At 61.9% G+C, this 47,969-nt stretch carries 47 protein-coding genes and 6 pseudogenes (1 of these 53 cut by a window edge); 25 read left to right on the forward strand and 28 right to left on the reverse strand.

Annotated features, from left to right (window positions below):
- Positions 1-560, forward strand: partial view of a TetR/AcrR family transcriptional regulator gene (locus F758_RS0117515; RefSeq protein WP_024509080.1) — the 3' portion only. 112 nt of this gene lie to the left of the window's left edge; the window shows 560 of its 672 coding nt (coding positions 113-672); its start codon lies beyond the left edge, outside the window; its stop codon occupies positions 558-560.
- A gap of 87 nt (positions 561-647) precedes the next feature.
- Here F758_RS0117515 and F758_RS44130 read toward each other — a convergent pair.
- The 6 genes and pseudogenes from F758_RS44130 to F758_RS0117555 all read right to left on the reverse strand — a co-directional run bounded on the left by F758_RS44130 (position 648) and on the right by F758_RS0117555 (position 7,952).
- Positions 648-1,042: pseudogene (locus F758_RS44130) on the reverse strand (RidA family protein).
- Between the two features lie 92 nt (positions 1,043-1,134).
- On the reverse strand, positions 1,135-2,364 hold the full coding sequence (locus F758_RS0117525; protein WP_024509081.1) for a CaiB/BaiF CoA transferase family protein: 1,230 nt from the start codon (positions 2,362-2,364) through the stop codon (positions 1,135-1,137).
- Positions 2,365-2,818: 454 nt separating this feature from the next.
- Complete coding sequence (locus F758_RS0117535) at positions 2,819-4,870, reverse strand: hydantoinase/oxoprolinase family protein (protein WP_024509083.1); 2,052 nt, start codon at positions 4,868-4,870, stop codon at positions 2,819-2,821.
- A 3-nt stretch (positions 4,871-4,873) separates the two neighbouring features.
- Positions 4,874-6,544: a hydantoinase B/oxoprolinase family protein gene (locus F758_RS0117540; protein WP_024509084.1), complete on the reverse strand. Its 1,671-nt coding sequence runs from the start codon at positions 6,542-6,544 to the stop codon at positions 4,874-4,876.
- A gap of 42 nt (positions 6,545-6,586) precedes the next feature.
- Positions 6,587-6,928, reverse strand: a complete 342-nt coding sequence (locus F758_RS0117545) for a hypothetical protein (RefSeq protein ID WP_024509085.1) — start codon at positions 6,926-6,928, stop codon at positions 6,587-6,589.
- Between the two features lie 496 nt (positions 6,929-7,424).
- Positions 7,425-7,952: a DUF8737 domain-containing protein gene (locus tag F758_RS0117555; RefSeq protein ID WP_024509086.1), complete on the reverse strand. Its 528-nt coding sequence runs from the start codon at positions 7,950-7,952 to the stop codon at positions 7,425-7,427.
- A gap of 112 nt (positions 7,953-8,064) precedes the next feature.
- Here F758_RS0117555 and F758_RS47875 point away from each other — a divergent pair.
- Positions 8,065-8,226 (forward strand): annotated as a pseudogene (locus F758_RS47875) (LysR family transcriptional regulator); the annotation flags it as partial.
- 5 nt (positions 8,227-8,231) lie between these two features.
- Here F758_RS47875 and F758_RS0117565 read toward each other — a convergent pair.
- A complete protein-coding gene (locus F758_RS0117565) occupies positions 8,232-9,482 on the reverse strand; it encodes a hypothetical protein (protein ID WP_024509087.1) in 1,251 nt (416 codons plus the stop codon).
- Between the two features lie 217 nt (positions 9,483-9,699).
- Here F758_RS0117565 and glf point away from each other — a divergent pair, with 217 nt between their 5' ends.
- Entirely contained in the window at positions 9,700-10,881 is a 1,182-nt protein-coding gene (gene glf, locus F758_RS0117570; RefSeq protein WP_024509088.1) for a UDP-galactopyranose mutase, read from the forward strand.
- Positions 10,882-11,026: 145 nt separating this feature from the next.
- Here glf and F758_RS0117575 read toward each other — a convergent pair whose 3' ends face one another.
- Both F758_RS0117575 and F758_RS0117580 read right to left on the reverse strand, forming a co-directional pair.
- Positions 11,027-11,296, reverse strand: a complete 270-nt coding sequence (locus F758_RS0117575; protein ID WP_024509089.1) for a DUF2312 domain-containing protein — start codon at positions 11,294-11,296, stop codon at positions 11,027-11,029.
- A 152-nt stretch (positions 11,297-11,448) separates the two neighbouring features.
- Positions 11,449-12,375 (reverse strand): LysR family transcriptional regulator, encoded by a 927-nt coding sequence (locus tag F758_RS0117580; RefSeq protein ID WP_024509090.1) that lies wholly within the window; start codon positions 12,373-12,375, stop codon positions 11,449-11,451.
- Between the two features lie 119 nt (positions 12,376-12,494).
- On the opposite strand from F758_RS0117580, the gene F758_RS0117585 reads away from it, so the two are divergent.
- From F758_RS0117585 to F758_RS0117605, 5 genes are all read left to right on the forward strand, one after another.
- Positions 12,495-13,868 (forward strand): 2-hydroxycarboxylate transporter family protein, encoded by a 1,374-nt coding sequence (locus tag F758_RS0117585; RefSeq protein ID WP_024509091.1) that lies wholly within the window; start codon positions 12,495-12,497, stop codon positions 13,866-13,868.
- A gap of 21 nt (positions 13,869-13,889) precedes the next feature.
- Positions 13,890-14,765: an HpcH/HpaI aldolase/citrate lyase family protein gene (locus F758_RS0117590; protein ID WP_245286518.1), complete on the forward strand. Its 876-nt coding sequence runs from the start codon at positions 13,890-13,892 to the stop codon at positions 14,763-14,765.
- Positions 14,762-15,985 carry a CaiB/BaiF CoA transferase family protein gene (locus F758_RS0117595; RefSeq protein WP_024509093.1) on the forward strand — a complete coding sequence of 408 codons (1,224 nt, stop codon included), beginning with the start codon at positions 14,762-14,764 and terminating at the stop codon, positions 15,983-15,985. Before F758_RS0117590 ends, F758_RS0117595 begins: the two co-directional genes overlap by 4 nt.
- An 81-nt stretch (positions 15,986-16,066) precedes the next feature.
- Positions 16,067-17,431, forward strand: a complete 1,365-nt coding sequence (locus F758_RS0117600; RefSeq protein WP_198026516.1) for a short-chain fatty acid transporter — start codon at positions 16,067-16,069, stop codon at positions 17,429-17,431.
- Positions 17,428-18,279 (forward strand): amidohydrolase family protein, encoded by an 852-nt coding sequence (locus F758_RS0117605; RefSeq protein WP_024509095.1) that lies wholly within the window; start codon positions 17,428-17,430, stop codon positions 18,277-18,279. Before F758_RS0117600 ends, F758_RS0117605 begins: the two co-directional genes overlap by 4 nt.
- A 257-nt stretch (positions 18,280-18,536) precedes the next feature.
- Here F758_RS0117605 and F758_RS0117610 read toward each other — a convergent pair whose 3' ends face one another.
- The 6 genes from F758_RS0117610 to F758_RS0117635 form a co-directional block, all read right to left on the reverse strand.
- The gene (locus F758_RS0117610) at positions 18,537-20,447 is read right to left on the reverse strand and encodes a nitric oxide reductase activation protein NorD (RefSeq protein ID WP_024509096.1); all 1,911 of its coding nucleotides are present in this window, start codon (positions 20,445-20,447) and stop codon (positions 18,537-18,539) included.
- Positions 20,448-20,457: 10 nt separating this feature from the next.
- Positions 20,458-21,270, reverse strand: a complete 813-nt coding sequence (locus tag F758_RS0117615; protein ID WP_024509097.1) for a CbbQ/NirQ/NorQ/GpvN family protein — start codon at positions 21,268-21,270, stop codon at positions 20,458-20,460.
- A gap of 57 nt (positions 21,271-21,327) precedes the next feature.
- Positions 21,328-22,674: a cbb3-type cytochrome c oxidase subunit I gene (locus F758_RS0117620; protein WP_024509098.1), complete on the reverse strand. Its 1,347-nt coding sequence runs from the start codon at positions 22,672-22,674 to the stop codon at positions 21,328-21,330.
- A gap of 41 nt (positions 22,675-22,715) precedes the next feature.
- Positions 22,716-23,168 (reverse strand): c-type cytochrome, encoded by a 453-nt coding sequence (locus F758_RS0117625; RefSeq protein ID WP_024509099.1) that lies wholly within the window; start codon positions 23,166-23,168, stop codon positions 22,716-22,718.
- Between the two features lie 113 nt (positions 23,169-23,281).
- The gene (locus F758_RS0117630; protein ID WP_024509100.1) at positions 23,282-23,551 is read right to left on the reverse strand and encodes a cytochrome C oxidase subunit IV family protein; all 270 of its coding nucleotides are present in this window, start codon (positions 23,549-23,551) and stop codon (positions 23,282-23,284) included.
- 2 nt (positions 23,552-23,553) lie between these two features.
- Positions 23,554-24,129 carry a cytochrome c oxidase subunit 3 family protein gene (locus tag F758_RS0117635; RefSeq protein ID WP_024509101.1) on the reverse strand — a complete coding sequence of 192 codons (576 nt, stop codon included), beginning with the start codon at positions 24,127-24,129 and terminating at the stop codon, positions 23,554-23,556.
- Between the two features lie 187 nt (positions 24,130-24,316).
- Here F758_RS0117635 and F758_RS50855 point away from each other — a divergent pair, with 187 nt between their 5' ends.
- Positions 24,317-24,472: a hypothetical protein gene (locus tag F758_RS50855; RefSeq protein ID WP_198026517.1), complete on the forward strand. Its 156-nt coding sequence runs from the start codon at positions 24,317-24,319 to the stop codon at positions 24,470-24,472.
- A gap of 41 nt (positions 24,473-24,513) precedes the next feature.
- On the forward strand, positions 24,514-25,086 hold the full coding sequence (locus F758_RS47885; RefSeq protein ID WP_245286519.1) for an FAD-dependent oxidoreductase: 573 nt from the start codon (positions 24,514-24,516) through the stop codon (positions 25,084-25,086).
- Between the two features lie 464 nt (positions 25,087-25,550).
- On the opposite strand, the gene alsS is transcribed toward F758_RS47885, so the two are convergent.
- Both alsS and budA read right to left on the reverse strand, forming a co-directional pair.
- On the reverse strand, positions 25,551-27,257 hold the full coding sequence (gene alsS / locus F758_RS0117650; protein ID WP_051386931.1) for an acetolactate synthase AlsS: 1,707 nt from the start codon (positions 27,255-27,257) through the stop codon (positions 25,551-25,553).
- Positions 27,238-28,068, reverse strand: a complete 831-nt coding sequence (budA, locus tag F758_RS0117655) for an acetolactate decarboxylase (RefSeq protein ID WP_024509105.1) — start codon at positions 28,066-28,068, stop codon at positions 27,238-27,240. The genes alsS and budA overlap by 20 nt, the downstream gene beginning before the upstream one ends.
- A 178-nt stretch (positions 28,069-28,246) precedes the next feature.
- On the opposite strand from budA, the gene F758_RS50860 reads away from it, so the two are divergent.
- On the forward strand, positions 28,247-28,534 hold the full coding sequence (locus F758_RS50860; protein ID WP_198026518.1) for a hypothetical protein: 288 nt from the start codon (positions 28,247-28,249) through the stop codon (positions 28,532-28,534).
- Between the two features lie 112 nt (positions 28,535-28,646).
- Here F758_RS50860 and F758_RS0117660 read toward each other — a convergent pair whose 3' ends face one another.
- From F758_RS0117660 to F758_RS0117675, 4 genes are all read right to left on the reverse strand, one after another.
- Positions 28,647-29,033, reverse strand: coding sequence for a cupin domain-containing protein (locus F758_RS0117660; protein ID WP_024509106.1), 387 nt, complete (start codon positions 29,031-29,033; stop codon positions 28,647-28,649).
- Positions 29,034-29,389: 356 nt separating this feature from the next.
- Entirely contained in the window at positions 29,390-30,157 is a 768-nt protein-coding gene (locus F758_RS0117665) for an ABC transporter ATP-binding protein (RefSeq protein WP_024509107.1), read from the reverse strand.
- Entirely contained in the window at positions 30,154-31,173 is a 1,020-nt protein-coding gene (locus tag F758_RS0117670) for a FecCD family ABC transporter permease (RefSeq protein ID WP_024509108.1), read from the reverse strand. Before F758_RS0117670 ends, F758_RS0117665 begins: the two co-directional genes overlap by 4 nt.
- 12 nt (positions 31,174-31,185) lie before the next feature.
- Positions 31,186-32,205: an iron ABC transporter substrate-binding protein gene (locus tag F758_RS0117675; protein WP_024509109.1), complete on the reverse strand. Its 1,020-nt coding sequence runs from the start codon at positions 32,203-32,205 to the stop codon at positions 31,186-31,188.
- Between the two features lie 681 nt (positions 32,206-32,886).
- Between F758_RS0117675 and F758_RS44145 the strand changes: the two genes are divergently transcribed.
- Both F758_RS44145 and F758_RS51875 read left to right on the forward strand, forming a co-directional pair.
- Positions 32,887-33,624, forward strand: a complete 738-nt coding sequence (locus tag F758_RS44145) for an SMP-30/gluconolactonase/LRE family protein (protein WP_245286520.1) — start codon at positions 32,887-32,889, stop codon at positions 33,622-33,624.
- Between the two features lie 32 nt (positions 33,625-33,656).
- Entirely contained in the window at positions 33,657-33,899 is a 243-nt protein-coding gene (locus tag F758_RS51875; RefSeq protein WP_245286521.1) for a hypothetical protein, read from the forward strand.
- 118 nt (positions 33,900-34,017) lie between these two features.
- On the opposite strand, the gene F758_RS0117690 is transcribed toward F758_RS51875, so the two are convergent.
- Positions 34,018-35,505, reverse strand: a complete 1,488-nt coding sequence (locus tag F758_RS0117690; RefSeq protein WP_024509111.1) for an aldehyde dehydrogenase family protein — start codon at positions 35,503-35,505, stop codon at positions 34,018-34,020.
- A 119-nt stretch (positions 35,506-35,624) separates the two neighbouring features.
- On the opposite strand from F758_RS0117690, the gene F758_RS0117695 reads away from it, so the two are divergent.
- The 4 genes from F758_RS0117695 to F758_RS0117715 all read left to right on the forward strand — a co-directional run bounded on the left by F758_RS0117695 (position 35,625) and on the right by F758_RS0117715 (position 38,738).
- A complete protein-coding gene (locus F758_RS0117695; RefSeq protein WP_024509112.1) occupies positions 35,625-36,710 on the forward strand; it encodes a substrate-binding domain-containing protein in 1,086 nt (361 codons plus the stop codon).
- A gap of 87 nt (positions 36,711-36,797) precedes the next feature.
- Positions 36,798-37,253 carry a hypothetical protein gene (locus F758_RS0117700; protein ID WP_051386932.1) on the forward strand — a complete coding sequence of 152 codons (456 nt, stop codon included), beginning with the start codon at positions 36,798-36,800 and terminating at the stop codon, positions 37,251-37,253.
- Between the two features lie 29 nt (positions 37,254-37,282).
- A complete protein-coding gene (locus tag F758_RS0117705) occupies positions 37,283-38,041 on the forward strand; it encodes a glutamine amidotransferase (RefSeq protein ID WP_024509114.1) in 759 nt (252 codons plus the stop codon).
- 322 nt (positions 38,042-38,363) lie between these two features.
- Positions 38,364-38,738 carry a winged helix-turn-helix domain-containing protein gene (locus tag F758_RS0117715; RefSeq protein ID WP_024509115.1) on the forward strand — a complete coding sequence of 125 codons (375 nt, stop codon included), beginning with the start codon at positions 38,364-38,366 and terminating at the stop codon, positions 38,736-38,738.
- A gap of 2 nt (positions 38,739-38,740) precedes the next feature.
- Here the strand turns inward: F758_RS0117715 and F758_RS47890 are convergent, their stop codons facing one another.
- Positions 38,741-39,190, reverse strand: a complete 450-nt coding sequence (locus F758_RS47890) for a substrate-binding domain-containing protein (protein WP_084305484.1) — start codon at positions 39,188-39,190, stop codon at positions 38,741-38,743.
- Positions 39,191-39,220: 30 nt separating this feature from the next.
- Between F758_RS47890 and nthB the strand changes: the two are divergent.
- From nthB to F758_RS0117750, 6 genes and pseudogenes are all read left to right on the forward strand, one after another.
- A pseudogene (nthB, locus tag F758_RS44155) lies at positions 39,221-39,793 on the forward strand (nitrile hydratase subunit beta); the annotation flags it as partial.
- 10 nt (positions 39,794-39,803) lie between these two features.
- Positions 39,804-40,413 (forward strand): annotated as a pseudogene (gene nthA, locus F758_RS44160) (nitrile hydratase subunit alpha).
- A 9-nt stretch (positions 40,414-40,422) separates the two neighbouring features.
- Entirely contained in the window at positions 40,423-40,740 is a 318-nt protein-coding gene (locus F758_RS0117735; protein ID WP_024509118.1) for a nitrile hydratase accessory protein, read from the forward strand.
- A gap of 455 nt (positions 40,741-41,195) precedes the next feature.
- Positions 41,196-42,197 (forward strand): GlxA family transcriptional regulator, encoded by a 1,002-nt coding sequence (locus F758_RS0117740; protein WP_024509119.1) that lies wholly within the window; start codon positions 41,196-41,198, stop codon positions 42,195-42,197.
- A gap of 597 nt (positions 42,198-42,794) precedes the next feature.
- Positions 42,795-43,229: a helix-turn-helix domain-containing protein gene (locus tag F758_RS44165; RefSeq protein ID WP_157450049.1), complete on the forward strand. Its 435-nt coding sequence runs from the start codon at positions 42,795-42,797 to the stop codon at positions 43,227-43,229.
- The gene (locus tag F758_RS0117750; protein WP_245286523.1) at positions 43,226-44,317 is read left to right on the forward strand and encodes a HoxN/HupN/NixA family nickel/cobalt transporter; all 1,092 of its coding nucleotides are present in this window, start codon (positions 43,226-43,228) and stop codon (positions 44,315-44,317) included. Before F758_RS44165 ends, F758_RS0117750 begins: the two co-directional genes overlap by 4 nt.
- A gap of 440 nt (positions 44,318-44,757) precedes the next feature.
- Here F758_RS0117750 and F758_RS0117755 read toward each other — a convergent pair whose 3' ends face one another.
- From F758_RS0117755 to F758_RS51885, 3 genes are read right to left on the reverse strand one after another with little or no spacing between them, the layout of a single operon-like run.
- The gene (locus F758_RS0117755) at positions 44,758-45,255 is read right to left on the reverse strand and encodes a thermonuclease family protein (RefSeq protein ID WP_035722362.1); all 498 of its coding nucleotides are present in this window, start codon (positions 45,253-45,255) and stop codon (positions 44,758-44,760) included.
- A gap of 45 nt (positions 45,256-45,300) precedes the next feature.
- Positions 45,301-45,525: a hypothetical protein gene (locus F758_RS51880; protein ID WP_245286524.1), complete on the reverse strand. Its 225-nt coding sequence runs from the start codon at positions 45,523-45,525 to the stop codon at positions 45,301-45,303.
- Positions 45,522-45,794, reverse strand: a complete 273-nt coding sequence (locus F758_RS51885) for a hypothetical protein (RefSeq protein ID WP_245286525.1) — start codon at positions 45,792-45,794, stop codon at positions 45,522-45,524. The genes F758_RS51880 and F758_RS51885 overlap by 4 nt, the downstream gene beginning before the upstream one ends.
- Before the next feature lie 113 nt (positions 45,795-45,907).
- Here F758_RS51885 and F758_RS0117765 point away from each other — a divergent pair, with 113 nt between their 5' ends.
- Both F758_RS0117765 and F758_RS51890 read left to right on the forward strand, forming a co-directional pair.
- Entirely contained in the window at positions 45,908-46,114 is a 207-nt protein-coding gene (locus tag F758_RS0117765; protein ID WP_024509123.1) for a hypothetical protein, read from the forward strand.
- Positions 46,115-46,184: 70 nt separating this feature from the next.
- Positions 46,185-46,292: pseudogene (locus tag F758_RS51890) on the forward strand (SOS response-associated peptidase); the annotation flags it as partial.
- Positions 46,293-46,479: 187 nt separating this feature from the next.
- Here F758_RS51890 and F758_RS46545 read toward each other — a convergent pair.
- Both F758_RS46545 and tnpB read right to left on the reverse strand, forming a co-directional pair.
- A pseudogene (locus F758_RS46545) lies at positions 46,480-47,033 on the reverse strand (reverse transcriptase domain-containing protein); the annotation flags it as partial.
- A gap of 562 nt (positions 47,034-47,595) precedes the next feature.
- Positions 47,596-47,814, reverse strand: a complete 219-nt coding sequence (tnpB, locus tag F758_RS0117775; RefSeq protein ID WP_024509125.1) for an IS66 family insertion sequence element accessory protein TnpB — start codon at positions 47,812-47,814, stop codon at positions 47,596-47,598.
- Between the last annotated feature and the right edge of the window lie 155 nt (positions 47,815-47,969).

The raw sequence follows: 47,969 nt of genomic DNA on the forward strand, positions 1-47,969 counted from the left end.
ACCTCGCCGCGGTGAATTATCATTTCGGCTCCAAGGATGAGCTGATCGCGGAGTTGTTTGTCACCCGCAGCCTGCAGCTCAACCGCGAGCGCCTGCGGCAGTTGCGCGCGGCGGAAGAAAAAGGCGGCGGCGTTGCCGACATCTCCGACATTCTGCGCGCACTGATCGGCCCGAGTTTGCGCGGCTGCCTCGGCCCCGACAGCCAGCACTCGACCGCGGCTCGCTTCATGATCCGGGTCAATATCGAGTCCGTGCCGGCGATCCGCCGCATCCGCAACCGCGAGATCGATCACTTGCGCAAATTCATCGCTGCGATGGCCCGCGCGCTGCCCGGCCACAGTGACGTCGAACTCTATTGGGGCCTGCATTTCGCGCTCGCCATGGCGCAGCAGACCGTGCGCGATGCCGAGCGCCTGACGAAATTGTCGGAAGGCAAATGCGACGTCGACGACGTCGAGGGCATCATCGAGCGCGTGGTGAAGGTGGCGGTGATGGCGCTGAATGCGGGTGATGCTGCGGGCAAGCCGCCAGCCCACGCGATGGCGCGAGAAGCGCGGTAGTTCGAGGCGCCGGCGGCAGGTCTCCCGCTTCTCGCGATGCGATCCGACCTCTTCCCGCAAGCGGGGCGAGGTAAGCGCGAGCGTCCGTCAGATCACAGCGACGCAGTCGATCTCGATGTCGAAGGGCCGGTCCATTCCGGCACACAGACGAAGATCCGCGCCGGCGGATTGTCGGGGAAATACCGCGCATAGACTTCATTCACGGCCGCGAAATGCCTCGATGAGGTGCAATAGAGATTGCACTTCATCACATTGTCGAGCGACGCGCCGGCTGCGCTGAGGCACAGCTTCATCTGCTCGAGCGCGAGTTCGGTCTGCCGCGCGACCGGGACAGGTTTGATCTCGCCGGTCTCGGGATCGAACGGCGGCAGTCCCGAGACGAACACCAGATTGCCGGCTCGGGTGACCGGCGAGGCCGGTACCCTGCCCCAGCGGTTGAGATAGGAGGAAATCGGCTCCACGCGGAGCGCTTCGCATTTCATGACTGTCACCTGCAACTTTCGATCCAGGACGACAGCCTAAGCCGGATGCCGGCAAGAACGCTTCGAAATCAATCGAAGTGTTGTCGCGGCGCTCAGATGATGCCCGCCTGAGCCAGCGCATCGATCTTCGCCTCGTCATAGCCGAGCTTGGCGGCAAGGATCTCCCGTGTGTGCTCGCCCAGCCGCGGCGGGTACCGATATTCCTTCACAGGCGTTTCCGAAAAGGTCAGCGCGTTGCGGATCAGCGACAGCGAGTGCTCGAAGGGGTGATCGACCTTCACCTCCATGCCGCGGGAGCGGACATGCGGATCGGCGAAGACCTGCGCGAAATCGTTGACCGGGCCGGACGGCACGCCGGCCTTCTCCAATTCCTCCAGCCAGTAGGCGACCTTGTTCTTGAGGAACAGCCCGGCGAAGATCGCCATGATCTCCTTGCCGTGCACGACGCGGTCGTTGTTCTTGATGAATTTGGGGTTGTTGGCGAGTTCCGGTTCGCCCAGCACGGCGCAGGTGCGCGCGAACTGCGCGTCATTGCCGACCACCAGCATCAATTCGCCGTCGGCGCAGCGGAACACGCCGGCCGGCATGCCGCCATTGCCCCAGGTGCCGCGCCGCGGCGGCGTCTTGCCGCCCACGAGATAGATCTGCGCGTAATGCGACAGCGAGGCGATCACGGTGTCGAGCAGGCAGACGTCGATATGCTGGCCCTGCCCGCCATTGGCCTTGCGGTGATAGAGTGCGGCCAGAATGCCGATCGAGGTGTTCATGCCGGTCATGTAGTCGACGATCGAGGGGCCGACCTTCATCGGCCCTGCGCCGGGCTCGCCGTCCATATGGCCGGTTACGCTCATCAGACCGCCCATGGCCTGGAAGATCGCGTCATAGCCGGCGCGCGGCGCGTAGGGCCCGGTCTGGCCGAAGCCGGTCACCGAGCAATAGATGACGCCGGGATTGATCGCGCGGATCGCCTCGTAATCAAGGCCGTAGCGCTTGAGGTCGCCGACCTTGTAGTTCTCCATGAAGACGTCACAGTCCTTGGCGAGCTCGCGGATGATCGCCTGGCCCTCGGGCTTGGCGATATTGACGGTGACGGAGCGCTTGTTGCGGTTGGCGCAGAGATAGAAGGAATTGTTGTTGTTCTCCCTGCCGTCGGGATCCCTGAGGTAAGGCGGCCCGAAGGCGCGCGCATCGTCGCCGGTGCCCGGCCGCTCGATCTTGATCACGTCCGCGCCGAGATCGCCCAGCATCTGCGCCGACAGCGGTCCCGCCAGCACGCGCGTGAGGTCAAGAATCTTGATGCCAGAAAGCGGCAGCGCCGACATGAAGGTTTCCTCCGGGATTTAGCTCTTGCGGCGGCTTGAGCGCGCCGAACCCTTTGCCGATACACCATTTTTTTGCTGCCGAGCACTGCGTTGGCGGCATGCGGCAATGCGCGGTATCAGGAGAATCCCGGTGCATCGAGGGCTCTTCCGGAACCCTGCCGGCGCTGCCCCGCCTGCCGAGCTACGTAAACATCCGTAGTTTTGAAGGCGCCCGGTATTCCTCATATTCCGCGGCATGGGCCGCCATATCATATTTCGATGTCCTCACACCGGCATGAACGTCCAGCATTGGCTGGCAGCGTTGCCGACTGAACCCGCGGACAGCCATACGGCCGTCACCTGTCCGGCATGCTCCAAGTTGCATTTCATCAATAGCGCGACCGGCAAACTGCTGGGCGATGCCTACGACAAATAGCGGCGCTGCGAAGCTCACCCCGCCGTGCGGGCAACACTATTAAAGCGCTTTGCCCACGCTGATATCCAGCCACCCCAGCGCATTCACCGACAGCGCGTCGCCCTCGTTGATCACGACAGTCGTGGTTTCGGCCTCGACGATGGCGGGCCCCTCAAGCGTCTGGCCGGGCTTGAGATCGTCCAGCGCATAGACGTCGACCTCGCGCCAGGTCCCGAAATAGGCCTTGCGGCGGGAGCGCGGCAGGCATGGCGGCGCGGCGCTTGCCGCGGGCACCGCCTGTTCGACGACGGACACCGCCCCGACCGCGGCGACCCGGGCGTTGACGAGCACGACCTCCTGGTCGCGTGAGGCGTAGGTATAGAGCTCCTCGTGCCGGCGGTGGAAACGCTCCTCGATCTCGGCGATCAGCGCCGACGAATTGAAGTCGATACCGTCGAGGGGCACGTCGATCTCGAAAATCTGCTCGCCGTAACGCATCTCGGCCGAGCGCTCGACCGTGGTCGGGCCATCGAACCAGCCGCGCAGCCGCTGCACGCTGCGCGCTTCCAGATCGGAAAAGATCGCCCTCACCTCGTCCGGCGTCGTGCGCGCGCCGCTCTCGAAATGCGTGCGGCTCAGTTCATAGCGCAGATCGCTGGTCAGCATGCCCCAGGCCGACAGCACCGAGGCGGTGGTCGGGACGATGATGCGGGTGATGTCGAGCTGGCGCGCGAGCTCGGCGGCATGCAGGCCAGCGGCGCCGCCGAAGCTCAACAGCGCAAAGCGGCGGGGATCGACGCCGCGACGCACCGTCATCAGGCGGATGCCGTCGGCCATCTTCAGGTTGACCAGGCGAAAGATGCCGGCGGCCGCCTCGATGCGGGTGATCTTGAGCGCGGCAGCTAATCGGTCGATCGCGGCTTCCGCGGCCGCCACGTCCAGCGGGCGCTTGCCGCCCATGAAGGCCTTGGCGTCGAGATAGCCCAGCACGACATTGGCATCGGTCACCGTCGCGGCGTCACCGCCATTGCCATAAGCCGCCGGTCCCGGCATGGCGCCAGCGCTTTGGGGACCGACCCGGAAAATGCCGCTGGTCTCGACTGACGCGATCGAGCCGCCACCGGCGGCGATGCTGGCGATATCGAGGCTGCGCAGCGCGATGCGCTCGCCCGCAAGGCCGCCGTCGGCCGACAGCGTGACGCGCCCGTCGGCAACAAGGGAAATGTCGGTCGAGGTGCCGCCCATGTCGAAGGCCACGACATCGGCGATGCCGAGCATCGCGGCACAACGCCGCGAGCCGGAGATGCCGCCCGCAGGCCCCGACAGCACGGTCGCGGCCGCAAGCCGTGCCGCTTCTTCGACCGGCGCCATGCCGCCGTGGGACAGGATGATGAAGAGCGAGCCCTTCAAGCCGACCTCGCGCAGACGCCGCTCCAGCCGCTCGAGATAGCGTCGCACCACCGGGCCGACATAGGCGTTCACCACCGTGGTGGAGACGCGCTCATATTCCTTGATCTGCGGCAGCACATCGCTGGAGCAGGACACGCTGACGTCAGGCAGCTCGCGCACCAGCCGTTCGGCGGCGGCGAGCTCGTGGGCGGGATTGCGGTAAGCGTGAAGGAAACAGATCGCAACCGAGGTCGCGCCGGATGTCTTGATCGCCGCGATGGCCTCGCCGAGGGAGTCCTGGTCGAGCGGGGTCAGGACCTCGCCATTGGCCCTGAGCCGCTCGCGGACCCCGAAGCGCAGCTCGCGCGGCACCAGCGGCTCGGGCGGCGGGCTGCGCAGATCATAACGGTTGGGCTTGAGGCCCTCGCGCATTTCGAGGACATCGCGATGGCCCGCGGTGGTCAGCAGCGCAACGCGGGCGCCCTTGCGCTCGAGCAGCGCGTTGGTTGCAGCCGTGGTGCCGTGGACCAGCCGCTGCGTTTGCGCGAGCATGTCCGCGACCGGAAGCCCAAGCCGCCGTGCCAGCTCCTCGAGCCCGGCCATCACGCCGATCGACTGGTCCTGCGGCGTGGAGGGCGATTTGGCGAAAACCGTGCGTCCGCTCTCGTCGATGGCGACGAGGTCAGTGAAGGTGCCGCCGACGTCAATACCGATGGTCAACATGCGTCAACTCGCCCCCGCCTTCGCCGGATCGCCCGTGACGAGGCCCTGCAAACGATCGCGCTCGCGCGCTGCTCGCGAGCGCTTCTCGGGCGGTCCCCAACCGCCGCCGCCGGTGGAGCGGATCTCCAGGCAATCGCCCGGAAAGATCTCGATGCCGACCTCCTTGGTGCGCAGCTCGCGCGGCGGCCGATCCTTCGAGAGCAGCCGGTAACGGTGCGGCTCGGAGTCCTTGCCGCCGAGCAGACCGGCCGAGCCGTGCCTGATACCCTCGCCCGCGGTATTGCCGAGCGCGACCTTCTCGGTCTCGACGACGAGGTCGAGCGCAACGCCAAGCCCGCCACGAAACTGGCCGTCGCCGCCGGAATCGGCCAGGAATTCGTGGTGGCGGAAATGCAGCGGGAAACGCGCCTCGGCCACTTCGATACTGCCGAATTTCAAGCCGCCGACGGAATGCCACTCGCCGATCGACGACCAGCCGTCACCGCCGGCGGAGGCACCGCCGCCGGGACGGGCATGAAACAGATGCCAGATGAAGGGCCGGCCGGTGCGCGGGTTCTCGCCCTTGATCGCGATCCGGAAACGGCGGCCCCAGCCGGCCATCACCCTGTCAGGACAGGAGGCGGCGAGCGCCTTGATGATCGCTTCGACGATTTCGTTGGAAGGATGGCTGGTGCAGAGCGTCACGGGGTGACCCGGATCGGCCCAGACGATCGTGCCTTGCCTAGCCACCACCTTGAGCGGCCGCAGCGCGCCGGAATTCTTCGGCGTGTCCGGATCGATCAGATAGAAGAAGGCCATCGCCACCGCCGCATGCATATTGGCATGCGAGGAATTGACGAAACTCGAGACTTGCGGATCGGAGTCGGAGAGGTCGACCTCGATGTCGCTGCCCTGCTTAGTCACCTTGGCCGCGATGCGGATGTCATTGTGACCGCGCCCGTCATCATCGAGAAAGGCTTCGCCGTGGAAGGTGCCGTCCTTCCAGGTGGCGACCACGGCACGCGCTTGGCTTTCCGCCGCATCAAGCACACCTTCGATCGCGGCCTCGACGACCGGCGCGGTGAGCTCGGCAAACAGTTTTTGCATCCGCCGCTCGCCAAGATGCGCCGCGCCGATCATCGCGAAGAGATCGCCGCGAAAATCATGGGCATTGCGGACATTGAGCGCGAGCATATCAAGAATGTCGTCGCGCAGCTTTCCGGCCTCGTAGAGCTTGATCGGCGGAATGCGCAGACCCTCCTGCCAGATCTCGGTGGCTTGCGGGTTATAGGCGCCGTGGGTGGCACCGCCGATGTCGCTCTGATGCGCCCGCACGATGGTCCAGAACAGCCGCCGTCCGGACGCGAAGACCGGGACGAAGATGGTGAGATCGGGAAGATGGCTGCCGCCGTGATAGGGATCGTTCATCAGGATGACGTCGCCCGGCGCCACCTCGGTAAAGCGCGCCTCCACCGCGCGGGCCGCCCAGGGCAGCGCACCGACATGGACCGGGATGTGATCCGCCTGCGCGATCAGCCGGCTCTGTGCGTCGCAGATGGCGAGCGAGAAATCGCGGCTGGAATTGAGAATCTGCGAATAGGAGGTGCGAAGCATGGCTTCGCCCATTTCGGCTACGATGCCGCTTAGGCGATGCTGGACGACCGAGCGCGTGACGGGATCGACGGTGATCATCATCGGCCTCCGCTCGCACGAAGGATGGCCCACGTCAATTCCACGTCAGGCTTTCTTTTTCGCCGCCTTTGCCGCCTTCGTTGGCTTGGCTGGCCCCTTCTCCTTGGCGGGCTTGGTTGCCGCCAATTCCTCCGCCGCCCGCTTGATCGAGCGCGCGTAGCTGTCGGCCGCGTTCTCCGCCGTGATCTGCAGCCGCCGCGCCGCAGCCGCTGCCAGTTGCTGCGTGTTCCTGGCGAGGTGCCTGTAGCGGTCCCTGCTTTCTTTGTCCTTCGCCTTGGCAGCCATGCCCATGAACCGGGCGTGCCGTTTCTTGGCTGCGTCCGTCAAAGTCTTGATCTGCTTTTTCGCAATCGACCGAATGACGATATCGAGGTCTGCTTCGGCCATTTCTTAAGTCCCGCGCTCCACCATTGCGCGGTCTTGATACACTGGCTCCGTGTTCCAATCAATTTGCGAAAAGCGAGCACGGCCCCGCGCGGCCAAGCGGAAGGCCCGGCCACTGGGCATGAGCGCTATAAGCCAGAACCACGCTCCGGATTAGTTGAATGGACCGCGCCCCAAGAAGACACCGCCGTTAACCTTTTATTAAGCGGCGAGATTCAACCTCAAAGTGTTCCTTTTCGGGTAATAAATCTGGCTTCGAAAGTGTCAGGGATCTTGTCCCGATGATTTGCTTTCCCTCGGTCAATGATCCCTGGGACTGGGCGCGATCCCCGATGGGGCTCGATGGAGCAACGGCATGGCTGGGCGTGAGTTGCAGGCCGATGGAAACCTACTCCTGGCCTTCGCATTGATGATCGCTGGCGCGCTGGGCGTCGGCCTTCCGATGGCGCTCCTGATCATTTGGATCTGCGCGTAAGAGTTTTCCGCGCGTCGGTACTGACTAGCTGCGCCTCGCGGCCTCGGCCGGCGCGACAAGGCCTGCTGACCTGACCCAGCGGAGCAGCAAATAGAATGCAAGCGCGTGCGTGATCATCAGCAGGGGTACATAGATGATCGGGATCGCATAGGTGGCGCCCAACTCCCCCGCCAGATTCGCAAGGCCGATCTGGTTGCCGTGGTAATAGTCGACAATGATGTCGACCGTGCCCACGACGTTGAACGCGACCACAAATAGCCAGAACAGCGGACGTATTCTCACCGTCAGAAGCGCCAGCATGGCCAACACTCCGGTCGCGAAGTCGCCATAAGCGGCAAAGCTGGCGAAGCTCGCGGGCAGATTGGGACCGACCACGCCCGGGATGATGAAGACCAGCCCGAAGAAGCGGAAGCTGTGCAACGTTGCGATGGCGCGCTGCGCCTCGAGGTGATCCATCGCGTTGAGCCGGGGCATGACATACGCGCCGAGGCAAAGCAGCCAGGGGACGTAGCCGAGAGCGAGATGGATCTGGAAGACGGTTGCCGGTGACATTTGATCCTCCATCAAGCTTGTTGTGTGCTGCGGCCGGTTTGAGGGCCTCTGATTTGCAGCTCACATAGATCCGCTTCTGGCGAGCGACTATTCGCGATAATGTCGATGGGCCATGAAGCGGAACTTCACAATCCGGCACGGTGCGCTCGATGGGGTGGAGGCGTTTCTGAGCGTCGCCCAGCACCGCAGCTTTCGCCAGGCGGCCGCCGAATTCGGCGTGGGGCCGTTGGCGATCAACCAAGCCGTGCGCGCGCTCGAGGCGCGCGTCGGCGCGGCGTGCTAAGCGACAGCTTTTGCGAGTTGCGGAGCGGACCACGCACCGGCGGGCGACGGCTCTGCAGGGAGCAGTCTGTCGGCGCCAGCGCCAGCCAATTGGGTCAGGATCTCGCAAATCTCTTCGACCGAGCGCCGCATCGAGAAGCTTGGGTAGATTGCGGCAAAGGTTGCGGCCGTCGCGGCTTGCGCGGCTGCCGGATCGGCGAGCACCGTTTCGACTGTGGCGCGAAGACTGTCAGGATCATGGTCGAAGCTGAAGCGGGAGAGAAGCGGCAAGTGCCGCCTTGAGAACTGGTTGGCATCGAATATCGGGACGGTGCCGGCTCCTAGCGAAAAGAAGACCCGGTCGTGCATCGACAGGTCGGTGTTGGGATTGAGCGAGACCGCGCCCAGATAGGAGCCAAGGCCTGCCCGCACCGCGTCGAACGGCAGAGGCCCGAGAAAGCGCGCTGTTTTTGTCGCCGTGGACTCGGCGAACTCGCTCCAGCCGCCGCCGACGAAATCGACGGGATAATCGGCCAGCACCGCACCGACCTCCTGAGTTCGCTGCGCCCGGGTATAGTTGTCCAACCGCGTGAGAAGCGCATTGAAGATCGTGTCGCCGGGGGTGAGATACACCAGATGATCGGCTGCGACGGCGGTGAGGATTTCAGGAAACGCGCCGCAGCTTTTGCCGCGCGCGGCTTCGAGTGCTTCGAACAGAATCCTCGCCAGCTTCTCCGGCATGGTCGCCCGAAATTTCCGCTCGAGTTCGGCGGTGCTCCATCCCGACTTCGCAAAGAGGATTCGTCCGTTTCTGTTCTCAGGGGCCGCCGCATGAAAGAAGCCCGGGTCGGGAATGCCGATATGCGCGGCGAAGACCGGGCTGTCGGGCCGAAGAAAATCGCGGTTGAAGGCGGCGTGGTCCGGGAAAACATATCCATGCACCACGTACCGGCTTTGGATCCGGTGACGGCGGGCGAAGTACGAGGGGTGATCGCAATACCAGGAGAAGAACGGAATTTGCGCGGCTTCCCAGAACAGCTTGTGGTCTGAGGTGTAGAGTTCAAGGCCGATACCGGACATGCCGATTGCGACCGTCTCCGAGTGCCGCGGCAACAGGGCGTTGAGACGCTGCGTCGCATCCGGCGCCCCGATGTTGAGCAGTTGAACCTCGTGCCCGAGACGATCGAGCTCGGCACCCGCCATTGCCAGGATTCCGCGAACTGAATCGTAAGCCGTGGTGTTCGCGGTCGGAATGCAGATAAGGGTCATGATCGACGGATCTCGGTGCTAAGACTGTCCAAGACGTCGCGAAGCGCTGCAAATCCCGGACTCTGTGGTTGAACGAGCAACCGAGTTTTCTCGGGCGGCGATATTTTTGCGTTTCCTCCTGAATATTCCGCCTGAACCGCTGCGCTTCGCCGTACCACCCCGGCGGGATTGCGGGCGAGCCGCTCCTCCCGGCAGAAATCAGGTGAGCGGGGATCAAATGCACTTGAGTGACTTCGACGTCGTCGTGGTCGGAGCCGGGTTCTACGGAGCGACGATTGCCGAGCGGGTCGCGAGCCAGCTCGGGTGCACGGTCTGCGTCATCGATCGACGCCACCATGTCGGCGGCAACGCGTATTCGGAAGTGGATGCCGAAAGCGGCGTCGAAGTCCACCGTTACGGCACACACATCTTTCACACCAATTCGGAGCTCGTCTGGAGCTATCTGCAGCGCTTTACGAGCTTCACGGACTATCGCCACCGCGTCTTCACGGTTGCGCGCGGGCGCGTCTACTCGATGCCGATCAATCTGGCGACGATCTCCGCGGCCTTTGGCCGTCACATGACGCCGCAAGACGCAAGCGCCGTAATCGCCTCGGAAGCCGGCGCGGTTGGCCAGTCGCGGGCGCTCAATCTTGAGGACAAGGCGGTTGGCTCGATCGGTCGCACGCTCTACGATCTTCTCATCCGCGGCTACACGCAAAAGCAGTGGCAGACCGATCCCAAGGATCTTTCCGCCGATATCATCAGCCGCCTGCCGGTGCGGCTGACCTATGATGATCGCTATTTTTCGGACCGCTTCGAGGGAATGCCCAGCCGCGGCTACACGGCGATATTTCAGCAGATGCTCAAGCACCCCAAAATCGACGTTCGCCTCGGCGTCGACTTCTTTGACGTGGCCGAACGCCTACGCACGCGGCAGCTCGTGATCTATACGGGCCCGATCGATCGCTTCTTTGGCTATCGTTGCGGTTGCCTGGGTTGGCGGACGGTCGAGTTCGAGCGGCAGGTGCATGATGTCGCCGACTTCCAGGGCACCGCCGTCATCAATTACGCCGACGAGGACGTGCCGTTCACCCGCATCCACGAGTTCAAGCATCTTCACCCCGAACGGGAGCATGCGCTCGCGAAGACGACGATCTATCGCGAGTATTCCCGCTTTGCAGGCCGTGAGGACGAACCCTATTACCCGATCAACACCCAGGCCGACAAAAGGATCATGGAGGCCTACAAGATCATGATGGCGGCTCATCCGAACGTCATCTTCGGCGGGCGCCTCGGATCCTACAAATATCTCGACATGCACCAGGCCATCGGTGCCGCCCTCAAGACCTTTGAGCATCAGGTCCGGCCACTTCTTGCAGGAGCCGGCATGCGCGAGCCGGTCGCTGTGAACGACTGAACAAGCCCCGGTCAGAGGCCTGCGCGGCGCGGCACCACGGCGGCAGAGCTGGCCTGCTCTGCTGCGCTAATCCGACATGTAGAAGACTGCGGGCGAGCGCTCTTTGGCGCTCGCGCCTGGTTTGGCATCGTGATCTGGGGTCGCCTCAAGCGGCCTTGGCGGTCGGTTCCGGCTCGGACGTTTCCATCGCCCTCATATAGAGATCAAGCAGAGTCTCGCGCTCGTCGCGCTCGTCCTGATCCTGCTTTCTCAGCTTGATGATTTCCTTGAGGATCTTGACGTCAAAACCCTCGGCCTTGGCCTCCGAAAAGACCTCCTTTTTCTGCTCGTTCAACTCCTGCAATTCGGCATCCAAGTGCTCGATCCGCTCCACAAAAGAACGAATCCGTCCGCCGGGAAGGGTGATGTCCGACATGGTGACTCCCTGTTGAATGAGATCCGGAAAATGAGCGCAAACAAGTGACCAATGTGTTAACCCAGACGTCAGGCGAAAGACTGCACCCGCGCAATCAGACGTGTGCCCGCCGCGCGTGATCAGGATGACGATTTGGCCCTTCCGTTCCCCGCCTACGGGCTGGCGCTGCGACGTGATGTTGCCGTCCCCGCCCCCAGCATCTGTTCCTTGATGACGGCGTAGAGCGCGTCTGCCGCAGGCGAAAGGGTCTCATTTTTCCGTCTGACCAGTGCAATCGAGCGGTAAACGACGGGCTCGACCAGGGGCACCTCGATCAGTCCTGTCGCTACGGTCGTCGCCTTCATCGCGGCTGGCAGGATGGCCGCCCCGACATTCTCGCGCGCCAGCGCAATCGCACTTGGCGTGCTTTCCACAACGAACCTGCCACGCGGCCTCAGCGCGGCCTTGCTCAAATGCGCTTCGACGATGCGACGGTTGCCGCTGGCGCCGCCGAGCGTAACGAGATCGATTCCCTGCAGACCAGACCACGCCACTTTCTTCAATTTTGCGATCGGATGCGAGCGGCTGCACACCAGGACGAAGGGATCGCGCATCAGCGTCTCCTCCGTGAGATCGGTATGAGGCTCGTGCTGGATGTGAATGCCGAAATCCGCCTGGCCCTGGCGCACGGCCTCCGTGACCAGCGCGCCCGACCGCTCCAGCAGTTGGACGCGATTGTCGGGATGTTTGCGGGCATAGCTGCGCAGGGCCAGCGGCAACTGCCGGAACGCGACCGATTGCAGTGTCGCGACCGTGACGTCGCCAACCCCCAGCCGCGACGAGGTTCGGAGCCGATCCAGTCCATGAACGAGGTCATCGACGATCCGCCGCGCCAGCGGGAGGAAATCCCTACCCGTCGGGCTCAACGCCGTCGAACGCGTCGTGCGGTCCAGCAGACGCAAGCCCACGAACGCTTCGAGGCGCTGGATGCGCCGGGTCAGCGCGGTCTGAGTGATGAAGAGATGCTCGGCCGCCCGGTTGAAGCTGCCCAACTCGGCGACATGGACAAAGGCCTGGACGCCATCAATGGGGATTTTCATGCGTATTGCTCATAAATAATTGCCATTAATGCATTTTACGTGAAGATCGGCCTCCTGCAAGCTTCCCGGCGAGGTCAGGGCAACAACCGGCCGCACAAGGATGCCTCACGGAGGAAACGATGACGACCGATGCGGTCGCCGACCCGATGCCCCCGGCCGCCACTCACGCGGCGCCAATCGCCACGCCTGGTTCGAACCGGCTGCAACGCTTGATGGAAATCCGGGTCGGCATCATCCCTCTGCCGATCTATCTCCTCCTGCTCGGTTTGATCGCGGCGTTCTCATTTATGGGCAAGATCTCCGGCGAGGTGACGGTGATGATCGCCGTGCTCGTCGTCGGCGGCTTCACTTGCGCCGAGATTGGGCGGCGAATCCCGGTTCTGAACGCGATCGGCGGATCATCGCTCCTGACGATCTTTCTGCCGTCATTTCTGGTCGCGCATCAGCTATTGCCCGCGCCGCTGGTGCAGCAGGTGACGACCTTCACCAAGGCAACCAATTTCATCTACCTCTTCATCACGGCGGTCGTCGTCGGTTCGATCCTGAGCATGAACCGGCAGGTGCTGCTGCAGGGATTCGTGAAGATATTCGTCCCGCTCACCGCCGGCTCGGTCGCCGCGCTCGGCGTCGGCGGCGTCATCGGCTGGATTTGCGGCCTCGGCTTCTGGCGCTCTATCCTCTATGTCGTGATACCGGTGATGGCCGGCGGCGTCGGCGAAGGCGCAATTCCGCTCTCGGTCGGCTATGCGGAGGCGCTGGGCCTCGATCAGGGAGCGATGATCGGCCAGATTCTGCCGCTGGTCTTCTTCGGCAATCTGGTCGCCATCATCTGTTGCGGCGCGCTGAACTCGCTCGGCAAAAGCCGTCCCGATCTCACCGGCAACGGCCAGCTCCAGCCGGACAACGGCGGCATGGCGGAGGACGCGCAGCATCGGGCATATTCGAGCGTCACGAATATCGATGTCGCCACCGCCGCTGCGGGCGGGATCACCGGCATCGCCATTTACGTGTTTGGCACATTGATTTACAGGCTCGTCGGTCTTCCCGCCCCGGTCGCCATGCTGTTCCTGGTGGTGGCAGTCAAGCTGTTTCGCGCCGTGCCGGCGTCAATCGAGGAAGGCGCGCGCGTCGTGTTCCGCTTCTTCGTTATCGCCGTGACCTACCCGTTGCTGTTCTCGACTGCGGTTGCATTGACACCCTGGCACGAATTGGTCGCGGCGTTCCATCCCGCGAATCTCATCACCATCGTCGCAACCGTTGTGACCCTTACGGCTACGGGATTTTACGTTGGCCGCTGCATGAAGATGTACCCGATCGAGTCCGCGATCGTGAACGCCTGCCACAGCGGCCTCGGCGGCACCGGCGACGTGATGATCCTCACCGCCGCCGAGCGAATGGAATTGATGCCGTTCGCTCAGGTGGCGACCCGGATCGGCGGTGCTATCACCGTGACGCTCGCCATCATCGCCATGGCTCATTTCAAGGTCCTCTGAACCGACAGAAGGAGGATAATGATGTTGATGCGAAGCAAGCTGTTCGTCCCCGGCTCGCGGCCTGAGCTGTTCGGCAAGGCGCTGGCTTCGGCCGCGGATGCCCTGTCGTTCGATCTGGAAGATGCAGTCGCCGACAGTCAGAAAGCGCGGGCCCGCGCCGAGCTCGCCAAGTTTCTGCGCGAACTGCCGGCCCCTGCACCCAAGATCATCGTGGTCCGCGTCAACGCCCCCACGACAATTGAATTTGGCGCCGACATCGACGCGCTCGCCGGAATGCCGATCGACATCATCAATCTCCCGATGGCGGAAGATCGGGATGATGTTGTCGACGCCATCGGCCGGATCGAACGCAGCGAAGCGCTGCATTCCTCCGACCGGCAGGCCAAGGTTCTGCTCAACATCGAGACTCCCAAAGGCCTGCGTAAGGCCGCCGAACTCGCGGGCGCGCATCCCCGGGTGGTCGGCTTGCAGATCGGCTACGCCGATCTGCTGGAGCCGTGCGGCATCGCCCGGTCGGACGGCAGCGCACTCGCCCACATCCGGCTCACGGTCCGCTTCGCCGCTGCCGAGGCCGGCATCGCCGCCTATGATGGCGCCTTCGCCGCCGTCAAAGATATCGATGGCTACCGCGCCGAGTGCGAGGCCGCGAAACGCCACGGTTTTGCCGGCAAGAGCTGCATCCACCCCAGCCAGATTGCCGCCGCGAACGAGACGTTCATGCCCGATAGCGCTGAAATCCCCTGGGCCAGGAAGGTCGTGTCAGCGGCGGCGGAAGCCGATGCACGCGGTGTGGGAGCCTATCTCGTCGACGGCCAAATGATCGACAAGCCCTTCGTCGAGCGCGCGCGTGCGATCGTCGCGCTTGTGGACCGTATCCAGGCTGGCGACCCGAGATGAGCAACCTGCACGCCCGCGATTACCAACCTGATCGTCGGGGAACGCTCGATGGCATCCGCGTTCTGGACCTCTCGCGCCTGTTCGCGGGAAACGTCCTGACCCAGGTCCTCGGGGACTTCGGCGCCGAAGTGATCAAGATCGAGCCTCCCGAGGGCGACACGCTGCGCGCGTGGAAGACCGAGGGCATCGAGACGCACTGGAAAATCTACGCCCGCAACAAGAAGAGCCTGTGCCTGTCCTTGCGTGATCCGCGAGCCATTGAGATCATCCGCAAGCTGGTGCCATCGGCGCAGATCCTGGTCGAAAGCTTTCGGCCCGGCGTGCTGGAAAAAATGGGGCTATCGCCGGATGCGCTGCTGGCGCTCAATCCGTCGCTGGTCGTCGTTCGCATTTCCGGATGGGGCCAGAACGGACCTTACGCGCAGCGCCCGGGTTTCGGCACCGTGATTGAAGGCGTATCGGGTTTTGCCGCGATCAACGGATTTGCCGATCGGGAGCCGGTCCTGCCGCCGATGTACCTTGCGGATGGCGTTGCCGGACTCTATGGCGCCTCCGCGGCGATGATCGCGCTGCGCGAAGCGGAAATGAGAGATCGGGGCCAGGTGATCGATCTGTCACTGCTCGATCCCCTGTTTGCAATCCTGGGCCCGCAAGCCGCCAACTACCGCCTCACCGGCAAGGTAAAGCCACGCACCGGAAGCCGCTCGACCAACTCGGCTCCCCGCAACGTCTATCGGTGCAGCGACGGCCACTATGTCAGCCTGTCAGGTTCAATCCAGAAGATGACTGAACGCCTGTTCCGGGCGATCGGGCGGGCGGAGCTGATCGACGATCCGCGTTTCCGGACCAATTCCGACCGGCTGCGTCATGCGGAGGAGCTGGACGCCATCATCGGCGCATTCATCGGGCAGCGCACGCAACAGGAAAACGTCGCATTCTTCGAAGAAGCCGAGGTCACGATCGGGCCGATCTACGACACGCCGCAGATCATGGCCGACCCTCATGTCATCGCTCGCGAAGTGATCGCCGACTATCCGGACCCGGAGATGGGACAAATCCCGATGCACCACGTTGTCCCGCGTCTTGCACAGACACCGGGCTCGATACGAACGCCGGCGCCGGCTCTTGGACAGCACAACCGCGAATTGCTCGCCGAGATCAGCATCAGCCCGGCAGCTTACGACGAGCTCAAGCTGGCAGGGGTGATCTGCGGCGGCTGACAATCGGTCCGATAGTCATCGGCCAGCACCGAACACAAAAGAAAGAGATCGGCGCCCAATATGAAAAGGGAGGAGAAATCCGTGGCGACTCAGGAAATATCAGCCCCATCTCACCGACGAAGCTTCGTGGCGGGATCGGTCTATCTGTTCGAGCGGCTTCTCCCCGATCCGTTCGTCATCGCCATCGGGTTGACGTTCGCCGTGGCGGCCGCGGCATTCCTGTTCGCTCCCAAGGGTGATCTCGTCACGGTCGTCACATCCTGGTACGCGGGCCTGTTCGGCATCATCGGCTTTGCTTTCCAGATGATCATGATCCTTGTGACGGGGCATGCGGTCGCGCACGCGCCGCTGGTGCAGCGCGGACTCAAGCGGCTGGTCGCGACGCTCTCGACGCCGAACCAGGCGGTCGTCATGACCTTTCTGATCGCCGCGGTCGCCTCCTGGCTGAACTGGGGATTTGGACTTGTCGTCGGCGCCATTCTGGCCCGGGAGGTCGCGAAGCGAATTCATCTCGATTTCGGCTGGCTCGTCGCGGCCGCCTATTCCGGATGGGTCATCTGGGCGAGCGGTCCATCGAGCTCGATCGCGCTCTCGCAGGCGACACACGGAAATGCGCTCAACATCGTCGAGAAATTGACCGGCCAGATGCTTCCGTTCGAGCAGACGGTCTTCACCACCTTTAATCTGGTGCCGACGCTGGCCGTGATCGTCCTGGTCCCGATCGTCTTTGTGTTCCTCAAACCTCGCGAGGATGAAATCGTGGCTTTCGTCCCCGCCAATGCGCAAGAGGCATCGTCCATCGCGCCGGCCAAATCTGCCGATTCCTTTGCCGAAGCCGCCAATCGCGCCCCGATCGTGAGCCTGTTTCTCGTCTTGCTGGGCGTGAGCTATCTCGGATTCACATGGTGGTCGAAGGGCGTCAACTTCGATGCCAACACGGTCATCCTGATCCTGCTGATCGTCGGCGTCGCTCTTCACGGCACGCCCGTCGCCTATTCGGAAGCGATGAAGAACGCGGCGAAGCAGGCCGGCTCGATGATCCTGCAATATCCGATCTACGGAGGGATCATGGGCATCATGGACACGACGGGCCTGGCCGCCATGATTTCCAAATTCTTCGTTGCTATCGCCACCGCACACACTTTGCCGTTCTGGACCTACTTCGCCTCCCTGTTCATCACCTTCCTGGTTCCGAGCGGCGGCGGCCATTGGGCGGTGCAAGGACCATTCGCGATTCCTGCCGCGGTGGAGCTTCACGCATCCATTCCAGCAACGACGATGAGCGTTGCGATGGGCGAGCAGGTCTCGAACATGATGCAGCCATTCTGGGCGCTGCCGGTGGTTGCGATGGCCGGGATCGGGATTCAGCGCGTTCTCGGCTATACGGTGATTACGTTTTGTGTTGCCGGCATCATCTATGGTGCGGCGCTGTTGTTGCTGACATGACGCAAGTACCGAATTCCAGCGGGACCGCGCGTCCTAAAACCGCCGCGCCGGCGGAAGCGTGCGATTCACACTGCCACGTTCTCGACCCCCGCTTTCCGACGCCCGAACTCGAACGGCCGGCCGGGATGACCGCGGCCGACTATCGGCAGTTTCAGTCCCGGATCGGAACAAGTCGTGTCGTCTTCGTGCAGGCCAAATATCATCGGACCGATCATGCCTGCCTTCTCAACGCGCTCGAGCGCTTCGGCGAGAACGCGCGGGGCATCGGCGTGTGTGGTCTCGACGTCACCGACGGCGAATTGAAGCGGCTCGACTCCGCCGGCATTCGCGGACTCCGCTTCAGCGTCTGGAATCCGAAAGACACGGTCACCACGATCGACATGATCGAGCCGCTGGCCAGGCGTATCGCGGATATCGGCTGGCACGTGCAGTTACACATGTCCGGCGACCAGATCGTCGATACGGCGGCCATGCTCGGCAGATTGCCGTGTCCGATCGTCTTCGACCACATGGGGCGGTTGCCGCCGCAGCAAGGACCTGATCATCCCGCCTTCCGCGTCATCCTTGATCTCGTGGACAAGGGCCGGGCCTGGGTGAAGCTCGCAGGCGCCTATCTCAACACCACGCAAGGACCACCCGCCTACGCGGATGCGACCAGAACGGCACGGGCCTTCGTGGCCAACGCGCCTGAGCGGCTCGTCTGGGGCAGTGACTGGCCACACGTCACGGAGAAGCACAAGCCGGACGATGCACAGCTCTTCGATCTCCTTGCCGTCTGGGCGGACGATGGCGAGATCCGAAGCCGGATCCTGGTTGACAATCCCGCCAAGCTCTACGGATTCGAGTAGAATTAGAGTGGTCGCCGCGCACAGCGAATCGGGAGGACGCGCGCCCAACCTCCGGCGTCATTGCAAGCCCAAGCGAAGCAATCCAGACTTTCTCCGCGATAGAGTCTGGATTGCTTCCGCCTACGCGCAAAGGCGCTTCGGCGGGACTTCACGCCTCGCCATAGCTCGCGCAGCGAGCAACGGCGGGTCGTCGCTTTCGCTCCTCGCAATGACGGGCTTGGCCCTCATCCGGCTCCGCAGGTCGATCAGCGGATGAGTTAAGATACGAGCTGCCGATAAATCGCCGGCAGGGCGGCCGGCAGGCGCCGAATGTTGCCGACAATGGCGTAACCGCCGCGCCCGAACAGGCTCGGGAAATAGGATTGGGCGGCCGCATCGACGGTGACGCCGAACACGGCGATGCCGAGCCGACGCGCCTCCTGAACAGCCTTGCGCGTATCCTCGACTGCAAACCGTCCCTCGTAATGATCGACGTCATTCGGCTTGCCGTCGGTCAGGACGAGGAGGAGTTTCTTGCGCTGTGGCTGGCGGGCGAGTTCTGCTGCAGCGTGGCGCGCCGCCGCGCCGATGCGAGTGTAATAGCCGGGCCTGAGCGCGGCGATGCGGCGCTCCACCGCCGCGCTCATCGGTCCGCCGAATGCCTTGACGGTCTGGAGGCGCACCCAGGAGTGGCGCCGCGAGGTGAAAGTCAGGATGCTGTGATGATCCCCGCAGGCCGACAAGCCATGGGCGAGAACCAGCAAGGCCTCCTTCTCCACGTCGAGAACGCGGTGGCCGTCGGCCCAGGCGTCGGTCGAGAGCGAAACATCGACCAGCAGCGTGACGGCAAGGTCGTGCCCCACTGGCCGCATCGCCACGTGGACCCGATCGAGCGCGCCGCTGCCGGCGCGAAGATCGCAGCGGGCGCGGACCAGCGCGTCGATGTCGAGTTCATGCCCGTCTGCCTGGCCGCGCATGAGTTCTTGGCGTGGCCGCAGCGCCTCGAACCGGCGCCGCACCTGTCGGATGTGGCGGCGCAGGGTCTCATCCGGCGCCCAGATTTCGCCGGTCTCCGGCGCCTCGCCCGCCACCACGCGGCAATGATCCGGAAGGTAGGTGCCGCTGCGATAATCCCATTCCGGATAAAGCTGACCGGTATCGAGCCGCGCCGCATCGATCGCCTCAGGCGGCAGGTCGAGATCGAACTTCAGCTTCGTCGCCGGCTTGCCGCTGCGACGCCCGATCGCAAGCTCCTCAAGATCGTCCGCAGCCTTCCGAGCGTCCTCGTCCTCGCCATCATCGGCGGGACGATCGACGTTCACCATCTCGGCCATGGCGAGGATTTTCTCGAAACGGTTGAGCACGAAGGGATCACGTCGGCTGCCATCCTCGCGCTCGCGAACGGCGAAACGCTTGCGGCTGTCTGGCGAGGCTGCTTGCGGATTCTGTGCGCGCTCGTCCTCCTCCGCGCGCGCGGGATCCAACTCGCGCGTCCAGCAATCGCCCCACAGCGGACACGGCAGAATCCGGCGGTAGCCGGCCGGCGCCCTCGCCGGCAGCGCGCTCGTGCCAGTCATAGCTGGCCAGAGCGTCCCGTCTGCTGGCTGACCGGCATGGAGCAGCGCGAGCACGATGCGCTCCATCTCCTGCTCGGTTCGCGGCAATGGCCTGAGCGGTCGAGCAGCCGCAACGGCGGCGGCGAGCCGGGCATAGATGCCGGCAAGTCCTGGGAAGCGCGTCAAGACCGCCGCAACCGTGCCGCAGGCGCGGCGCAACGTCAAAAGGTCGCGCCGGAGCGGGTCGGACTCCGCGATCATCTCAACCGGCGCGGTCGCGAACCAGGCGGCGAGCCACCGATAAAGGGAGGCATTGAGATCCCGGTCCGAAAAGACGGCGATCCGGTCGGGAAGGAACACCGTCGCGCTGTCGCGCCCCGGATGATCGAGGCGCTCGTCGCCGAGCCCGATCCGCTGCCGCCAGCCGAGCCGATGGCCGGATTTGCGAGCATTCGAACTGGCGATCTGGACGCCAGCCTCGCCGCCGAGGGCGCGGAACATCACCGCGAGTTGCCCTTGCACTTCGGCAAGCGATACCGCGTGCTCGGCGTGAACAGGATAGCTCGCGGTCGCGCCGACAAGACGATGCCAGGCACGTCCGACGGTCTCCTCGAGTTCGAGGAAATCGAGCATGCGGCCCACCTCACCCGATGATGGCCCGCGCGACCTCGACCAGCGCGCCCTTGACGTCGACATCGTCGGTGAGCGGCTCGATCATTCCGGCGAGGACGGCATCCGCCACTGTGGCTCCGGCAGCGACCAGGGTCGCGCAGTACACGAGGAGACGCGTCGAGACCCCCTCCTCCAGATCGTGTCCCTTGAGCGCGCGCAAGCGGCCGGCGAGCTGCACCAGTGGCCTGACGCGGTCAGGCGCGAGCCCGCTTTCCGCGGCGACCACGGCGATCTCCTGCTCCGGCGGCAGAAAGCCGAACTCGATGGCGACGAAGCGTTGCCGCGTCGACGGCTTCAGGGCCTTCAGCAGGTTCTGGTAACCGGGATTGTAGGATACCACCAGCATGAAGCTCGGCGGCGCAGTGAGCTCTTCACCGGTGCGCTCCAGCGGCAGAATCCGGCGATCATCCGTGAGTGGATGCAGCACCACCGTGACGTCCTTGCGGGCCTCCACCATCTCGTCGAGATAGCAGATGCCGCCTTCGCGCACGGCCCGGGTCAGCGGCCCGTCGGTCCAGACGGTGTCGCCGCCCTTGAGCAGATAGCGCCCGGTGAGGTCGGCCGCAGTGAGGTCGTCGTGACAGGCGACCGTGTGAAGCGGCAAGCCGAGCCGCGCCGCCATGTGGGACACGAACCGCGTCTTGCCGCACCCGGTCGGGCCCTTGAGCAGAACCGGCAAGCGGTGTCGCCAGGCCTGCTCGAACAGCAGGCATTCGCGTCCGCTCGGGATGTAGGACGGAATCTCGCGTGAAGCCGCTCCGATGGCGTGAAGCGCAGGTTTCATAGTCTCTCTCCAGTATCGCGGGGTGGCGGCCGCGATTTCCGCGGCCGCCGTTTCGACTCATTCAGCGGGTTGCAGGGCCGCGGGAATGACGGACTTCTTCTCGCGTCCGGGCACCAGCACGGCCCAGATGAACATCAGCGCGGAAGCGAGCACGAACACACCCGAGCCGAGTCGGACCCAGTAGAACATGGCGAGCTGGTCCTGCACCTCCATGTAGCTCTGGCCGAGCACGCGCTGCAGATGAACCTGGATCACGCCCGCAAAGGTCAGCGCGAAGGTCATCACCGTCATGGCGGTGCACATGATCCAGAAACTCGCCATGCTGAGCCACTGGTTATAGGGCGCGCGCTCGCGCAGTTGCGGGATCGCGTAGGCCATCACGGAGAGATTGAGCATCACATAGGCGCCGAAGAAAGCGAGGTGCCCGTGCGCCGCCGTCACCTGAGTGCCGTGCGTATAATAGTTCACCGACGACAAGGTGTGCAGGAAGCCCCACACGCCGGCGCCAAGGAAGGCCATCACCGAGCAGCCGACCGACCACAACAGCGCGGCCCGGTTCGGATGCTTGCGCCCGGTCTTCCAGGTCATCTGCACGGTGAAGATCACCATGGTGAAGAACGGCGCGACCTCGAGGGTCGAGAACAGAGAGCCGATCCACTGCCAATAGCCCGGCGCACCGATCCAGTAGAAGTGATGGCCCGTGCCCAGGATGCCCGAGAACAGCGCAAGTCCGATGATGACGTAGAGCCACTTCTCGACGACTTCGCGATCGATGCCGTTGAGCTTGATCATGAGGAAGGCCAGCACGGAGGCCATGATCAGCTCCCAGACGCCCTCGACCCAGAGGTGCACGATGTACCACCAGTACATCTTGTCGACCGCGAGGTTGGCGGGATTGTAGAACGCGAACAGGAAGAAGATCGCGACGCCCCACAGGCCGAACAGCAGGATGTTCGTGACCGTGGTCTTGCGGCCCTTCAGAGCGGTCATGGTCACATTGAACAGGAAGATCAGGCAGACGACCACGATGCCGACCTTGATCAAGAACGGCTGCTCGAGGAATTCACGCCCTTCGTGATAGTGAAAGAGATAGCCCACCACGGCGACGCCCGCCGCAGCAAAAAACATCCAGAACTGGAGCTTCGCGAGCAAGGGGCTGAATAGCTCCGTCTCTGTCTCCTCCGGCAGAAGAAAATAGGTCGCCCCCATGAAGCCCATCAGCGACCATACGATCAACGCGTTGGTATGAATCATCCTGACAATGTTGAACGGCAGGACGACCGATAGAGTGTTGGGCAGAACGTAGATGGTTCCAGCCAGAACACCGAACATGACCTGGGCGAGGAAGAGTGTCAGCGCGCCGTAGAAATACAGCATCGCGACTTTCTGGGTGTGATATCTCATCGTCGGCTCTCTGTGTTAACGGGATTATCGGGTCGCGGTGCTCAGCCGGCCTTGTTGGGCGGCCAGTCCTGTCGCTTGATGCGGCTGGTCCATTCCAGGAAGTCCGCAAGATCGTTGAGCTCCTGGTCGGTGAGGTTGAATTGCGGCATCTGCCGCCGACCCGGGACGCCCGATGGCTGCGATTTCATCCACGCCTTCAGCATCTCGCGCGCGGCAGCCGGATCCTCCTTGCCGCCCCAGCGGTCCCACACATTGCCGAGCTCCGGCGCGAAATAGGCACCTTCGCCGAGCAGCGTATGGCAGTTGATGCAGGAATTCCTTTCCCAGACGTGCTTGCCTCGCGCGACAGAGTCGGTGAGCGTGCGCGCGTCAGTGGATGTCGTCACCATGTAATAGTGGCTGTGCGCCGTCAGACCTAAAAATATGGCGAAGAAGAAGGCCGACCCGCCGTAGAAGACGTTCCGAGCGGCCGACTTGGTGAGGCGTTCAGCCATTACCTGTCCTTTCGCATGTGTTGGAGTCGGGTGAAGGGGTCAGGCCAATCTAGACATCGGCGCCGATGCGCTCTTTGTGCGGGAGCAACGATCGCGGCGGTCGGTCGCATTGATCACACGAGCAAGCCCACTGTTGAGGCTGCCAAGGCAAATGCCGCGACGGAGAACACCCACGCACTGACCAGACCGCGCCAGAGCGCGGGCGCGGCACGCAGATCGAGATAGTCGAGCAGGATCTTGCGACCCTTAAGGGCAGCGAGCGAAAGCAGGACGGCCTTGCCGAGCAGTCCGCCCGGCAACATGCGCGCTACACCAACGGTCGTGATCGCAAGGCCAATCAAGACAGCCAGGGTCGCCTCGAGATGATGTGGAGGTCGAATCATGGTCACCTCACGAGGTAAACGATTGGAAACATCACGACCCAGACAAGATCGACCATGTGCCAGAACGCCGTTCCGGTCTCCACGCTGGTGACCTGCGCGCGGCGGCAGACCACGGCCAGGATCACGATGCCAAGCCAGACATGAAGGAGATGAAAGCCGGTCAGAAGGAAGTAGAGCGTAAAGAACGGACTGGCTTCCAGGCCGACACCGCTTGCGATTTCCTTCGCATACTCGACCAGCTTGATGGCCACGAAGCTGGCTCCGAGGCCCATTGCCGCCAGGAGCCAATAACGCGAAGGTCGTCCTTCGCCGGCGCGCGCCGCCGCGGTCCCGCGCGCGGCGGCCCAGCCGCTCGTCACCAGCACGACCGTGTTCAATCCGGCGAGTCGGGGGTCGAGCGCCGCCTGCCCGGCAGCAAACACGGCAGGCTTGATCGCGTGGGCAACGGCAAAGGCGCCGAGGAATAGGCCGAAGGCAGCGAACTCGCTGAAGATCAGCACCCATATCATGGGATCGCCGGGAAGGCCCTCAAGCACACCCCAACCGCTCTCCTCCTGTTCGCAGTCCACCGTCGACATGTGCCCTCCGGATCGCCAGTGCCTGTTGGCACGCTTATCCGGCTTGCAAATGCCAGTCTTTGTCGCCGCACAAACAGCCAGACAGGGTGCCGATCGCGAGCCTGCTTGCGCCGTCGCAACGTCCCCCGGCGGTGAATCGAGCTAGACGGGCTCACGCGTGGGTTCCACGATTCAGCAAGCGGACATCATGAGCGAAGCGCAACTCGGCCTCCTTACCGCCACCCCCATCATCATCCTGTTCGCCACTGCGCTGAGAGCGATGGGGGTCTTGTCAACGACCGCCGCCGTCTCGGCGGTGAGCCTCTCCGTCGCCATCGCGGTGGCGCTCTTCACCACGCAGTAGGGTCCGATCCATGCCGTGCAGGCGACTACCGACTGCCGGCAATGATGGCCGAGATGGATAGCTCGCAAATCGTCGACGTGTTGGTGGTTGGCGGCGGCAGCGCCGGGCTGTCCGCGGCGATTACCGCGCGATGCAAGGGAGCTTCGGTCTGCCTGATCGAGCAAGCGCCGGCCGCGCTGCGGGGAGGCAACGCCCGTCACGCACGCAACGTCCGGCTGATGCATGACCACCCGACCCGGCATGTGCGCGGCGCTTACAGCGAAGCGGAATTCTTCTGTGAGCTTGTTCACGTCACTCGCGGGGCGCTCAATGAGCGGCTCGCTCGCCTTTTGATTCGAGGCTCTGCGAACATTCCGCAATGGCTGGCCGAACATGGCGTTCGCCTGCTTCGCGCGGATCGTCGCGCGGGAACTTGCGCTCGCCTATCGATCCTCGGTCAAGAAGCTGAAGGGCTATATGGCGCGCTCGACCGTGGAACGCCTCGCCAATTGGATCCTGACGGAAGCACAGATCAGCTCATCTCATGCACATGTTGTGCTCGCCTTCGATCGCGGCACGCTGGCTTCGCATATCGGCACAACCCGGGAGAACCTCTCCCACCCTGGCCCAATTGACCGATCATGGCGTGCGCGTCCGCGGCCGCGAGATCGTGATCGACGATAGAGAGTCGTTGGAAGCATTTGCACGCCCGCAGCAGCTGATCGACGATCCAAGATCCTGAACGGGCGCAGAACGCGACTGGCGGAGATACCCGCCGTTGGTCTGGTTCAACAAGTAATCGGCGACGCGCCATGAATCGCCGCGCTTACGCCTGCGCGACCGGTAACAACGTCGGCGCCGACTGCCTTTCCGGAGATCCGATTGTTTCCTGGAATTGCCCCATGTCGCATCATCAGCCAATAACCCGCGGATCGCGGGCCAATCCCTGGACAGAGGCGCGGCGTGGAAGCTCTTTGCCATCTCGACCTTGTCATGATCTGTCAAGACGTTCTCCAATCTGCTCCGGGAGCAGATGATCTATCGCGAGTGGTGGCGATGTTCTGCTTCGGTGCTTGTCATCGCCAATAGCCGCGCTTCCCTAATGGAACGCGTCGGAGTCCACCATTTCAAAGAGCTTGTGATTGTCGCGATAGTCGACATGGACACCGATGATCACAGGGCCCTGGATATCAAATGCCTTCTTCATTGTTGGGACGATGTCCTCGGGGCTCTGGATCACAAGGCCTTTCGCGCCGAACGCCTCGGCATATTTCACGTAGTCGATCGGGCCGAAGTCGATGCCGGAGGTACGACCGTATTTCAGGCTTTCCTGGACGGCCACCATGTCATACCTGCCGTCGATCCAAACCATATGCACCAGGTTGGCCTTGAGCCGCACGGCTGTCTCGAGCTCCATGGCAGAGAAAAGGAAGCCCCCGTCGCCGGAAATAGAGAGGATCTTCTCCGCGGGCCGGACGACCGAAGCCGCTATCCCCCACGGAAGCGCGACACCCAATGTTTGTTGTCCATTGGTGATGAGAACCTGGCGGGGTCTGAAACTGTAGAGGTGGCGGGCGATCCAAAGATGGAAAGAACCCATGTCCAAACAAAGCGTGGTGTCGCTGCCGACAAACTGCTGCAATTCGTGGACCAAGCGCATGGGATGGATCGGCGTGCCGCCGCGCAAGGCGGCCTCCTTGCTCAGAAGCTGCCTTTCGGCGCTGATCATGTCCAGGATGTCCGAAGAGAGCGCCGATTTTCCCGCGCGCCTGATCAAAGGGGTCAAGGCCTCCAGAGTTTGGGCGATGTCGCCGGTCAGTTCGACGCTAGGGACGTAGCAGTTGTCGATAACCGAGGGCAGCACGTCGACGTGAATGATCTGGCGTTTGCGCTTGCCATTCCACAACGGTGGCCAATATTCGACGGGATCGTACCCCACGGTGATCACAAGGTCGGCAGATTCCAGGAGCCGGTCGGCGGGCTGGTTGGCGATCTGACCGACGCGACCGCCGAAACTGTCGAACAGCATGGCTCCCACGGCGCCTGCGGCCTGAAACGTGCCGACGACCGGCAGATTGCTCTTGCCGAGAAATGCCTGCAGCGCACGGGCATTGGACTGTTTGCTTGCCAGCATGCCGAGCAGCACCACTGGATTGGATGCCGCATTGATCTGACGCGCAGCTTCTTCGGTCGCGGCGCGATCGGCCGGACCAGGACCAAAGAAGGCTGGCGCTGACAGCGCCGCATGCGCGCAGGTGGCCGTCATCACATCCACCGGCAGATTGACATAAGATGCGCCGGGCCGCCCGGATTCGGCGGCCCGAAAAGCGTTGACCAGTACCTCAGCGAGTTGGTCCGGAGCGCCGACGGTCGCGCTGAACTTTGTCACCGGCCTTAGGGTCGAAACAGCATCCATCGTCTGATGCACCTGCTTCAAAGCCTCGGCCGTTGGTACGGCGCCGCCAAGTGCCACGATCGGATCACCCTCCGAGTTCGCGGTAGCAAGGCCGGTCGTGAGATTGGAGACACCGGGTCCCGAGGTTGCGATCGCGACGCCAGCCTTGCCCGTCATGCGTCCGATGGCGCCTGCAATGAAGGCCGCGTTCTGCTCGTGCCGGCAAACGACAGTCTTGATCCTCGAATCGAGAAGGGCATTGAACACGGTGTCGATCTTGGCGCCGGGAATCCCGAAGACATGCGTCACGCCTTGTGCTTCGAGCGTGCGAACGACCAACTCCGCGCCAGTTTGGGTCGCTTTGCTGAGATCCGTCTGTCTAGGTAATGTCTCAGTGAGCCTGTTCGGCATAAGCGAGTTCCTCCGTTGTGCTTTTGCTCAGGTCGGCTTTCAGGAAGGTCTCCGATTCCGGCAGAGCAAGATGAAACTCTGTGAGCGCTTCGACCTTGAGCCGGAGCGAAGCCGCTTCAAGATCAAGCAGGTGTCCGCCATGACAGCGGTCGCTCGAAAGAAAATGGAAATGATAACCCGCAACGCTGAAGGCACTCGAGAATCCTGGTGACCACAGCCCAACCAGCGTTCCGTCAATGTCAGTGAAATCGAATTCGCTTTGAGCCTTCGCGGCCTCAACGAGGCGGGTTCCGGGCTGCGGCGGATTAACTGCGCGCGTGCGTATGCGACGGAAGTGCCCGTCTAGTCGCATTGCATAGAAGATATTCCCCGAGTTACGGAAGCGGTCACAGCAGCTTTCCAGCTCCTTGAAAGTCGCAACGGGACCAATGTCGGTTTCCATTTGAGGCGAGAAGCGGGTCACCACCGCGAATGGCGCGCCCGCTCCGGCCGTGGCTTCTGATACACGGCCGCTGCCTTGCACCTGGTAAGCTCGGCCATCAAGCACCACCATCTCGCCGTCCAGATGAGCGAACGTGCCAAGTCCGAAATCCCCGTGATCGAGGATCGATTCGACGCTCACTTCCCGATCGTAGACGCCCGCGACCAATGCACCGGAAGTGGAGACCTGGAATAGCGTGTGGACCTGTACACCGAGGAACTCCGACAACGCGGATGTGACCACCGACGACAAGCCTCGCCCCGATCTGACGATCTCCGCGTCCAACGCCAGCTTCAGAGATTCTGGAATAGTCGTTATCAGGTCAACCATTCGCCAGCTCCTTGGACAGCAGCAACTAACGCTTCGACAAGTCCGAGCGGCATAACAGTACGGAGCGTCCGAGCAATCTTTCAAGATGCAACGCATTTGTTGGCGATGCACGACAGCTAATTCGACGCTGCATGTTCGACAATCGGGCCCGGGCCCGCGCAATTAGAGCGGAACCGCAATGCGCGCATTAGCGGGTTTGGCCAACTTCGAAGCCGACCCAACTGATGCAGCCAGCCAATTCGGCTGGTGCGACACGCGCGCTCAACTCGCAGCGGCACTAAGTCGAATGCTCGTGCTTCTGACAACAAGGACCGTCGCGGCGATCCTGTCTGTCGATCTCATTAATGCGGTTTGCGCTTCGCCATTAATATGGAGTTTCACCTGTGAAGCGCCTGAATACGGCGGTGAAGTGCGCCTGGGTCCCGAAGCCGACGGCCAACCTGCAGAACGTACCGAACACCGGTGAGTTTTCGACTATGCCACGCCACGATATCGTGTGAACCGGCTTGCACCATTCTACAATCGGTTCGATATCAGATACCTTGGTATCTCCCCGTCGTGGCAATTATGAGCGCATTCTAAGCAGCGGTTCGCCGAAACGGTACTAGCGTGTCCGGATCGAGGACCGCGTAAAGACGACGCCAGGGCTGGCCGCCGAGCATCGTCCAGTTGTGACCGGCTCCGCTGGTGTCCTCAGTGAAAAGCACGTCACCCTGGCGAAGCGTGAATCGCCCATCTGGTGTTTCGAACTCCAGGGTACCGTTCAACGTGATGACAAGTTGCCGCGCGGCGTCCGGATGCCAACCGAGCTTCGGGTCCGTTTCGGTCTCCTGAAATGATGCTGCCCTGATCGCAAGCTTGCCGCTGAGCGCGTCGCCGTTCACACCGGGCTCGAGATCAAGAAAACCTTCTTCGAAATGCGATTTGCGATCGGCGCCTGTCCACAACTTGACGCAACGGATCATCGTGATTGCTCCCTGATATGCTGATCGATATCGACAAGTACTTCGCTCCCGGCGACATAGATGCGCGGCATCAAATGCACGAGCCAGAGCTGGGTCTACGCTGCCCAACGTCTGGTGGCCGGAACATCAACCTTGCCAAGACTGTCCGTTTTGTTGCCCACGCGTCCTCGACAGGCTGTCGGCGGCTGCCGGCCCTCGAACACAGTGGCATCCTACAGGCATTCCACGCTGCTGACTTTCGCGAACGAATGTCGTTTGCGCATATGCATGTCCAGGAGGGATCGAGACGCCTGCGCTGTGAGCCGTGCAGCACATCGGGTACACGATCAGATTCGTCATTTAGCCTTCCACCAGCCTCATCCCGGCAGGAAGGCGCTTTCGCCGCTGTCCCGGTCGTGAATGCGAGCAATCTTCGTGCCATAGAGCGCTTCGAGTTGCGCGCGATCGAGCACCGAATGGACCTCCCCGTCCGCAAGGCAAGTGCCGCCACGCAGGAGAAAGACTCGGTCGGCAGCGCGGAGTGCGTGGTTCGGATCATGTGTCGTGAACAGCACGCCGTGCCCAGCAGCGCCAAGCTCGCGGATCTCACGCATCACGCGTCCCTGATTGCCGAAGTCGAGGCTCGCGGTCGGCTCATCCAGCACCACAAATCGCGGCTCCTGCGCCAACGCTCGCGCCAGGATCGTGAGCTGTCGCTCCCCGCCTGAGATCTTGGTGTAGGGACGATCGGCCAGATGCGCGATCCCGAGGCGCTCCAACATGCGCGCGGCGATCGCCCGATCTGCAGCGCTCGGCCGGCCGAACAGGCTGCCATGCGCGGTGCGTCCCATCAGCACGACAGTCTCGACCGAAAAGGCAAAGACGGCCGCATGCGCTTGGGGAACGTAAGCGATGTGCTGGGCGCGCTCGCGGGCGGTGTATGCTGCGAGGGGCCGATCACCCAACCGCACCTGGCCGCCAAGGGGCGATAAAAGGCCAAGCAGCGTCTTGAGCAGCGTGGTCTTGCCACCGCCGTTCGGACCCAAGAGCGCAAGCACCTCGCCCGTCTTGAGCGAGATGTCGAGCTGGCTCCCGACCACGCGGTCGGGATAGCCGATCGTGAGATTGTGGCCCAAGAGCATCATTCGACGGACCACGTCTTGGAGACGCTCGCAAGCAGCCAGATGAAGAACGGCGTGCCGACTAGAGCGGTCAGGATGCCGAGCGGGATCTCGACCGCGGCGATGGTCCGGGCGAGTGTGTCGATCAGAAGTAAGAATCCGCCGCCGATCAGCGCCGCTGCCGGGATCAGCCGTCCGAAATCCGGTCCGACCAGCGTGCGGGCGATATGCGGAACCACGAGACCGACCCAGCCGATGATACCCGCAGTCGCGACGCTTGCCGAAGTGACGAGCGTTGCCGCGGCGATGATGGCGATCCGCAAGGGACCGGTCGCCACGCCGAGCGCACGCGCCTCTTCGTCCGGCAGCGACATCACGTTCATGCGCCAACGCAGCGCAAACAGGGCCAGCGTGCCGAGCGCAACGGGGCCAAAGAGCGGGATGAGATCGGCCGGTCCGGTCGCAGCCAGGCTGCCGAGCAGCCAGAAGGTCATGGCAGGAAGCTGGTTATAGGGATCGGCCAGATACTTGATCAGGCCGACACCTGCGCCGAGCAGCGCGCCGATCACGACGCCGGCGAGCACCAAAACGAGGACGGGGTCCCGCGCGCGCACCGCTGATCCGACCGTATAGACAGCGGCGACAGCGGCCAGCCCGCCGGCAAACGCCAGCGCCTGGATCGCGAACACGCCGAGCGAGACAAAGATGCCGAGCACGGCCCCGAGCGCCGCGCCGGACGAGGCGCCGAGAATGTCGGGAGAGACGAGTGGATTGCGAAACAGCCCTTGGAACGCGGTGCCGGCGACGGCAAGTGCCGCTCCTACGAGACTCGCCGCAACGACGCGCGGGCCGCGCACGTACCAGATCACATTCTCGACCGCAGGCGCGACGTCGGCCGCGCGGCCGGTCAGCTTGGCGCTCACGACCGCGAAGAGTTCGCCGATACTGACGGGATAGCGCCCGACCGTGAATGCGAGCAACAGTCCCGCAACAAGGACCAGGAACGAGATCAGCAAACCGGGTGCGCTGGAGCGAGCCATTGCCGCAAGCCATCATCCGCGGCCTTCGAGCACACGATCGATATCGGCGTCCGACGGGCTCACATGATAGAACCTCGAATAGAAGTCGCGCGTCAGTGCGCGGATATCTTCATCGAAATGACCGGGATAGAAGATCCTGGCCAGCCACCAGAGCCCGATCAGCCGGTTCACGGACGGCGGGAAGTCGACCCAGCCGAAGGGAAGCTTTGGGGACAGGTAGACGCGACCAGCGCGGACCGCTTCGGCCTGTGCCCATTGCGGATCGCTCCGCACGCCATCAGCGAAGTCGCGATCGATGGTGACGATCACCTGCGGATTCCATACGAGCACCTGCTCCATCGAGACCGTGGCAAGCCCACCCTGGCGCTCGGCGGCAACGTTGCGTGCGCCGAGGAACTCGATGGTCTCGACATTGATCGAGCCGCCGAGTCCCGTCTCGAGGCCACGCGGTCCACGCGCGTAATAGACACGCGGCCGCTGATCTTGCGCAATCTCATTGACCCGCGCCTTGATCGTCGAGAGCGTCTTTTCCGTGTAGGCCGCGAGCGGCTCCGCATCGCGGTGGGTCAACGCGCCCAACTGCCGATAAGTCGACGCCGTAGCCTCAAAGCGGCCGTCAAGCAGCGCATAAGGAATTCCGGTCTGCTCCTGCACCCGCGCCGCGAGAGAGGCAAAGGTCGGCGTGGTCGAGCCGATATCGAGGATGAGATCGGGTTTGAGCGCCAGCACAGATTCGAGGTTGGCGGTGTTGCCGCGACCTGTGAGACGCCCCACCTCGGGACGAGCGCAAACATCCGGCAGCATGAACGCGCATTCTTCCGCCCGGTTGGCGCGCGGCCATCCAAGCAGCAGGTCCGGTGCGAGGGTGTAGAGCATGATTGCTGCCGGGGGTCCTGCAGGGAACACGCGAGCCACAGTATTGGGGATGGTGATGGTGCGGCCGGCCGCATCTGTGATGATGGCTGCACGCGCGACCGGCGGCACCAACAGGGCGGCAGAAGCGGCAAGCAGGGCACGACGCGTAAGGCTCATCGGCCAAGGTCCATGATGGATTGCCTCGATCCCCTGATCGCCTGCACAATACTCCCCTTCAGCATGTCGCCCGCTGCCCCATATTCTACTGCCTCCCGGGCGAGACACAAACGTCGAACAGTTCACGCCGGTCTGAATCCGGCATTGGGACCATGCGTCGCGGGTTGGCAACAGCCGTTTCGCAGGCGCGAAAGTCCGATCCACACTCACTGGCGTCGGCCGCGCCGATTGGAAAGTCCGCATGTCCAGGCCTTGGTCAAGCGGCTATTTCCGACCGCGCTTGACCTCCTTCGGACGAAGTGCCGCCGCCTCCTCCATCAGCTTGGCGGTGCAGCTGTAGCAAACAAGTGCGCACTCATCGGACACAAGGCCTAGCGCAGGGTTCAATCCGACCGAGATGTCCTGATCGGATACGCTTGCAATTACGCCATTGCAGCAGAAGCATCTCTGCCACTTTTTTGAACCGGGTTCCTCCGCGATCTCCCCATTGTCGGCTCTGGCAGCGCTCATCTCAGGCAATCCTCTCTGCACGCCTTTCGCATCGCTGTATTTTATTGTATATATCGAACGCGACAAGGCAGTTGGGAGGAAATCAAGGCAGGAGTGCAGCAAGCCCGTCATTACTGATGATCGTCCCTTGATCCTGCCTTGTCCAGGTCATGTGCATCAGGGATATCAATCATGAAACAAAAACACGGCGCCGCTTCACAGTCGCTCGTACAGGGAGACCCGCTCAAGGACCGCCGCGCGCATTCGCTGCGTGCAATCGGATTGGCCCTCATCTTCAGCATTGCGTCGGGAGGCCTGGCGCGCGCCGAGACGCCAGCGCGCGGACTTCCAGACAAGAGCTTTCCGGAAAGCGTGACATCCACGCGCGACGGCGCCCTTTATGTCGGCAGCTTCAATCTTGGCGGCGTGCTTAAGATTGCGCCCGATGGAAAGACCGAGCAGCTTGTCAAGCCTGGTGCCAACGGTAGCCGCTCAACGCTCGGTGTTCTCGCCGACGAGAAGAGCGGCACGCTCTATGTCTGCTCCAACGATCTCAGCGCCATGGGCGTCGAAGGTCCGGGCGATGGCAAGGGCGCGTCGCTGAAGACCTTCGATCTCCAAACCGGCGCGGCAAAGGGCAGCTTTGCACTCAAGGATCCTAAATCTTTCTGCAACGACATCGCGCTCGGCAGCGATGGTACCGCCTATGTGACCGACTCCTTTGCGCCCTATGTGTACAACCTTAAACCCGGCGCCACCGCGCTCGATGTCTGGGCGAGCGACCCGGCGCTGGCGCCCGCAAAGGACGGCGTCGGACTTGACGGCATCGCAGCGGGGCGGACGGCGATCTCTATGTCACCACCTACATTCCGGCGAAGCTGTTCCGGATCGCGGTCAAGGATGGCAAGGCAGGCAGCGTCACCGAGCTGAAGCCGTCCCGCGCGCTGGATCATGCAGATGCGATGCGCGCGTTTGGTGGCGGCTTCCTGCTGATTGAAGGCGCGGGCCGGCTGGACCGAGTGACGATCAAGGGCGACGAGGCAGAGGTCGAAATCATCAAGGACGGCTTTGCCGAGCCGGTTTCGGTGACCGAGGTTGACGATACCGGCTGGGTCGCGGAAGGCAAACTGTCCTATCTGATCGGCGACAACAAAAAGAAGGACCCCGGTCCGTTCGCGCTCAAGCCGATGGCGCTGCCGAAGTAACCAGGGGGGCGACCACGTCGTCCCGCCGAGGCAGCTTGCGCCGATGACGCGGGCTCTTGAGGCTCGCGTCATCCGTGCTCAGGCCGCTATTGCGCTGCCTTACGCAGACTTCGCGCCATCACACGTTGAGGTTCATCCAGATCGCTTTCGGCTCGGTGAAATTCTCGATCGCCGCCGTTCCATGCTCGCGTCCCAGGCCAGAGTCGCGCTCACCGCCCCACGGCAACCGCACATCGGTGTAGCCGTAGGTATTGATCCAAACCGTGCCGGCCCTTGCTTTCCTGGCAAAGCGCTGGACACGGCCGATATCGCGGCTCCAGACGCCGGCGGCCAGGCTATAGGCCGTGCCATTGGCGATCCTCAGCGCATCGGCTTCGTCCTTGAATTTGATGACACTGACCACGGGGCCGAAGATTTCCTCTTGGGAGATCCGCATCTCGTGCTCGACATTGGCAAACACCGCCGGGCTGATGAAATAGCCACGGTTGCCGACGCGCTCGCCACCGGTTGTGAGGAAGGCACCTTCCTTACGGCCAATCGCGACATAATCGAGAATCGATTTCATCTGCTTCTCGGAAATGACTGGTCCGAGCACAGTGGTGCGATCGGCAGGATCGCCCATCCGGATCGCCTTCGCGCGCGCAGTCAGTCGCTCGACCACTTCGTCGTAAACCGCTTCCTGGACCAGCACGCGCGAGCCAGCCGAGCATACCTGCCCCGCGTTGAAGAAGATGCCTGCCGCCGCGGCCTTGGAAGCCGCATCGAGATCTGCGTCATCGAAGATGACATTGGCGGACTTGCCGCCAAGCTCGAGAGAGACGCGCTTGAAGTTGCTTGCCGCCCCCTTCATGATACCGCGCCCCACCCCCGGCGACCCCGTGAAGGTCACCTTGTCGACGTCCGGGTGATTGACCAACGCCTCGCCTACGGTGCGTCCGGGACCGGTAACGACGTTGAGCACACCAGGCGGCAGGCCCGCTTCGAGCGCCAGCTCGCCGATACGCAACGCGGACAGCGATGTCAGCTCGGCCGGCTTCATCACGACCGTGCAGCCACAGGCGAGTGCCGGCGCCAGCTTCCACATCCCGATCATCAGCGGAAAATTCCAAGGCACGATCGCGGCGACCACGCCGACTGGCTCGCGCACCGTGTAGGTCAGCGCATCGTCGCGCGTCGAAACGACGTCGCCGCTGATCTTGTCGGCCCAACCGGCATAGTAAGTCAGCGTATCGACTGCAGCAGGAAAATCCTGGCGCAACACCGCAGCAACCGGCTTGCCTGCATCGAGGCTTTCGAGCTCGACGATTTCATCGGCATGCCGCTTCAACAGCTCGGCCCATTTGAGCAGGATATGGCCGCGCTCGGCGGCGCGCATGGTGCGCCAGGGGCCCTCGAACGCGCGACGCGCCGCAGCCACCGCGGCATCGGCGTCCACCTCATTACCTTCGGCAATCGAGGCGATGACCTGCTCTGTCGCCGGATTGATCGATGCGAAGGTTCGGCCCGAGGCCGATGCAAGGCGGCGGCCGTCGATGAGAAGCAGCTGGGGCTTCTCCAGAAACTCTGCGGCCGGTGTCTCGCGAGAATAGTCATATGCAATCGACATCATATTTCCTCCGAGTGCGGTGATTTAAGGTAGGAGGATCTTTCCGTTCGTAAATATGATATTGTGTGCCTATGGATCCACCCCCATATATGAAATCAACTTCATAAATCGGCGCAATCATGCTGCACATCGAGATCGAAACGGTCTGGCGATTTCACAAGGAAGGCAGCCCGCAGGACGTCGTTGTGATGCTTGGGGTGCTCAATGAGATCCGCAAAACCGGCAAGATCGCGAGCGCCGCAAATGACGTTCATCTCTCCTACCGGCATGTCTGGAATCTGATCGAGCAATGGTCGGCGTTTTTCGGCGTGCCGCTGGTCGAGACCCAGCGCGGCAAGGGCTCCCGGCTCACGCCCTTCGGAGAAAAGCTGGTGTGGGCCGGCGAACGCATGCGGGCCCGGCTAGGCCCGCAGCTCGAGAATCTCGCGCAGGAGCTCGCGACCGAGATCAAGCCGTTCCTGCAGCAGCGGCCTTCAGTGATCCGTGTTCATGCCAGTCATGGATTTGCGGTCTCCAAGCTCCGCGAATTCCTCGATCGCGAGCCCGGTATCGGCGTCGACCTGCGTTACGTCAGCAACCAGCATTCGCTGGTGTCTCTTGCGCAAGGCGCCTGCGACCTGTCCGGCGTGCATTTGCCCCGCGGCGAACTGCGTGCCCAAGGCATCAAGGCTTGCAAGGAATGGCTCGACCCGCGAGAGGATCGCGTCATCCACTTCGTTACCCGCGAGATGGGCCTCATGGTGAAGAGCGGAAATCCGCTTCGCATCCAAACGCTTCAGGACGTGGTCGATCGCAAAGCCCGCTTCGTCAATCGCGACCACGACTCCGGCACGCGATTGTTGTTCGACCAGTTGCTCGCTCTGCACGAGATCGATGAGAGCCGTATCAATGGTGCCCAGCAGATCGAATTTACGCATGCCGCCGTCGCTGCCTATGTCGCAAGCGGGATGGCGGACGTCAGCTTTGGAGTCGAGGCGGCGGCGCGGCAATTCGGCCTCGATTTCGTCCGGCTGCTCACCGAGGACTATTTCTTTGTCTGCAAGCGCGCGTTTCTGGAGACGGAGGCGATGCAGCGCGTGATCGAGATTATGCGAGGCAGCGCGTTTCAAGTAGCCGTCGCGACGCTCCCAGGCTACATCCCCTCGGACACCGGCGTGGTTAGCGGCGTGAAGGCTTTCCTGGAAAAGCTGCACGGCGACCGTTGAAGGAAGGCCCGATCGCCAGCTTGGGTGTCGCCTGTCGGTCTTTTCGCCCGAGCACCATCCGGTCGGATCTCTGGCGCGAGGCGCGCCATGCAGGCCAAATCCGGCTGGACGAATGGCGAGGTCCGATATATTTTGTTGAATATAACGACGCACAGGACCGGACATATGGAAATGGAATTCCGCGCCTTCACTGAAGCCGAAATCGCAGCGGACGGCAGCGTTGCGCTCGGCTTCGTCGATGAAAGCGGAAATCCGGTCAAAGTCCGATTGTCGATTGATCAGGTCGGCGCGCTTGCGATGACATTGCCGGATCTAATCGCCACGGCCCTCCGCAACCATCACGGCAATGCGAAAATGCGTTTTGCTTATCCGCTGACCTCTTGGCGCGTCGAACAGTCCAAGGACTTTAACACCAGCATGATGACTCTCAACGCTCCCGATGGCTTCAGCGTCTGTTTTTCGATGAGAGGTGAATTGCGGAGAAGGCTCGGCGAAACCTTTGCCGCTGAGCAGTTTTCGAGCCTCGCAACTCTAGCGCACTAGCTCCTGCCTCCGCTCGCAAGGACAACCTGATGGTTCAACAGCGGCGATCTGCCGTTGCTCTCCGCCATGTCGCATTCGAGGATCTGGGCTTGTTGGCTCCGATCATGGAGCGCGAGGGCTGGAATGTCTCTTTTTGCGAGGCGGCCGTCGACGATTTGAACCACCCCAGCATCAGGAACGCCGATCTCCTTGTCGTCCTGGGAGGGCCGATCGGGGTCTACGAGACAGAGAGTTATCCGTTCATCACCCGCGAGATTGCGCTGCTCGAACAGCGAATGAGCCGGGGCCTGCCCACGCTTGGCATCTGCCTCGGCGCACAACTCATGGCCAAGGCGCTTGGCAGCAGCATTTATGCCGGCCCTGTGAAGGAGATCGGCTGGGGATCCATCAGCCTGTCGGAGGCCGGCGCAGCCTCCTGCCTGAAATCGCTCGGCAGCGAGTCATCCGTCCTGCACTGGCATGGTGATACTTTCGATCTTCCCGCAGCCGCTACCAGGCTTGCCTCGAACGCCAATTACGAAAACCAGGCCTTCGCTCATGGCAGCCATGCCCTAGCCCTGCAGTTTCATCTGGAAGCCGAGCCGCGCCAGCTCGAGGAATGGTACGTCGGGCACGCGGTGGAGCTTGCGGCCGCCAAGGTCTCGGTGACCGAACTCCGCGCGACGACAGCGAAGCTCGCGAACACTCTTGCTGTACAGGCCGATCGCGTCTTCACCGAATGGCTCCGCCAGATCGGCCAGCACGGAATCTCGACCGTGCCGGAACGCGAACGCAAGATGAAAACATGACACCCACCAACTCCCCGAGGCTTACTATGGCAGGCTGGAAATGCTGCTCGTCCCAGGTGCGGCTTGCGTGCTCCGCCATGCTTCGTCGAGGAGCTTGTCGTGACGCCATTCGAGAGCGAACTTGGTAGCGACATCAGCTCCGGGCGATGGCAGAAGCAAGATGGCGCGCTGCGCACGAAGCCGTTCTTTGCAGGCTCGCTCATGCTGATCGTAGCTCGCGCTTAGGGTCTGCCAGAAGGACGTCGGGAATATCCTGCCGGTTCTTCTTGTTAGCGGAACGCTCCGGTGGCAATCTGTCCGTTGGACTAATGAGCACACTTTCATGTCAAAACCGGGTACCGGATCGATTCCGCATCTGAGCCTTCGCATCGATCTCGATGCCGAGGGCCGGATCGGGCCGGGCAAGATCCAGCTGCTGGAGCACATCCGTGACTTCGGCTCGATCTCGGCCGCGGGACGCGCGATGGATATGTCATACAAGCGGGCCTGGGATCTCGTGGAAGAGATCAGCCACATCTGCGGACATGCGGCTGTCTCCCGCCAGACCGGCGGCAAGAATGGCGGCGGCGCAATGCTCACCCCGTTCGGCGCGTCGCTTGTCGCGCGCTACCGCAAGATCGAGCGCGATGCGGCGCACGCCGTCCGCAAGGAATTGCAGGCGTTGCAGACGGATATCGGACGCTCGCGCAAAGCCTGACGCTATTGCCTGGCCGGCAATGCCACCGGAATGAAGCCAAATGCCTGCAACTGCTTCTGCGCCGGCGGCGACAGCAGGTAGATCGCGAAGTCGGTTGCGCCCGCCTGCGCGTGCCGCGAAACCGTCAGCCCGTATTCGGGACCTACCGACAATTCCGGCGGCAGCGCAATCGACTTGTATCTTTGGGACTTGCGGACGATCCCTTGCGCGCCCGAGCAGTAGCCGATGAAGAGGTCGATTTGATGGGCATCGAGCGCAGCAACAAGCGGCGGCCGCCCGTTCACGGAGGCCGGACTATTCGGACCACCAACCAATTGCTGAGCTTTCCCCGACAAGGCATCGAACGCCCCGGGATGCGCGGCATCGATCTTGTGGAACAGCTCCCAGGTGTAGTCTCCGGACGGGTCGGACACCGGCGTCGATGTCCCTATCCTTATCTCCGGCTTGGTCATTGTTTCGACCAGATTGCCCGTGTCGATCTGCCGGTCTGCATCAACACCACCTGGACCTGGGCGGATTTGCGCAAAGGCGCGGAGTCGATGAATCCCTTCGACTATTTCAAATTCCGCTACTACGAAAAATGGCTTGGTGGGATCTCGGCATACTTCATCGCCAACGGCTACATCACTCAAGCGGAGCTCGATGCACGCACTAAAGCGTTCCTGGCATCATCACCCACGATGCCGACGGGCGGCGATTCCGCCGTGGATGCTCGCGTCCGGAAATATCTGCTTATTGGCGACGATCCAAAGCGGCCGCGCTCGGCTCCGCCCCGCTTTGCGTCAGGTGACGCCGTTTGCGTTGCCAATCCAAAATCGGTCGACCACACTCGACTGCCTGGCCACCTGCGCAACAAGACGGGTATCATCGATAGCGTCTATCCCGACGCCTATACTTATCTCTGCGACACCGGCCCTGACGGGATCGGCGAAGCCATGCCCGTCTACTGCGTCAGATTCGATCCGGAAGCTCTATGGCCCGGCAATACTGAGAAGAACTTCACCTTCTATGCAGACCTGTTCGAGGCTTACCTTGAACCTGCGATCGCCTCCTGAGGAACCCAACATGCAACGTTTCGAGTATTCCAAGGACCGTGAGACGGCGAACGCGGCGCGCGCACGCGCGCTGGAAGCTCTTCTGATCGAAAAGGGTGTCATCACCAGCGACACTGTCGACAAGATCATGGCGATCTTCGCGACCGAGATGGGTCCCTTCAACGGCGCCAAGCTGGTCGCTAAAGCGTGGGTCGATCCTGCGTTCAAGCAGCTCCTGGCAGAAGACACAATGGCTGCGGTCGAAAAGATGAACTTCGTGACGAAGGGAGCTGGCGCCGAAGGCGAGCATATGCGAGCAGCAATCAATACTCCGGAGGTTCACAATCTCATCATCTGCACCCTCTGTTCGTGCTACCCTTGGCCGGTGCTGGGCCTGCCGCCCTATTGGTACAAGGATCCCTCGTTCCGCGCGCGAGCCCCGGAAAGTACTCAGCGAATTCGGCCTGAACATCGACCCTTACAAGGCGATCAAAACCTGGGACAGTAGCGCCCAGATCCGATGGTTCGTCGTTCCCGAACGTCCTGTCGGCACTAAGGGCTTCAGCGAAGAGCAGCTCGCAGCTCTCGTCACGCCCGAGTCGATGATGGGTGTTGCGATCGTCAAGCCACCGACTCCTTGAGATCAGACGATGCAGACAAACTTTGAACATTTTGCGCTCGGAAGCATGTTGGGTAAACCCGACATGCCACCCAAGGACAACGGCAGCCTTTGTTTCGGCGCGCCATGGCAGCGCCAAGCATTTGGTATAGCGCTGGCGCTTTCAAAACAGGGCGTCTTTGAATGGGACGACTTCCGCTCGGAAATGATATCTAGCATTGCCGCGTGGGAGGCGACGCACGACAAGTCTGATCCAAGTTGGGACTACTACGAAATCTGGCTCGCAGTTTTGGAGCGAATGCTCCACCGCTCTGGCGTGGTTGACCAATCGACCGATATCGTTGCCTAGCGATGTTGCCATCCAATCGATCCATTCCAGGTTGATCACACCGCATTGAGCAGCTCTGTGATTGGAAAAGACAACCACGGGATGGCAGCAGCAATATTGCTGCTGTCCGGCTAACGTCAGAGGTTCCGAGACAAGGATGCCTTCGCGGCGCCAATAGCGGGGTCGGTTCCAGCATTTGGGTGGGAAAGGCCTGCTCCACCAAATCCGTTGGCCGAATCTCGTGAACGACTGCTCGAACTGATATCCTCGGTCAGGATCGTTATGTTCGCGGTCCCAGCAAGCCGCATGACAGGAACCGCCGGGTTGGGCCGAGCCGCCAATTCGCGCGTGAAGCCCAATGCGTCCGTCGCGGAGCCAAGAGTCCGATTATTAAGCAGTTTTGGCCGAATATGACGCATCGGCCCGGAGCGGCAGGAACGAGAATTGCATGAAATTTGGCCCAACGAGGATTATTGATGCGCATCGCGTTGCTCGCTCCACCAGGCGTTCAGTCGCTCGACATTGTCGGTCCTGCAGAAGTGTTCTGGGAAGCGGCACGCCGGCTCGGAAATCCGAACGCCTATACCGTGCAGGTCATAGCCGGCTCCGCCGATCCTGTGCTCGGAACGGGTGGACTTCGCTTTCTGGCTGACCGGCACATCTTTCAACCCGACGAACCTATCGATACGCTCCTGGTCGGTGGCGACCCGTCATTTGAGACGATTGACCCCGCAATAGTGCAGTGGCTGCGTCGACGCGCAACCAATGTGCGCCGACTTGGATCGGTCTGCACGGGGGTCTTCTTGCTCGCAGCAGCCGGCTTGCTCGATGGCAAACGCGTGACAACGCATTGGGAATGTGCGGCACGTTTGCGGACCGAATATCCAAACCTCGATATCGACTCCGATCAGATCTTCATCCGAGACGGTAACCTCTCTACCACGGCCGGGGTTACCGCCGGTATGGATCTAGCGCTGGCGCTGGTCGAGGAGGATTATGGCCGAGACCTGGCCCTCATCGTGGCGCGTTACATGGTGATGTTCCTGAAACGGCCGGGCGGCCAATCGCAGTTTAGCGCCCATCTTGCCGCCCAGATATCGGGCAAGACCAAGATCCAGCAGGCTCAGCAATATGTGCTCGACAATCTTGCGGCACCACTCTCCGTCGAGAGTTTGGCCGAGCAGGCCGGCATGAGCGTTCGGAACTTTGCACGTGTGTTTCGCCAGGAAATGAATATGACACCCACCGAATTTGTGGACGCCGCGAGATTGGATGCAGCGCGATTGCTCCTCGAAGACGGTGGGAAATCGCTGCAGCAGATCGCCCTGCGCTGCGGTTTCGGCAATGCGGACGGCATGAGACGAGCCTTCATCAGAAATCTTGGCGTAGGCCCCGGCGAATATCGGCTTCGATTTCGAAGCGCCTGGGCCGGGACGAATCACGCTCCTTCCAGCCATTCCACATTGAACAGGCCTTAACGTCTGTTCGAAGCAATGAATGCTTCGCTCGTCGCGGCCAGAGGCAAGCCGCAACGCGCCGTTCACATTGGCGCACAATCCGAATCGTCCAAAACTGTCACGCCCACTCGACGCCGCGGTCGACGAACGTCCAGGCGCGTCACAAATGGCCGATGTTGACGTAACTTTGGCCGCAAGGTCGTGACGGATGCGTTACATTTCCTGCCACTAGAAAGTTCGTCAGGTCAACGACCGGTGAGATCGAAGCTCGGCAATGAAGCCGGACTGCGACAGCGGATTACTATGCCCGCGAACGGTTCAAGATCGTCGAACGCTGAGGCATCTATCGATGGCAAACGTTGACGCTCCGTCCCCTCGCTCGTTACGTGAAAATGGAGGTGACGACTGCACTCTTCGCGTTGGGATTGTGGTCATCAATGGGTCAAATGCGATCAATTTCATGGGGCCGAGCGACGCTTTCAATGAAGCCAGCAGATCAAATGCGACGCCAATCCGCTACCAGGTCGATCTGATTGCCGTGCGGCCGGGACCCATCGTGTGCTCGTCCGGCATTCGCATGCTTCCTGCGGCCAAGCGACATTTCTGGATGTGGCCCGCATGCTGGTCATCTTCCTGAGGCGACCTGGAAACCAGCCTCAAATCAGTGAATTCCTGAAAGCGCAGTCGATTCGAAACACTCAGATCGGCCAGGTGATGGACTGGGCGTTGGACAATCTCACCGCCGATCTGTCGGTCGACGCGCTTGCCAAGCGCGCAGCGATGAGCGCGAGAAACTTTCATCGCGCCTTCGTGGAGGAGGCAATGACGACCCCCGGCCGTTTCGTCGAAAGGATCCGAGTAGAGGCCGCCCGCATTCTACTGGAGACCACACCGCTGTCGATCCAGCAAATCTCCCATCGCGTCGGATTTGTCAACCCGGCGAACATGCGCCGCGCGTTCGTTCGCGCCTTCCAGGCGCCGCCGGCGGAATACCGGCAAAACAACGGCTTGGCATCAGAAAAGTCTGAGAAAGAACTATTGCTGAGAGCTTGAGCGATCAGCTTTCAGAAACGGTGCGGAGCAAAGGTGCTGGCGGTGCGGCAGTGATGGGGAATTCTCGGTGGTCTCGACCGAATACTCGGACCTTGGCTACTTTCTGCTGTCTGGCGATTGCCAACGTCGCGATCTGGGTATGGACTCTGCAGGCGCTCAGCGGACGGCCAGAATTGCTCGGCACGGCGCTGCTAGCCTATATCTTCGGCTTGCGCCATGCCTTCGATCCAGATCACATCGCGGCGATCGACAATGTCGTGCGCAAATTAATGCAGGAGCAGCGGCCAACTACCATGGTCGGCTTCTATTTCGCGCTCGGTCACTCGAGCATCGTGATGCTCGCCTCTATCGCGATTTCCGGAACGGCATTGTCGACGCCAATCAGCGCATTCGGCAACTTCACCTTGATTCGGACTTCCATTTCAGCCTTCTTCTTGTTGGCGATCGGCCTGGCCAATTACTTCATTCTAAAATCCATATGGAAAACCTTCGTACACGTACATCGCGGCCGGAGACTCGCCGACGAGCATCTTGACTTGCTTCAGTCGATTCAAGGTCCGCTGAACTGCCTCTTTCGTCCGCTATTTAACGTCGTCGCGCGATCATGGCACATGTTTCCCGTCGGCTTCATGTTTGGCCTTGGCTTCGACACGGCTACCGAAATTGGCCTGTTCGGGATATCCGCTACGCAAGCGGTGCAAGGCACGTCGTTCTCGATGATCCTTCTATTTCCGCTGCTTTTTGCAGCAGGAATGACGCTGATGGATACCGCAGACAGCGTGTTGATGACCCATGCTTACGGCTGGGCGTTTGTGAAGCCGATCCGCAAACTCTGGTATAATTTGACGCTAACCTCTGTTTCGGTGGTCGTAGCGCTCTTCATTGGCGGGCTCGAACTGCTCGGGCTGATAGGCGACAAGCTCGGCCTTGAAAGTGGGGCATGGGGCGTCATCCACAATCTGAATTCCCATATGGATGATCTAGGCTACGTGGTCGTAGCGCTCTTTGTCGTAAGCTGGATCTGCTCCGCCCTGCTCTATCACTTTGGACGTTATGACGACCTTTCCCTTGATCAGACGTCACCATGAGCGCGCATCTACTACTGGGGCGTAGAGCGGCGGCATTCATTTTGCCGGGGCCACAGGAAGACCGCAAGGAGCGGGATCTCGTCCCAGAGCTGGGAAGATCCCGATTGCGAACGTCACAACTGACGCTAGCGTCTAGCTGAACGCGTGGCAGCCCGACTTCCTCCCTGGCCTTTGTTAGAGCGTCGTAGATCCTGACCTGCAGCATGGGAAAGCGCCTTTTCAGCTCCTCTCCACCCGCCCAGGCGCCATCCTTGGTCGCAAATTCGGCCTTCAGCCGACCGTCCACCTCGATCGCATAGCCTGAAGCAGGCAGTTCTTGAGTAGCTGCAACCATCTTAGCCCCGTGAGTCGTTCGGCCATTTGATTAGCGCGAGTCGGATATCACACACCAGTTCACGCCCGGTGAATCATCTGCGAGAATCAACCGAGGCGGATACTGTTCAAGAATGGGCGTTTGCATCGTCGGAACAGGCGGACGGCCTCCCGTTCGAGCGAAGGCAAGCGCGATAGAGCCACGGTTCCACGTAGCTACCCTTCCAGATCCCTGAACCGGCGCGCTCCGCATCTCGCTGAGCAGCAGCATATCTGCCTTTCGAGTATTGCGGCCAATCCAACGCCAGCCCATTGCGAACAAGCCATTCGCCGAGGTCCGATCCCGCGACCGAACAGGTCGCGACCGTTCGGCCATATTGGTCGAGGCTGAGTGGCGAGCAATTCACCGGACGCCGCGCAATGAATGCGTCAAGCTCGTTTGCTGCCTGCGCGCCGCAGCGATATTGCAAGCTGTCCTCGCCGCGGCACAGCTGGCTGCTCTCCGGCGCGTCGACACCCCAGAGCCGGATGCGGATTCCATGAATCTCCAGCGTGTCGCCATCAATGACGCTGACCTGTCCGAAGAAATCATCGGCCAAAGCCGCGCCGGACAGCAGCAAAAACATCAATGTCAAGGTTCGGCGCTTCAGCATGGCGGTAGGTACCGGTCGTTATCGCACATCGCGCGGATTGAATTTCGGCCAGTTCTCAAGCGGCTTTAGCGACGGCAGGTTCTTAGGCGGCTCTGGATAGTGAAATTCCGTGCCGCGCAGCCAGCGCCCCTCGAACCGCGCCCAGAACAGGATTGCATCCATCTGCCAGGTAAACTCATAGATTCTCCAGACGCCGTCGTTCTCTATCACTTCGCCCGTCGCATTGAGCGGCAGGCTATTCAACCGACAGAGCGCATAGATTTCTGCCCATGCTCGCGGATATAACGGTCTTCTAGCGCAACATGGTACGGCCGGTCGGCGCGCCAGCGCAGTCCGCCGCCACGTGGATAGAAGCCTTGGCGCGGCATCATGAATTCGGGAATGCGCGCGATCGCCTTGCCGATCCGACGCGCCTCATCCGACGAGAGCTTGCTGACACCGAAGCTGTAGCGCTGCGCGTCATCGCGGCAATAGAGCCATGCCAGGGTCACGCCGTTGGCGTCCTTGACCACGTAGCACTCGGAATTTTCCCGGACCAAGGTCCAGGGCGGCTTAAAACTGCGGCTTGACTTCATAGGAACAAAATAAGAACATAGCACGTCGACGGTCAACCTGGAACAGGGTCATGTCCTCGGTCCATCAGGCGAACGAACAGGATAATGGACTGGAGGCTGCCGTCGATCAGACGATTGCCGTTTGCGACGGCGATCCGCGCGCGGCTGTTCGCGTGCTGATCGTCGCGAACAACCTTTTGGAATCCGAGATAGCGGATTTGAAGAAGGCTGTATCGCATGCCTACATGCGCGGGCGCTTTCGGACTTACAGTGGTTGAACCTCGGAGTCGATGAAGCGGGATGAAACGTCAGGATCGCGGCCGATGATTATCGAGAGTGCACCCTGAGATGTGCAATCTATATTCCATCACGACCAACCAGGCGGCGATCGCCGCCCTGTTCAGACGCATGAACCGGTACGTCGGCAACCTGCCGGCGATGCCTGGTGTTTTTCCAGCACAGCAACATCGATCCCACCGTCGGCGTGCGTTTCCGTTTTTGAAGGATCGAGACACACTTCGTGTCGCGTCAAAGCACAGGTCCGGCATGATCAGCTCTAACGTCAGCAGTGCCTGCGCGCTTCTTCCGGCTCGCTTGAGTGTCTCCCCATCGAAGAAGGCAGAGGATATCGCGGCAACCCTCTCAAGAACAAATTGGCCAGGACGGGACTGATCACGCCACCTTGGGGTGTTCCCCGGTCGCGAGCGGTAATCGCTCCGTCTTTGCCTTGCATCGACGCTGTTAGCCAGCGTTCGATGTAGAGCAGAGCCCATTCCTCTTGCACATGCTTCCTGACGGCCTTCATGAGCAACTTGTGGCTGATATTGTCGAACAGGCTTTTGATGTCGAACTCCAGCACCCAGTCCATCTTCCAGCACAGTTGCCGGGTGACGCCGACGGCGTCCAGCGCGGATTTTCCGGGCCGGTAGCCGTAGGAGTCGGGAAGGAAGATTTCCTCGAGTACTTGTTCAATCTGCAGCTTGACGACCGTCTGCGCCACGCGATCAACGGCCGCGTCCCGCCATTCGCTTTTGGAATCTCGACCCGCCGCACCGGCGGAGGAAAGTAGCTCCCTGACGACAGCCGATTCCAGAGCTTGTAAAGGTTGCCCTTCAAGTCTTTCTCAAAAGTTTCGAGCGACACCTTATCCACGCCGGCCGCGCCCGCATTGGATTTGACCAATCGGTAGGCCTTCATCACTGTCTGCTTGTCGATATTGTACTGCTTACGTCCGGTTACACTCACATGTCCTCCTGCTCATCGCAGTTGCAATATGGGCGCAACCCACTTGTTTCGGCCCCTTCGCTCCAGTCCCATTACAGCACCTTCATCACTACTACGAACCGATCCGCCCCAGTGTTGTGCTTCGGTACTCTCGTCTCGCGGTGTGCGCCGCTTGAACTTCTCCCTTGGCATCACAACGACTGGTTCCTGCAGTTCTCTACAAGAGCCTGTATCCAGATCGCGTCCCCTAAACGCCGGTCGCCATCCGCGCAGTAATCCAGGCGCCTCACGGATTGATCTCAGGGATGGCACGCGCCCCTGATTTTGGCGACGCCTAAGTAATTTTCGACGCGTCATCGGAAGATTCGCTTTCGCTCGCCTTCTGGATACTTACCTGCCCCGTAAACCCGCGACTTTTGCAACACTTGCTCGTGACCGCGCCTTTTAAGCGAAGCCACAGTGTCGTGGTTTTGCATCTGCGCCTGAAACGCCGATGCAGGAGGGCCATCCTCCATCTCTCGTAAAGCTGTACGCATTAAATTCGGTTATTCACCTCCTTCATGCTCTGCAGCACACCATGCCAGATCACCTTCAAAAGATCGCCGCGACGACCACGAAAGCAGAACAGATGACCGCTCAGCGGATCACGCTGCAAGATCTCCTGCACCTGCAAAGCCAAGGACGGAAAACCCTTCCGCATGTCGGTGTAGCCGGTCGCCAGCCACACCCGCACGCCGGCCGGCAAGGGAATCATCGCGGCCGTCCATTGGTCAGCGCCGCCACGACTGCGGTCAGCGTCGCCGCATCGACCGCGCCGGTGATCCGCATCCGAGCCCCGGCCGCGAACTCGATCTCGATCGCACCGCAGGTCCCGGAGGGCGCCGTCAACGGCTGCCGATCCGGCGCAAC

The organism is Bradyrhizobium sp. ARR65 (assembly GCF_000472385.1).
Classification (GTDB): Bacteria; Pseudomonadota; Alphaproteobacteria; order Rhizobiales; family Xanthobacteraceae; genus Bradyrhizobium.

Excerpts from the sequence above, each read along its gene's own strand:
- F758_RS0117525 (WP_024509081.1), bottom strand. The coding sequence starts at position 2,364 with ATGTCGGCGCTGCCGCTTTCTGGCATCAAGATTCTTGACCTCACGCGC.
- F758_RS0117535 (WP_024509083.1), bottom strand. The coding sequence starts at position 4,870 with ATGTTGACCATCGGTATTGACGTCGGCGGCACCTTCACTGACCTCGTC.
- F758_RS0117540 (WP_024509084.1), bottom strand. The coding sequence starts at position 6,544 with ATGATGATCACCGTCGATCCCGTCACGCGCTCGGTCGTCCAGCATCGC.
- F758_RS0117545 (WP_024509085.1), bottom strand. The coding sequence starts at position 6,928 with ATGGCCGAAGCAGACCTCGATATCGTCATTCGGTCGATTGCGAAAAAG.
- F758_RS0117555 (WP_024509086.1), bottom strand. The coding sequence starts at position 7,952 with ATGTCACCGGCAACCGTCTTCCAGATCCATCTCGCTCTCGGCTACGTC.
- F758_RS0117565 (WP_024509087.1), bottom strand. The coding sequence starts at position 9,482 with ATGACCCTTATCTGCATTCCGACCGCGAACACCACGGCTTACGATTCA.
- glf (WP_024509088.1), top strand. The coding sequence starts at position 9,700 with ATGCACTTGAGTGACTTCGACGTCGTCGTGGTCGGAGCCGGGTTCTAC.
- F758_RS0117575 (WP_024509089.1), bottom strand. The coding sequence starts at position 11,296 with ATGTCGGACATCACCCTTCCCGGCGGACGGATTCGTTCTTTTGTGGAG.
- F758_RS0117580 (WP_024509090.1), bottom strand. The coding sequence starts at position 12,375 with ATGAAAATCCCCATTGATGGCGTCCAGGCCTTTGTCCATGTCGCCGAG.
- F758_RS0117585 (WP_024509091.1), top strand. The coding sequence starts at position 12,495 with ATGACGACCGATGCGGTCGCCGACCCGATGCCCCCGGCCGCCACTCAC.
- F758_RS0117590 (WP_245286518.1), top strand. The coding sequence starts at position 13,890 with ATGTTGATGCGAAGCAAGCTGTTCGTCCCCGGCTCGCGGCCTGAGCTG.
- F758_RS0117595 (WP_024509093.1), top strand. The coding sequence starts at position 14,762 with ATGAGCAACCTGCACGCCCGCGATTACCAACCTGATCGTCGGGGAACG.
- F758_RS0117605 (WP_024509095.1), top strand. The coding sequence starts at position 17,428 with ATGACGCAAGTACCGAATTCCAGCGGGACCGCGCGTCCTAAAACCGCC.
- F758_RS0117610 (WP_024509096.1), bottom strand. The coding sequence starts at position 20,447 with ATGCTCGATTTCCTCGAACTCGAGGAGACCGTCGGACGTGCCTGGCAT.
- F758_RS0117615 (WP_024509097.1), bottom strand. The coding sequence starts at position 21,270 with ATGAAACCTGCGCTTCACGCCATCGGAGCGGCTTCACGCGAGATTCCG.
- F758_RS0117620 (WP_024509098.1), bottom strand. The coding sequence starts at position 22,674 with ATGAGATATCACACCCAGAAAGTCGCGATGCTGTATTTCTACGGCGCG.
- F758_RS0117625 (WP_024509099.1), bottom strand. The coding sequence starts at position 23,168 with ATGGCTGAACGCCTCACCAAGTCGGCCGCTCGGAACGTCTTCTACGGC.
- F758_RS0117630 (WP_024509100.1), bottom strand. The coding sequence starts at position 23,551 with ATGATTCGACCTCCACATCATCTCGAGGCGACCCTGGCTGTCTTGATT.
- F758_RS0117635 (WP_024509101.1), bottom strand. The coding sequence starts at position 24,129 with ATGTCGACGGTGGACTGCGAACAGGAGGAGAGCGGTTGGGGTGTGCTT.
- F758_RS50855 (WP_198026517.1), top strand. The coding sequence starts at position 24,317 with ATGAGCGAAGCGCAACTCGGCCTCCTTACCGCCACCCCCATCATCATC.
- F758_RS47885 (WP_245286519.1), top strand. The coding sequence starts at position 24,514 with ATGATGGCCGAGATGGATAGCTCGCAAATCGTCGACGTGTTGGTGGTT.
- alsS (WP_051386931.1), bottom strand. The coding sequence starts at position 27,257 with ATGCCGAACAGGCTCACTGAGACATTACCTAGACAGACGGATCTCAGC.
- budA (WP_024509105.1), bottom strand. The coding sequence starts at position 28,068 with ATGGTTGACCTGATAACGACTATTCCAGAATCTCTGAAGCTGGCGTTG.
- F758_RS50860 (WP_198026518.1), top strand. The coding sequence starts at position 28,247 with ATGCGCGCATTAGCGGGTTTGGCCAACTTCGAAGCCGACCCAACTGAT.
- F758_RS0117660 (WP_024509106.1), bottom strand. The coding sequence starts at position 29,033 with ATGATCCGTTGCGTCAAGTTGTGGACAGGCGCCGATCGCAAATCGCAT.
- F758_RS0117665 (WP_024509107.1), bottom strand. The coding sequence starts at position 30,157 with ATGATGCTCTTGGGCCACAATCTCACGATCGGCTATCCCGACCGCGTG.
- F758_RS0117670 (WP_024509108.1), bottom strand. The coding sequence starts at position 31,173 with ATGGCTCGCTCCAGCGCACCCGGTTTGCTGATCTCGTTCCTGGTCCTT.
- F758_RS0117675 (WP_024509109.1), bottom strand. The coding sequence starts at position 32,205 with ATGAGCCTTACGCGTCGTGCCCTGCTTGCCGCTTCTGCCGCCCTGTTG.
- F758_RS44145 (WP_245286520.1), top strand. The coding sequence starts at position 32,887 with ATGAAACAAAAACACGGCGCCGCTTCACAGTCGCTCGTACAGGGAGAC.
- F758_RS51875 (WP_245286521.1), top strand. The coding sequence starts at position 33,657 with ATGCGCGCGTTTGGTGGCGGCTTCCTGCTGATTGAAGGCGCGGGCCGG.
- F758_RS0117690 (WP_024509111.1), bottom strand. The coding sequence starts at position 35,505 with ATGTCGATTGCATATGACTATTCTCGCGAGACACCGGCCGCAGAGTTT.
- F758_RS0117695 (WP_024509112.1), top strand. The coding sequence starts at position 35,625 with ATGCTGCACATCGAGATCGAAACGGTCTGGCGATTTCACAAGGAAGGC.
- F758_RS0117700 (WP_051386932.1), top strand. The coding sequence starts at position 36,798 with ATGCAGGCCAAATCCGGCTGGACGAATGGCGAGGTCCGATATATTTTG.
- F758_RS0117705 (WP_024509114.1), top strand. The coding sequence starts at position 37,283 with ATGGTTCAACAGCGGCGATCTGCCGTTGCTCTCCGCCATGTCGCATTC.
- F758_RS0117715 (WP_024509115.1), top strand. The coding sequence starts at position 38,364 with ATGTCAAAACCGGGTACCGGATCGATTCCGCATCTGAGCCTTCGCATC.
- F758_RS47890 (WP_084305484.1), bottom strand. The coding sequence starts at position 39,190 with ATGACCAAGCCGGAGATAAGGATAGGGACATCGACGCCGGTGTCCGAC.
- F758_RS0117735 (WP_024509118.1), top strand. The coding sequence starts at position 40,423 with ATGCAGACAAACTTTGAACATTTTGCGCTCGGAAGCATGTTGGGTAAA.
- F758_RS0117740 (WP_024509119.1), top strand. The coding sequence starts at position 41,196 with ATGCGCATCGCGTTGCTCGCTCCACCAGGCGTTCAGTCGCTCGACATT.
- F758_RS44165 (WP_157450049.1), top strand. The coding sequence starts at position 42,795 with ATGCTGGTCATCTTCCTGAGGCGACCTGGAAACCAGCCTCAAATCAGT.
- F758_RS0117755 (WP_035722362.1), bottom strand. The coding sequence starts at position 45,255 with ATGTTTTTGCTGCTGTCCGGCGCGGCTTTGGCCGATGATTTCTTCGGA.
- F758_RS0117765 (WP_024509123.1), top strand. The coding sequence starts at position 45,908 with ATGTCCTCGGTCCATCAGGCGAACGAACAGGATAATGGACTGGAGGCT.
- tnpB (WP_024509125.1), bottom strand. The coding sequence starts at position 47,814 with ATGATTCCCTTGCCGGCCGGCGTGCGGGTGTGGCTGGCGACCGGCTAC.